Genomic DNA, 56,220 nt, shown 5'->3' on the forward strand with positions numbered 1-56,220 from the left:
TACGCCATCGCCGGCGAACTGGCCGCACGCGGTGCCGAGGTGACCTTGGTCTCGGGCCGTACGGCGTTGCCCACCCCGCCGGGAGTCGAGCGGGTGGATGTTCTCTCGGCCGCCGAGATGTACGAAGCCACGGTGAAGGCCTTCGATCGGGCGGACGGAGCGGTGATGTGTGCCGCCGTGGCCGATTACACCCCCGAAAGCGCCTCCGAAACCAAACTCAAGAAGGGCGACGGCGAACTCTTTATCCGTCTGCGCCGCACGCAAGACATTGCCGCCGAGCTGGGTGCCCGCAAGGGCGGCCGTCTGCTGGTGGGATTCGCCCTGGAGACCAACGACGAGAAGGCCCACGCCCAGTCGAAACTCCGGCGCAAGAACTTCGACTTTATCGTATTGAACTCGCTGCGCGACGCCGGCGCCGGATTCCGCGGCGACACGAACAAGGTGACGCTCATCGACCATGCGGGCAGCGAGGAGCTTCCGCTGATGTCAAAACGCGAGGTGGCCGAACGCATTGTCGACCGTATCGAGGGGCTGTTGACCCGCTGACGGCCGCGCCCCGCGACAGCCAATCACTGAACAATCAATTCCGAAAAAACTATGCTGCGTCGTCTGTCGGTTGAAAATTACGCACTTATCGACAAACTCGAAATGGAGCTGGACCCTCACCTGAACATCATCACGGGTGAGACGGGAGCCGGCAAATCGATCCTGCTCGGGGCGCTGGGGCTGCTGCTGGGGGCCAAGAACGACGGTTCGGCCATGAAGGATGCGGCCCGCAACTGCACCGTGGAGGGGACCTTCGACCTGAAGGGGTGCGGACTGGAGCCCTTCTTCGAGGAGAATGACCTCGACTACGCGGAGGAGACCTCCCTGACGCGCATCATCACCCCGGCGGGCAAGAGCCGGGCCTTTGTCAACGACGTCCCGGTGCAGCTGGCCCAGCTGCGCGAACTGGGCACGCGGCTGATCGACATCCATTCGCAACACCAGAACCTGATCCTCTCGTCGGAGGAGTTCCGCACGTCGGCCCTCGACACCGTGGCCGGAAACGGCGAGCTGCTGGCCCGTTACGGCGAGCAGTACGGCCGGATGTGCGAGCTGCGCCGCCGGCTGGCCGCCCTGCGCGAGGAGGCCGAACGGGGACGCCGCGACGAGGAGTGGCTGCGCTTCCAGACCGACGAACTGACGGCTGCCGCCCTGCGCAAGGGCGAGCAGGCCGAACTGGAGGAGGAGCTCGCCGTGCTGGAGAATGCCGACCGCATCGGCGAGACGCTGACCGAGCTGCGCAATGCGCTGGACAGCGACGAGACCGGTGTGCTGATGCAGTTGAAAAATGCCGAAAACAACCTCGCGCACCTGCGTGACCGCTACCCCACGGCCGGTGAATATGCCGACCGGCTGCACGCCGTACTCGAGGAGCTGAAGGATATCGACGCCTCGGCCGCCAACGAGAGCGAGCGGCTCGATGCCGATCCCGAGCGACTGGCCAAACTCTCGGCACGGCTCGATACGCTGATCGCCCTGCAGCAGAAATACCACGTGGCGGACGAGGCGGAGCTGATCGCCCTGCGCGAACGGAGTGCCGCACAGCTGGCCGCCATCGTCCACGGCGACGAGGCAATTGCCGAGGCCGAAAAGGCCCTCGCAGAGGCGGTCGGGAAGGCCGAAGCGCTGGCCGAACGGCTGCACAAGGCCCGCGAAAAGGCTGCAACGGGGTTTGCCCGGGAGATTCTCGCGACGCTGACCAAGCTGGGGATGGCCGAGACGGTTTTCCGCGTGGAGCTGACGCCCCGCGCAGAGCTGGACCGCACGGGCCGCGATGAGGTGCAGTTCCTCTTCACGGCCAACGCCCGCATGACGCCGCAACCCGTCGAGCGGATCGCCTCGGGCGGTGAGCTTTCACGCGTGATGCTGGCATTGAAGGCCCTGCTGGCCAAGCGGATGCAGCTGCCGACGATCATCTTCGACGAGATCGATACGGGCGTTTCGGGCCGCATTGCCGACGCCATGGGCGAGATCATCGAGTCGCTGGCCGGCTCGATGCAGGTAGTCGACATCACCCACCTGCCGCAGGTCGCCTCGAAAGGATCGACCCACTTCGTGGTCTACAAGCGCAACAGCCGGACGGAGATCACCCGCCTGAGCGACGACGACCGCATTGCCGAGATTGCCAAGATGCTCTCCGGGGCACAGATCACCCAGGCCGCCGTGGCACAGGCCCGGATTCTGCTGGGGAGATAACGGACGGCAATCGTCAGAACGATCCATTCCCGGCGGCTTCCACCCCCGGGAATTTTTCATAGCCGAACAACGATGAACCATATGAAAACGATCCTAGCCCTGGCGGCCGGGAATCAACAACGGGCGCGGGAGATCATCCGCGAAATGGGACTGCACGAAGCGTGGCAGGCTGTCGGAGCACGTACCGAGGAGGTCGGCTCGCTCCGCTCGGGGCTGCTCTGCAAACACCTCGACATCGACCTGCACGTCTACTCACCGACCCCGCTTCGCGTGGAAAGGAGTTTTGCTGCTGCGGCCCGTATTGCCGCCCATCCGCGGATCCGCCGCATGGAGTATGCCAACCTGCTCGATGCCGAAGACCGGTGCCTGGAGTGGCATGCGCAATACGAGGATCACGACGGCCGTCTCTGGCAGATCGACATGATCCACATGGCGGAAGGTTCACCCTGGGCAGGCTATTTCGAACGGGTGGCCGACCGCATTGCGGCTACGCTGACCGAGGAGACGCACGAAGCGATTCTGCGGCTGAAGTACGAAACGCCCGACGAGGAGCATATCCCGGGCATTGCCCTCTACCGGGCGGTGATCGAGGGCAGCGTCCGGAGCCGGGCGGAACTTAAGGCCTGGCTGCAGGCGAATCCCGTCGAGGGGATCGTCACCTGGATGCCCGAACCAAACCGAACAGAACCCTAAACCGACCGAAACCATACGACCATGAGCTACTCCCCTCCCCTTATCCGGCTCCTTGCAGGCGCACTGCTTCTCGGCAGCACCCTGCTATGCGGATGCAACCGCACGACGCTTTACAATCTCGATTTCGAGGACACCGACTACCGGGACCACCCCTCCCAATGGAGCCTGCCCGACTCGGTCTACTACGGCTACGCCGCCGCAAGCGACCGCAACTGCCGCAAACACGGCGGCTACAGCCTGCGGCTGGAGCAGGTCGATACGACCAAATACACATGGGCCCGCTTCTCCCAGGAGCTGCCCGACACGCTGGTAGCCGGCCATGAGATCGAACTCAGTGGCTGGGTCCGTACGGAGGAGGTCACCGAGGGATTTGCCGATCTGTTCCTTATCCTCACCGAAACGGAAGACGACGATCTCCTGGCGGCCGACACTGCGGGACGCGGCCTGCGCGGCACGACGGAGTGGCAGCGCATGGTGCTCCGGCAGCAGATACCCGACTCGGCCTCGGGCGTCCGTTTCGGCGGCCTGCTGAAAGGCGGAGGCCGGGCCTGGTTCGACCGGTTCGAAATCCGGATTGACGGCCGCAAACTCCGCGATCCACGCATCCCGGTCCCCAAAAGCCGGCTCACACGGTGCGAGAAGGCGGAGCTTCGGCGTTATATCCATCCGCTGAGCGGGTGCGACGCGACCGATGCGGACTCCGTCGACCTACGGTCATTCGACACATTGATCGGTCACAGTCAGGTGGTTGCCCTGGGCGAGAACTCCCACGGAGCCAGCGAAATTTTCCGCATGAAGGAGCGTCTGATCCGCCACCTGGCCACCCAGCAGGGGTTCGACCAGGTGGTCTTCGAAGCCGACATGGCCGCAGGCATCCCGCTGGACAACTACCTGCGCAACGGTCAGGGAACGGCCATAGCAGCGCTCTTCGGACTGGAAATGTGGATCTGGGATACGCACGAGGTGCTCTCGCTGATCGAGTGGATGCGGCAGCGGAACGTCGACGGCCATCCGATCCATTTCCGGGGCATCGACATGCAGTCGGCCAATCAGGCCGTGAAGCTGTTGCGCCAGGAAGCGGGAAAGGATGCCACCACCCGGCAGCTGCTGGATGAAATCGCCCCGAAGCTGGACAGCGTGCTGAGCTACGACCGCAGGAATCGGGCCCGGATCGACTCGCTCACGGCCTCCGAAATCGAACGCAACCTCAACCGGATCGAGAGCCGGATCGACCGTTCAGCCACAGATGCCCGAAGTTGTACCCTGCAGCGGCAGCTGGTCACCCTCATCAGACAGTACCTGGGTCTGGACGAGGGGATCTACTGGCGGGATCGCTGCATGGCGGAGAATCTGCTGTGGATCCGGCAGCAAAATCCCGATTCGCGGATGGTCATCTGGGGCCATAACGGCCACGTCTCCCGAGCGGAGAACCGAATGGGACGCCATCTGGAGGAGGCGCTCGGTGCCGATTACCTCAATGTCGGCTTCACCTTCCACGCCGGGCGCTGCTCGATCATCGTTCCCGGCTCGGAGGAGCTGCAGCACGACGTGCAGACGGCCCCGCCCGGAACGATCGAGTATCTGCTCCACCAACTCGACGAACCGTTCTTCGTGCTCGACCTGCGACGGTTGCGCGAGGAGCAGTCACCCGCCCTCGAATGGATCAACGGCATGAAGTTCCGCCACATCGGCGCGTTGAGATGGGAGGATGAATTCTGGGACGAAGGGCTCGCCGATCAGTTCGATCTCCTGATCTACATCGACCGCGTCACCCCCTCGCAACTGCTCTTCTGATCTGAACCCGCGCCTCAACCGGCCGGCACTCCGGATGCCGCCTCCGGGCACAAACGGACACAAAAAAGCCGGGACACGCATCACTGAGTGTCCCGGCTTTCATTTTATGCTGTCGGCTGACAGCGGCCGATCATTACATCATGCCGCCCATGCCACCGGCCGGCATCGCAGGTGCAGGCTGCTCGGCCTTCTTCTCGGCCAGCACGCACTCCGTCGTCAGGAACATCGAGGCAATCGAAGCGGCGTTCTCCAGAGCCACACGCGATACCTTCGTCGGGTCGATGATACCGGCTGCAAGCATATCCTCGTACTTGTCGTCGCGGGCGTTGTAACCGAAGGCACCCTGGCCCTCACGCACCTTGTTGACAACTACCGAGCCTTCGCCACCGGCGTTGGCCACGATCTGACGCAGCGGCTCCTCAATGGCACGCTTTACGATCTGGATACCGGTCGTCTGATCCTCGTTGTCGCCCTTCATGCCCTCAAGAGAGGCCGTAGCACGGATGTAGGCTACGCCGCCACCCGGAACGATACCCTCTTCGACGGCGGCACGCGTTGCGGCCAGCGCATCGTCGACGCGGTCCTTCTTCTCCTTCATCTCGACCTCGGTCGTGGCACCCACGTAAAGGACGGCCACACCACCGGCCAGCTTGGCCAGACGCTCCTGGAGCTTCTCCTTGTCGTAGTCCGACGTAGCCTTCTCGATCGAGGCGCGGATCTGGGCAACACGGGCTGCAATGGCCTCCTTCTTGCCGGCACCGTCGACGATCGTCGTGTTCTCCTTGTTCAGCGTCACCTTGTCGGCCGTACCCAGCATGTCGAGCGTCGTATCCTCGATCTTCATGCCCTTGTCGGCCGAGATCACGGTGGCACCCGTCAGTACGGCGATATCCTCAAGCATCTCCTTGCGGCGGTCACCGAAGCCCGGCGCCTTGCAGGCGGCGATCTTCAACGTACCGCGCAGTTTGTTGACCACCAGGGCCGACAGCGCCTCGCCGTCGACATCCTCGGCAATGATCAGCATCGAACGGCCGCTCTGGGCTACGGGCTCCAATATGCCCATCAGCTCCTTCATCGTCGAAATCTTCTTGTCGGTGATCAGGATATAGGGCTTCTCCAGCTGGGCCTCCATCTTCTCGGGATCGGTGATGAAGTAGGCCGAGATGTAACCGCGGTCGAACTGCATACCCTCGACTACCTCGACATGAGTCTCGGTACCCTTGGCCTCCTCGACAGTGATCACACCCTCCTTGTTGACCTTGGCCATTGCCTCGGCAATGAGCTTACCGATGTTGTGGTCGTTGTTGGCCGAGATGGTGGCTACCTGCTCGATCTTGGCGAAGTCCGAACCGACCTCCTGGCTCTGGGCGCGCAGCGACTCAACCACCTTGGCGACGGCCTTGTCGATACCGCGTTTGAGATCCATCGGGTTGGCACCGGCGGTGACGTTCTTCAGACCCACACCGATGATCGACTGGGCGAGCACCGTAGCGGTGGTCGTACCGTCACCGGCATCGTCGTTGGTCTTCGAGGCGACCTCCTTGACCATCTGGGCGCCCATGTTGGCGAACGAATCCTCCAGTTCGACCTCCTTGGCTACCGTGACTCCGTCCTTGGTCACCTGGGGTGCACCGAACTTCTTATCGATAATGACGTTGCGACCTTTCGGGCCCAGCGTCACCTTGACTGCATTCGACAGCGCATCGACACCCTCCTTGAGGAGTTCACGCGCTTCCACATTATATTTGATTTCCTTTGCCATGGTTGTTCCGTTTTAACGTTAGATAATTGCCAGAATGTCGTTCTGCTTCATGATCAGATAGGTCTCGCCGTCGATCTGGATCTCCTGTCCGGCATACTTGCCGTAGAGGACCTGGTCACCGACCTTGACCTCCATCTTCACCTCCGAGGTACCGGGGCCTACAGCCACCACTTTACCAGCCAGGGGTTTTTCCTTTGCCGTGTCGGGGATAATCAGTCCGCCGGCAGTCTTCTCCTCCGCGGGATTCGGGAGAATCAGCACGCGATCCGATAAGGGTTTTACGTTCATAGCACTTAATTTTTAATTGTTACTATCTAATTTTCTTTCGAATAATCGCTTCAACAAGCATCCACTCTTCCAACAATAGATGTGCCAATCGGTTTTTGGCAGATTCGGGGTGACAAACGAGCAGGCGGACTGCCATTTTGTCACCCGCAGAAAATTCCCGTACATTTTCCGACCGATTTTTTTGGAGGGAACAAAAAAACGTATTACCTTTGCACACCGATACGGGAGTCGTATCGACATGGTGGATGTAGCTCAGTTGGTTAGAGCGTCGGATTGTGGTTCCGAAGGCCGAGGGTTCGAGCCCCTTCTTCCACCCTAGGGCGCAGGAAAGAGAAGCGCTAAAACAAGCAAAAAGCCTTATGTATCAATGATATGTAAGGCTTTTTCATTTTTGTACGGTTCCTGAAAATGCATTCTCAGGCAACGAGTCCGAGACCAAATCGTGACCTGTTTTACCTCAGGCCGAAAACAGGTCACGATTTTCGCACAATGCATTGTTCCACATCGATTTGCGTCGCAATATCTCCCATGCTGCAAACGTTTGTTTAACCCCTTAAAAAACATGCAGCCATGCGTCGAACAACCTTCTCCGTAGTCTTCTTCTGCAAGAAGTCCAGAATCTCCAAAAAGGGCAAAGCACCCATCTATGCCCGAATCACCACCTCCGGCCTCTCAACCGAGATCTACACCCGCTGCCAAATTGAGCCCGAGCGCTGGAACCAACGTCTGGAACGCTCCCTGCATCGGGACAAGGTGGCCCTGCAGATCAACGGCATCGTAGACAGCCATCGGGCCAATATCCTGGCAGCCTACGATGCTCTGATTCGGGAGGGCAGGATACCGAACTGCTTCACCATCAAGGAGCGGCTCGAGAATCCGGGCGGCACCTCCCGACTTTTCCTTGCCGAATTCTCGAAATACTGCGAAAAACGACAAACAGAAGTAGGAACACGGATTACCCAAGTTACAGCTAACAAATACCACCGCCTGCTACGCTACATGACAGAATACACCCAGGTTCAATATCAAAAGGAGGATCTGCCGCTGGACAGAATCTCCTACGAGTATATCGACGGGTTGAATACCCACATGCAGACAAGGCACAAATGCAAGAACAACGGAGCGGTCAATCTGCTGTGCTGCCTGAAGAACTTCATCCTCTATGCCATCCGGAACGAGTGGATTGAGAAGAATCCATTCCGTTTCTACAAGATGAAGATCGACAAGACGAATGTCAAAGTCCCGTTGACAAAGGCGGAACTGGACCTGCTGCTGAAACGCCCGATGCCCAACGAACGGCTGGAGCGGATTCGGGATGTTTTCTGCTTCTGTGCGCTGACAGGACTGGCCTTCACGGATGTTGACCACCTGCGGCCCGAGCACATCACGGCCGACGAAAACGGTACCCTGTGGATCCACAAACCACGGGAGAAAACCGCTGTCGTAAGTCGGATTCCGCTGCTGCCGCATCCGATTCGGATTCTGCAAAAATACGAGCGGGATCCCGAGTTACGGCTCAAAGGAAAGTTGCTGCCCGTTCCGAGCAATCAGAAGATGAATGCCTATCTGAAGGAGATTGCCGATATTTGCCTGATCAACAAAAATCTGACAGTCCACGTTGCCCGACATACGTTCGCAACCCTGGCAATCGAATACGGGATGCCAATTGATATAATCGCCAAGATCCTCGGCCACTCGAATACCAACATGACCCGTCATTATGCCAAAATATCCGAGGCGAATATCAGCAGGGAGATGCAAAAAATCGGGAAAATCCTAACGAACTGATGCAGGCAAACGACCGGACGGCAAGGGACCATTCCAGTTCCTTGCGGCCGGTCATTTATGGACGAACTATTTACTTCTGGCTCAACTCGACTAGTGTATTTCGCAACATATCGAGGAAATGGGTCAGGCGGTTCTTGCGGTTCAGGATGGCCCAGCGGCAGTTGTCCGGATTCTTGAAACTTGTATTGCAGAGCGTCTCGAACTCGCGCGTAATCTGCATGAAGGTAGCCGGGGAATCATCCTGCTGGCAGAAAAAACCCACAGCCGACAAGGTGGCGATTACCTCCATCAGATCTGAGTTGGTAAATCGTTTCGAGATTTTAAGCGACGAATGAGGGCGCGAAGTATGCACATTCCGAATACCCGGATATTTGAGCTGCAGACAGATCATTTGTTTCTCAAAATTGATCAGCGAGAGCGAGGAGCGGATCAATTGATAACTGAGAGACTCCGAATCCTTATGTTGAGCCTGCAACCGGAAAAGAATTTCTCTTGTCCTCGCCAATGCTTGCAGAGCTTCCAGCCTGGAACAGGAATCCAGTTTGGAGACAGTCTGAATACGATTGATAAAACGTGTGTAGGCCAAACTAAGACGTTTGTTATCGGAGTTATTCGGGTTTAAGTTTTTTGTATGAAGCAGTTTGATGAATTCACTCCGGCTAAATCTTTTTGCTATATTATTCATAGCATATTCCTTTAGGATTACACACAAAAAATGGGCGCTGATTCCAGGCCCATTCTAACACAATTCTCTAATTCTCATGAAAGAAAATGCTGATGCTACAGCCCACGGCTCGTTTGAAAGAGTTGAGATAACGAAGGTGTTTAGAGACATCGCCTATCTGGAGAACATTAAGTCCTTATTTAATGCTCCTTTTGTTTGAATTAAAAGAATAAATAATAGATAAATGGTATGTGGTTCTGCGAGTTTGAAGATAATCATTAAATCAATAAATACTCCTATTTATTAATTTACAGAACATAGGGAAAGTTAATTCTTTTATTTCTCGCCTCCGAAATGATTGCGATATTCGAGCGGAATCATATCCAGACTGCGACAAAACATGTTCGAAAAGTAGTAGGCATCTCTATAATTGACCCGAAAAGCAATTTTATTGATACTCATAGCTGTACTCAGTAACAAACAACAAGCGTCCTGCAAACGGAACTGTTGCATGTAACGGGCCGGGGAGATATTCGTATAGCGAGGGAGCTGAATCCATTAAGCAACACTCAATATATCAATATACTAAAGCTTCCACCTGACTACAATACACCGAACAGGCCACAATGTATTTACGGCTATTTTCCTTCAGGTTCTATTGGTTATCAAGTACTTATATTTTTTTCAGAATCTGCAACTAAAACAGGGCGCATTATTTCCATCAACAACTCATTTTCAACCGTTTGCGTTCATAAAAATATACAGAAGAATTTTGTTTCATACCGAAACCATCTCTTTTTCCAGAAAAGTAGGCCCCAAATTCTAGGGCCGCTTTTCTTACTGTATCCAAAAGGATCCTGCACAAACAATGGAAAGTATCTCATCGCGAAAGAACAGATGATGGGAGCTTGATCCCGAAATCCTGAAAAACAGGATTGATGGATAAATTCGACAGCAGTTTCATGAATGGATTGTTGGTCGTTTACTTGCAAGACAACGGAGAGGGCTGCGGAGGCCTTTCTGTACCGACAGCAACATTCTCTAATCCCAGAAGATTCACGTAATATTGCAGCGGAGAATCTGCCCGTGATTTATCGTTTCGGAGGTGTCTTTTCTGGAGAGGACTTGTTCTTTACAAATACCGAAACTATACCCGTCGCCTGCCTCGCAAAGCGAGGTTCTCCCAAGTCAAACCCAAACTTTTCTATCGAATGGTCCATCAACAAGAATCCAACTACAAGCTCCAATTCCCGTCATAAATACTCGTCCCGGTCCAAAAACGAGGACAAAAGGGCGACCATGATACGGTGTTGCCTGAATCTGTACAACCGGAAGAGTGAATCGAGATCGAGAAGAACCTCACGGCCGACAATCTCCCTCTCAAACCAATCAACCCGCCGATCTGAAACCATCACGCTGTTTTCGACTTCAAGCTCGGGGCCTCCGGACAGGAACCCTCATCAGGGTATCATTCCGCAATCAAGGCATACGCACACCAAAGGACAGGTGCCTGTCCATGGACATCGCCCGTCAGCCGTTTTTTGCTACGATAATGGTCACTGGTCGTACCGAGCATGGTCCCTTCACAAACGTCCTCAACATAACCATCTGCCGTAATGCGATCACAGAGAGCCAGCCATCCCCTGCGGGCCGCCCGGGCATAGGCCGGATCGGTCAGCCACCCCCGCTTCACGCCGACGATCATCGCATAGGTGAACATCGCCGTACCCGACGACTCCTCCCACATCGTCGGATCGTCGACCACCTGCAGCCACATGCCGCTTTTGCTCTGACAGTTGAGCAGCGTCCGCATCATCTTCAGATAGCCGGTCATGATCCGTTCACGGTGCATATTATCTTCGGGCAGGACCCGCAGCAATTCAGCCATCCCGACAGCCATCCATCCGTTGCCGCGGCTCCATGCGAACGGCGCCCCCGGAGCATGATCGAAAAGACCCGACGGACGCTGGATCGAGTCCAGATAAAGCTCCATCTCCCGGGCTGCGCGATCAATGTATTTCTCATCACCCGTTACCCGGTAGGCCTGCGACTGAATCGCCGTGATCATGAACATGTCGTCGAGCCAGAAGCGGGTCTGCCACGAATAACCCCGGTCGGCCCACTCTTTCTGCGGTGCCAAGAAAAGCCCGGCATCGACAAAATCGCCATACATCGAACTCTTTTGGACATGCATCGAATCGAGCGACCACCCCGCGGGCAGGGTCCATTGGCTGTCGGCATACATCATACCCAGTTTCAGGCACCGCGGATCATGCGTCTGCATGTAGATCTCCAACGGAACCGCTCCGAAGACATTGTTGTCCACATGGTTGGGTTTAGGCTGCAGACTGGTGTCCTTCGAAAACAGCGGCTCGAACTTGTCGATCAGCCCCTGCTTCAACTCCCTGTCTCCAATTTCATGGGCAAACCAAAGACCTCCGAGCCAGGCACAGACATCCGGATAAGTGACCTGCGTTCGCGGCTCATGGATTCGGAGCGGACTTCCGTATTGCGAATAGGGATCGGCAATAAACCGACGGGTAAGTAATTTCCCGATCTCAACCGGATCAGCCTTCGCCGGGAAAGATCCGGCCGAAAGGTCTGTACACTCTCGATCATTGCATCCTACGGCAAAAACACCGGTCAGAAAAAGGATCCATACGAAGATCGACATCGACGTATTTCGAAAATTCATATTGGTAGTATTAATATTGTTTTCAATCCGGGTAATAGGGGGCAGACTCCTCGTCCATAGGGACATAGGGCTCCATCCAGAAGGCAGAACGACGTTTGAACCGCAATTCCGTGGCGGGATACCAGTTGGCCCACGACGCGGGATCCGTATCGACGACCGCCGAACGTTCGCTCGTGCCCCGTCCGTTAACGGCCACAACACAATATCTGTAGAAAGCCGACCGATCTGCCTCCAACGGACGATCCGACGGATACCGGTCACAAGGACGCACTCCCGACAGATTCCGGTCCGTAAAGGTCGTGGCCTCCCCCTCGTAGACGACCCGGAACCGGCCCGAACCGGGATTCTGCCGATAGAGCACATAACGACGCACGCCCGGCACTGTTCCCCACGAAAGGGTAGCACTTCGCTCCCCCAATCGCAACCTCACCCCTTCGGGGGCATGCGGTTTGCGCTCGTCGACATAGAGGGGGTATTCCGGAGCCGAGTCGGCTCGTTTGCCGCCGTTGAGCGATACGGCCCGGACGTGGTATTTGCCGGGACGAAGATGTTTCAATGCGAAAGTATTGCCGTCGCACCGGCCAACCTTCCGCCACTGTTTACCGCCGTCGTCCGACAGTTCGATGACTACCTCCCGAGCCGACGGGGCCTTCCCGATCACCAGTTCGGCCCCGCGCGGCGTATACTCCGCCGAGGCGACAAGCGACGGCATCGGGACGGCCTCTTCCCGCGTATATTCGATCACATGTTCGCCGACAGGCAGATCGATTTCCTGCCCGGAAAGCGTAGCCGGAACGCCGTCGATATGAAGCCTACCGCCCTTGAGTCCTCGGATCCGCAACGTCGCCGCGCCATAACTCTTGTAGCGACCGATGGCCGACGAAGGATTCCGGAACGTCATCGCCACGGCACAATCCCCCTGCGCCTCGAGTTCCATGGCCAGCGGACCGTATGCGATCTTCGAGCCGCGGAAGAGCGCCATCTGAATCTCTCCGGAGTTCATCCGCCGGATCAGCCCCGCCTCGCCCTCGAAGGCATAATTGGGCTCCTGGCAATGCAGCCCCCGGCCGTTGCGGAAGATGATATCCCGGCTGCGGGGCGTTGCGATCTCGCAGATCCCCTCATACTCGATACCCCGACGGTCACTGCGGTGCTCGTAAACCTCCTCGGAGGCCAGTAGCGAGGGTTTCTGGAGTCGTCCGCCCAGCGGCTTCACCCCCTCCTTGTGCGTAACCAGTGTCAGCAACGATCCGTAGTTGTCCCGGTAAAAGCCCCGCGAATTCTCCGTCTGAGCCGTATACCAGTGATCCCTGCGGGCCGGCGCCCCGAAAAAGAAGATCCGGGGCAGTTGGTCCTTTTTGTGGACGAACCACGAAAAGCGGTGGTAGGCCCGCCAGTTCGTGCCGGTCTGGTCGTAGATCAGGAAATAATCGGTACCAACGAGCAGGATGCTCCGCGACAGGTACTCCGGCCACGAATAGCCATCCTTCTCCGACGAGCGGACCTCGGCATATTGAGCAATGTCCAAATCATAGAGCGGAGCCGTAAGTTCATTGTATCCCACCGTCCGGAAGGTTCCGTCCTTCATGACCCCGAAGTTCGTCACGCCGTCCGTATCGTTCTGCGTATGGTCGCCAGCCGCTTCGTTCTCGTGTCCGCAGTAGATCTTCCCGCCGGCATAGAAGTAGAGTCCGCCGGAGTGGCCGCTGCCCTGGTTACCCCAGCGGTAGTTCGGCCCCTTGTCCACTTGGTCGAGATGAATCGAGAGCTCCTCCGGAGTCCCCACTCCGGCACGCAGGACAATGCCGTGCCCCGTATATTTCACACTCTTCAGATGCGGGTCGGTTCCGTTGTTCGAGGTCTCGGAGCAGGCGGCAAAGACATCGTCCCAACAACTGTCGTTGGGTTTGCCTTCGGGGGCCCGACCCATGTCACGCCCCCAATAGAGGTGTTCGGCCTGCATCGGATCGTAATTTTCCAGGAAGCGGGCCAACTGGTAGACATACGAGTACTGCTCGACGAAGCGTCCACCCGAATGGGCTCCGTGAGCCGTATAGACCCGCTGCAAGCGCTCGGTCGAATCCGCCGAGGTGCGAACCCACACCGGAGCCGTCAGCATGTCGGTCATCCAACGCCCCCGCCAGGCCATCTGTAGCCCAGGGAAACGGTTCTCGCCCCGTGTGGACCACAATGCCAGATTGGCGGCAACGGTCGGTTTGAAGTAGGCCCAGTTGTAGATGCCGAGGCTCTCGACCCAGCGTCCCCCGAACGACTCATAACGGGGTACATCGGGCCGGGTATAGAAGATTCCGTAAATTTCGAGACTCTTGGCGAAGAAATCGGCCCATGTACGTGCCATCTCATGCTCGGGGAAAAGTGCCGAGAGCACGCCGGTGACAGACCATCCATCGGCAGCCATGTTGGCCGTACCGGCCAGACAGGTCCGGATGGCATTCATCGCCTCGGTCATGTTGACATATCCGGCCAGCAGAAGCAGTGCCTCAACCTGGCGACGTTGCGTATTGTCCAGCAACTGATAATTGTCCAGATACCCTTGAGTCAGACGCCCGTAGAAGTTGCGATGTTCGATCGAATGCACGCCGGGATAACCGTTCAACCCCATCATATAGTAGGCCATACACGAACGCTTCACCTCTTTGAGGAACTCTTCGGGCGAACTCTTCGGAAGCGGTCTTTGGAAGGGGATCTTCCCCCGGGCGCCCTCTTTGGGATATTCCAACTGCCAGTTCTTGACCCGATCGAGATTCAACAGCGCATACTGACTGTGAAGCAGCGTTGCATACCGGTAAGCCGTATTTTTCCCGGTCATCGACCCTCCGATCGCATCCAACGCCCGGTCGAACATCTCGCAGGCCCGTTCCCCTTCATCCACCCCGTAGAGAGCGATAGCCGTAGAGCGGGTGCCGCTCACCAGTGGATAGAGAAATCCGAGCTGCTTGTCCCGGTACCGGAAGCCCACCGACAGATCGGGGCCTTGTTGCCAAATACCATATTGTCCATCATCCCATCGTTCATGGTCGTAGACAAATATGCCGAGTTCATCGCCCTTCTCCTCCCAAAAAGAGATCAACGGCACCTGTTCGCGCACGGAGTTCCCGCCGAAGGGGGTCAGTCGGAACAACATCCGTTCGGCTACGTTTTCAAGCGTACCGCGCCCCGTCCAGGCGGGATCTTCGCGGCAATAGTTCGTATAGACCGGCTCATCGATCCGATACCACGGGAAGCGACTGTCGAAGGTCCGATCCCATTGCAAGGGATAGCGGTAGACCGGGGCAAAATCCGCCCACGTCAACTCCATTCGGACGCTGTCCTGCACCGTCAGGCCCTCGATCCGCTCGTCGAGGATAACGAACGGATAACCGCTCACCACCTTGATATCGAGCCGATAAGCCGCATCGTTTCCGAATCTGTAGGTCATGGCATACTGTGCAAACAGAGGACCGCTCTCCACCTCGGAAACATCTACGGAACGGATCCGGGGCCCCTTTGAGACGATTTGCCCCACACTGCGGGCTCCCGTCGCGGCATCCTTGGCAAAAACCGGAGCCTCGGCACGGTCAGCATCGAGCGAAACCGAGACCGGGAGGGTAACCCGCAGTATTCCATTGGAGACCGTATGCCGACCACCGACGTTCTGCGAAATCACGGGCCGAGTTTCTACAACGGGGCCCGCGGCCTCACGCTTCAACGTAAAGGAGTAGTCTCCTCCGGAGGGAAGCGACGCGAAGAAATGAAGATCCGCCGTCACAATCCGTTCTCCGGACTTCACCACCCGAGCCAATTGGAAAGGAACGGGGCGAGAGGTGCGGTTGTCGATCAGCGTCAGTTCCGCAGCGCTCCGGATTCCACCCTCAAAATCGACCGGATAGCACAGCAATGTCCTCGGCCAATTGTAAGTCGGCAGGGCAAGATTGTCTTTTCGGGTAAAATCCAAATGCCCGTTCTTTTCGAGCACAAGGGCGTTTGCCCGGACCGGACTCAGCGCTCCAAATCCGAACGCCAAAACCAGAGCGGCAAGAAACAGTCTCTTCATTTTCCTTCTGTCACTTGAATTTCATGTGTTGTTTCCGGAGTAAGATGAACCCGTAATAGTATTACGGGTTCATCGGAGTGTAGGGTCCGCAGGCTATTTTACCTTGACAATCTTGAAGTCATCGAACCAAACTTTCGCCTCGGGAGCCGATATGATATTGTCGACACGAGCCTGCAAATAACCGATCTTGACTGCATCTTTGGGGGCCGTCACTGTTCCGGTAAGCTCCACCCAGTCATGGGTTCCTTTCGTCTTGTCGATCCACAGCGAGGTACGGTGATCGATGCTGTTCTTCTCGGGAGATCCCGGAATCCAGCCCGTCAGCCACTTGTTGTCTTCACTCTTGAAACCGAAGCCCAGATAGACGTTGGCCGTCTTGGGCATATCGGCCGTCTTGACCCATACGCTGATGGCATACGTGGCCCCCGGTTCGATCAGGATGTCACGGTGGCGCCACGCCTGCCACGGTTTGAACCCATTCTTGAGATCGATATTCCCGATTTTGAGTGACCCCGACCAATCGGAGCCGTGTGACTCGTTCGCATCATAAGCAAGAATCTGCTCCTTGACATAGTTGTTCTCCGGTTTGTCGGCTACCCCGACGATGACCCATTCGGTGAGCCCGTCGATCTGTCCGTTTTCCAGGATGTTGATCTGCCCGGCATCCGAAGTCTCCTGTGCCAGGGCATGCGTCGAGCAAAGAACGAGAGCCGTCAGTACGGCCGGAATCAAAAATATCTTTTTCATAGCTGCTGTCTTCAAATTTTTGTTATTCAAAATAAATTATTTGCTGATTTTGACCATCTGGATATCATCGAACCAGACATAGGCATCGGGAGCCGTGATGACATTGTCAAGACGAACCTGAAGATTGCCCATCTTGACGGCCCCTTCCGGAACCGTCTCTTCGGCCGTCAGCGTGATCCAGTCGTGCGTGCCCTTTTCCTTGTCCACCCAGGGTGAGGTCACATGATTATAAGCCGTCAAGTTATCATTTCCCTCAATCCAACCCTTCATCCACTGGTTGTTGGCGTCCTTGTAGCCCAACCCCAGATAGACATTGGCCGTTGCCGGCATATTCTCGGTCTTGATGCAGACGCTGATTCTATAAGTGGCACCAGCCTCCACCTCGATGTCTTGGTAAGCCCACGACTGCCAGGGTTTCCAGTTGTTGAGACAATCAACACCCCCAATTCGAAGCGAGCCCGTGCCATCGTCGACATGAGACACTTCCGGATCAATTACCAACACCTTCTCCTGATCGTAATTGTTGTCCGGGCTGCTTGACGTTCCATAGCGCCTCCAACCGCTCTCAAAGCCGTTCGGAATGACACTGGCCGGATCAAACGTGCAGGATTTCTCCTCATGGACAAGAGTCATCGAACGGACATAGGTCGGAACCCCCTCCACGCCTTTGGCAATCCGGAATTGCCCGATAGCAGAAACACTCTTCTTGGGAATCTCGAATTCGATGTACCCACCGTTCTGCAAGGCCGTCTCCAGGCTGACGCTCTTGTCCGTACCATCGATCTTGTCCCAGCTCTCGCCGTTGAACGTCTCCAACCAAAGGGCATGTGCCGCCATCTCCGGGCGGGTATCCACCGACAGTACAATACGTGTTACCTGTCGGCCATCGATATTGGGAATGGAGAGGGTGCCCGGCGTAGCCATATCACCCTTCATACAAAGGCCCGTTTCCGCATCAAAGCTGCACTGCGGGGCATTGAAACGATAGGTTGTTCCCCCGGTGCTGCCCACCAGCGTGAACGCTTCGCCGTCAAGCGTTGCGGCCGGCGTGCCGTCGCTCTTCAGAAAATCAAACGTCAGCGCCTGTTCCGACTCCGCTTGGTTCAGATCAACCGACGCCGAAAGTTTGTCGCTCCCGGAAAAGGTGACGGATCCCGCAGCGATCTTCACCAAACGGCTGTCGGTGATGACAAACACATCGGGAGAGACGAGACCGGTCGAGGCCGTCAGCAGATGGATAGTCGTTGCAGCAAGGCCTTCGGGGTAAATGGCCGTCAGACTGGTTGAAGAGCGATCTGCTGCAAAACCAGAAATGGCAAGCGGTTCCTGCATCCAGTCGACAAGCGCAAAACCCGAAAGGGCAGCCGAGCCGGAGAGCCCTGCCGAACGGATCTTCTCCCCGTCGGCTAGTCCCTGAATCGAGAGTTCGACAGGGGTGGCTACCGAGTTCAGTTCAACGGATATTTGCCCGTCATCGAGAGGGGCCCAAGCGGCCAGCACATCCGCATCCGCATCGCAGGCATCGGCGGCGGGTTGCTGAACTGTCGGGATCATCTGACCGAAGAAGTGTTGTTCCTCCATCAGTTCGAGCGCCGAATTGCAGGGGGCAATCACCAGCATGCGATCCACCTTCTTAGCCGAATTGACCTCCGCTTCGAATCCATAGAATCCGGATTGTTCAGGATCCGGTTCGGCTTGGATCAACGTCTCATTGACTTGTGTACCATCTTCATAAAACAACAGGATGCCGAGATTTTCCGATTTCAAATCCGATGCATTGCTCACTGAAAAGGTAAACGGCACGGTCTCCTCTGTCGGAGTCGACGGCGTATCGTCACCGGGCTCCTGCGGTATATTGTCGTTCGGGACCTCGGTCTCTTCGTCCTGACAAGCGGCGCCCAGCAGCAACATGCCCAGCGCACCCGCTGTAAAAAACAATTTTTTGAGATTCATATGTCAAACATTTAGGTAAGTAATATATGTCTTTTCACCAGAACAAAATTAAGATCGTATCCCGGTGACTCCGGGTCAAAAAATCTCAATCTCCGGTCAGATCGTCTCATTGCACGACGATCATATCGTTGACTACGGGGGCTCCGTCACGGCGCAAAACGATCTTGTCGGCCTTATCTGCCGGCGAAGGCAGGTAGAGCAGATACCCTTCGTCGACAGCCTCGCATTCGACATTGTCGAGGAATGCGCCGATACTCTCCGTTTTTTTGACGGGAACAATGAGAGCCAACAGTTCAGCGGTCTCTCCCGGTTGAAGAGGTTCGGTCGATTCCAGCACCAGAATCCGGGTCTTACCTCGCTCGTAGCTCGAGCACAAATCATCGGTCTCGACCCGCATTCGCGTCGAGGTGGCAGTCTGCGGGAAGAAGAAAGCAGTCGGGATCTCCGCAACGGCCGGCACCGAAACCGTAGTCGGCACATGGCCGGTCTGCATCACCCAACGCTCACCCTGCTGTTCGATCGAAGGCCACAGGTTGTAGGTCACGGCCGCATTCAGCGGCATTCCGCTGCGATTTTCGAAGCGATCGAAAACGATTGCCATACCATTGTTCAACAAAACGATTTGCCGACGCGCACTCACCCCCTCATACTCGAATTTAGTATAGGCTATATCGCACCAGGCCGCATAGGAACAGATTGCCGCGGCACGGTAATCGCCGATCGCATAGTCGGTCTTTTCATCGTAACCCATCACCGCCTTGTAAGCCGACGAGGGCCAGACATCGCCCTGCTCGACCTTCAGCACGGGAAAATCGGCAACCGAAACGGGTGCGACCATCGGGCGGTTGATCCGGAACGGTTCGCCCGGACGCCCCAGCACAGTCGCCATGTGCGCCGACATGAACTGATAGGTAGTGATGCCGATCCGGTGGTCGTAGGCCGCCTTTGACTGCGTATAGCTCATGTCGATGAGTATACTCGGCGAGTTCGGGTGGCGGCCCGTCGAGAGGATGATCTTGTCCTGCACGGTCTTGTAGTTGGCGTCGCCACGGCCCAGCATCACCCCGTTCTGCGAGGTGATCCGCTCCGTGACATGAACCGTCCCGAAATCCGATGTCGGAAGAGCCGTCTGCCCTTCGTAGTTGATTCCTTCGGGCCACAGGTCATAGATGCTCCCCTTCCAGCGCGAGACATTCCGCGAATTGAAACGCAGATCCTCGTATTTACGGGCGATATAAAGGTAATTCGGATCATTATAAAGGCGGTAACCCACCTTCAGATCCCACGACAAGAGCCGTCCTCCGTCGATAGCCAGCTCCTTGTTCGAGGAATAGAGATTCTCCATCGACTTGCCGAACTTGCCGCTTTGTCCCGAGTTCATCACGGTCTTCGCCATCCGGTCCATGATCCGCCGGATATGGGGCGATGCAGCCAGATCATACTCCCGGCCCAGAAGCAGACCCCAACGCAGAATCAGATAGAAACCCGTGGTCGAATCGTAGTGCGGCGAATTATCGCCGTCGTAAGAGGTGACGGTCACGTTCGTCCAGACATTTTCGAAGGTCTTCACCGTCAGCGGATAGGTTTGATCGCCGTAAAGCATCTTGACCCAAAAAGCAATATCCACGGCAAAAATCTCCTTGTTGTAACCGCTCGTCAGGTAGGTCCCGTCAAAATAGTAGGCCCGGTTTTCGACACAATCCTCGATCAACTGCTTAACCAACGCTTCTGATTCTGCATCGTAGCAGTCGAGCAATTTCAGCGCATAAGCGCTCTCCAGCGCATAACGCACCGGATGGACCGTATTGAGATCACGCGGATAGCCGTCGTAGCCCGCCGCACGATCCTTGGCGGCCTCCGCCTCATAGACCTCTATATTGTGCGGAATCTTTGCTCGAAGCAACTCGACCAGTGCCGGCTTGAGCGCCGGGGTGTACTCCGACATCCGCGACAGCAGTTGCGCCAACACTGTATAGGGTTCTGCGGCATCGGTCTCCGATGTGAACTCCTTGTGATAAGTCGAGAGCCACTGACTCAATGTTCCGTTGGCGATAGCCTGGTCGAGATTAGCGAAAAAGGTCGTCTTCCGGGCGACAAGCCGGCTCTCCCGGGCTGCAATATCAGACGAAGGCTCGTCCGACGGCACCTCGTCCATCGAAAAAACGGCATTGGTATAGATGTATTTGTCTGGATAGTTTTCTCCCGAGGCCGGTGCTCCCGGCTCATCCTCCGGAGCCTTGGTACAGGAGATCCCGACGAGGGCACACAACCCCAAAGCGACAAAATGCCGATAGAATAGGTTCTGCATGACGGTAGTAGTTTGGATTCCGAAACAAAGCTACACAATCGGACGCCTTGGAATCCTTGAATTCATATCAAATCCGGGTAATTCCGTCTCAATCGACCGGTCAAGACGTATTTTCAGGCATTTTTATGGAGGTAATCCGAAGGAGAGATACCATAGGTACCCTTGAAAACCTTACTGAAATAGGACGGATCGGTATATCCGAGTTTGTAGGCCACCTCGGAAACGGTAAGCCGGCCTTCACGCAACATATCGGCCGCAATATTCATCTTGATACTCACGATCAGCCTGTTCGGCGAAAGATTCGAAATAGCCTTTACCTTACGAAAGAACTGTGCCCGGCTGATGCCCATCTCCGGATAGAGATCATTGACCGAAAGGTCCGTAATCTCCACCCGTGACTTGATGAGTTCGACCAATTTTCGAAAGAAGGGGTCCTCGCTTTTAGTCTCTGCCGTGACTGAATCCGTCTGTTTGAGACTTGCCGAAAGGAGCTCCCGCAATCTCGCCCGATTGGCGATCAGACTCTCGATCTTTACTCGAAGTATTTTGCTACTGAAAGGCTTGAGCATATAGTCGTCTGCCAAGGCCTGGTATCCCTCTTCGATTTGTTCCTTCTCCGATTTGGCGGTCAGCAGAATCACCGGAATGTGGGCCGTTGTCAGCTCCTCCTTGATTCGGCGGCAAAGTTCGACCCCATTCATGTTGGGCATCATCACATCGCTCAGGATCAGATCCGGAATATGGGCCCGCGCCAGTTCGAAGGCCTCCACGCCGTCGGCCGCCTCCAGAATCCGGTAGTTTTTCTCGAATTTGCGGCGGATATAGTTCCGCAACTCCTCGTCGTCCTCTACAATAAGCAGAACAGGAGACTCTTTCTTCTCCACCTCCTCTATCAACTTTGGATCCTCTGCCGGAACCGGTTGGATCTCCTCCTTCCGTGAAATCGGCTGAATTGTCTCACGCAAATCAATATCCGGAACAGGGTACAACAACTCGTCGGGTTGGTAGTGTACATAGCCCAGCGGGAACTCCAGCACGAACCGGCTTCCTTCACCCTTCCGGCTCTCAACCCAGACCCGACCCTTGTGAAGAGTCGTCACATACTTGACAAGTGTCAGTCCAATTCCACTGCCAAAACTGCGAAGCCTGCGAGGCGTCGGGACCTGATAGAACGGTTCGAAAATCTTCTCCTGGTCAATTTCATCAATTCCTTCGCCGTAGTCCTGGACATAAATACGCAACAGCCCCTCTTCAGAGCAACAGGTTCCAATCTCGATCCGGGCATTGTCCGGAGAATGTTTGATTGCGTTGGAAAGCAGATTCGAAACCACCCGATCCAGTAGATCCGCATCAGCCCAAAAGGTATCCGGGGAATACTCCACCTTCAGGTCGAATCCAATACCGCGCTTGTCTGCGGCCGTACGAAAATTCTCGATCTCTTCGGCAAGGAACCGCCGGCAATCGATCTTTGCCAACCGGAGTTTCATATTGCCATTCTCGATCTTCCGGAAGTCAAGCAGCTGATTGACAAGCAAGAGTATTCGATTCGCATTCTTGTCAATCTGCCGAATTGGATAGATGAACCGCTCGGGCAGCGATTCATCACGGAGCAGATCCTCCGTCGGAGCCGTAATTAATGTCAGAGGCGTCCGTAATTCATGTGAGAATTGCGTAAAAAGATCGATGCGAAGTTTGTAAGCCTTCTCGATATTCTCCTTTTCAAGTTGATCGATAAGTCTTTTATACTTCGATGCCCGACGGTCATTGAAATACTTGAAGACAAAGAACAACAAAGTCGCACACAGAATCCCGTAGAAAATCCGAGCCCCCGTACAGAGCCAGAAAGGCGGCACAATGACAAAAATCTGTTCAGTAACGACGTCACTCCAGTTGCCATACTCGTCCGATGCCTTGATCCTCAACAAATGGCGCCCGTAGGGAAGATTCGACAGGATCAGATCGTTTCGGTCCGTATAGTTCCAGTCGTCATCAACTCCTTCTACCCGATAGGCATAACGATAAGCCGGCTGAAACAGATAGTTCAACGTCGAGATCTTGATTCGGATCGAGGTGTTGGCATGCCGGAAGCGCACCCTAAGAAGCTGCTCCGGACTGTCATAAGTTGCCCGGTCCCGATCATCCACCCCCTTCAATGATTCGATCGTAGACACAAAGACCCGGGGTGAATGTTCCCTGTAAGAGGTCAACTCCCGGGGTGAAAAAACGGCAAGACCACCATTTCCGCCAACATACATATTCCCATCGGAGGCCATCAGGATCGCCTGATTCGAATTTTCTCGAAGCGGATATCCGTTGGCCTGCGTATAGGAGACGACTGAAAGCCGTTCTGCATCAATGAACGACAGTCCTTTGAGCGTCGAAACCCAAACGCGGCCATCACCATCCTCGGCAATTCCATACACGGTATTATGCGGCAGTCCATTCTCCTCGTTGAACAGACAGGTCTTTCGCTTCCGACTGTCATACATGTAGAGGCCGGAATCATAAGTCCCAATCCAGATACGCCCCTGTCCATCCACGGCTATCTTGCTGATGTTGGCGTCATCGGGAATCGACGGATCTACTCGTTCAGTCTCGAAATATACGGGGGTTGAGCCTCGCTGACAGGGATATCTCCAAAGTCCGTTGTTCCGGGTTCCCACCAGCATGTCGCCATTCTTCTCCCGACAGATATCCTGCGTGAGCATGTAACGTGTATATCCATTGTAGTTCGTCGACAGGTCGCGGGATACTGCTCCTGAACGGCGGTCGACCCGGCACAACTCATCGGCCGCAAACCACAGATTACCCTCCGCATCCTCCTCGATGGTCCGGATCTGAGAGGTCGACGAAATTCCCTCATAAACCTGAACAAGAGTCTGTCGGTCGGGATCGAACGAAAAGATCCCGACATTGAGAATGTAAATCAGGATGGTTCCGTCGGACAACCCCGCGAGGTGAAACAATTCGCTTTCAGCCCCCTCTTTGTGAATGAGTCGGGTCAGATCGAGGTCTGAAATCCGCCCGTCGGAAAGATCGACTATCGAAATCCCCCGACGATAGCCGACGATCAACTTCCGATTCACCTCCACAAGATCCGAAATGACACGAACCGGATTGTCGGTCCCGTCATCCCGCAGGCGAATCAATCCGATTGAATAGAGGCGTGGATTGTAGAACGAGATCCCGTCCTCAAAAGTTCCGATCCACAACGAACCGTCACGATCCCGAAATATCGACATGATACGGCCCTGTGCATCGGGTTCACGCAGATCGCCCCGAGGATTGTGTTCAGAATAACAGGTCACAATGCTGTCCCGCGTATTGAAGACCATCACCCCGGCGTCGGCGGCCAACAACAGCGAGTCGCGATTGAGTTTGATCACGGCGTGCACCTGGTTATTCCCGGACCATCGCTTCTCCGGAATTTTCACCTGCACTTTCCGGGTCTTTCCAGTATGAAGATCATAACGGAGCACATGTCCCGCTTCGACAAAAAGCCAGGTAGTTGCATCTCCGTCGTACAGGCAGCAGTTGACGGGATCGCGCCGCACATCGCCCCCGTATTCGGAGATCGGCCGCACCTCACCCGATTCGGTATCGTACAACAACAAGCCTTCGCCAATCACATCGAGAATAATATCGCTCCCTCCGCAATGCGACATTGAATTGATATAGAGATTGCGGAACCGTTCGACCGGTTCACAGCGCTCTTTCCCGAAGCGGAAAAGTCCCCGCTTGGTTGCCACCCAAATCTCGTCATCCCCGGAAATCCAGATTCCCACAACCACGCCCACAGGCAGTTCGCCCGTGTATTGGCTTCGCAAGTCGACAAAAGTCCCCGTGTAGGGATTGAAGAGCGTGATGCCATTGAAGGTTCCGATCCACATACGGCCCCGACGGTCAGCCTGGATGCTGACGATATCATTCTTCTGACGCTCCCCTTCCTGCCGGTAGTGATAGGTTCTGAATTCGTATCCGTCGAATCGGTTGAGCCCGTTTTTGGTCCCGAACCACATGTAACCGATCGAGTCCTGATAGATGGCCTTGACCGAACTGTTCGAAAGTCCGTCGCTGACCGAATAGTTCGTGCTGCCACAAACCGGAACTGCGATCAGAAAAGACAAAAGCAGGGCAAAAAGGGATCTCATCATCTCGAACGGAGGCATTTCACGGTCCTAATCTATGACAATTATTTTAAATTCCACCACCTTTTCTGCCGTTTCGTTCCGATTCTGGTTATTGAGAACGAACGTCACCGTATAAAGGCCCTTGTCCAAGAATGTATGGCTGAAATTCCAGACCATGCTCATCGACTTGATTTTCACGTAACTAGAAACCTCGTCGCGGCTTACCTGGCGAACATGATGACGCCGTGAAACCAACCACGACTCACTGGGCTGTTTTTTCATCGCATCGGTGGGCGTCGTGGCGATGACGCCGTTTCCGAGGTCGATATTCTTGTTGGGCTCCCAGACTTCTGTGTCATACGTACATTTGATATCCTGCCCCACGGCATTGGTCCGGACCCAGGGATAACCGGATCCTTCGCCGTATTTCAGGCCCATCTCCGCTACGTTCCATCGGTAGAGCTGCGAATTGGGAACCACCTCCGAGGTTCCTTCGGGAACGGTGGTCGAAGGGGTATACGAGGCCCAGCAGGCCGGAGTCTCATCGTTGGTAACCTTGAAACTGGAATCGAACGGCGACAACGCCTCAAAGATCGGGTGTGAGAGGCTCTTCTTGACCACGACCTCAGTGCCGTCGAGTGTAAAACTGTAATCGCGAGTCTCCACGTTCGAAACATCAAACTGACGCAATTTCAAGCGGTTATATTGAGCCTCATTGCTCTTGGCCTGGATTCCGTAGACAACATACTCACCGGAGAGCCACTCCGTATAGTCATCCGTCAGCCCGCTTTCATTCTGAATGCCGAGTGTCGGATAATAATACTGCGTCACATCGGACGAGGTTCTGTTTCCGTCCCGCAGATCGAGTTCTCCCACATCGAGCCACGTTGCCTGCGAAACCGCCCGATCGGAATACTCTTCCAAATCGTGGGAGACCAAAAAGCGAAAGCGTGCACTCTTTTCAGCCTGTGGAGACGAAAGTCCCGTCCGGATGAGGATCGTAGGCTTCAGATCACATTGCGGATCGGCATACACACGATCCCGATAGCGGTACTCGTGTCCGATCTCACCGGAATAGAAAAGAATATTATCGACCAGATCGCCCCGAAAGGAGAAAGAGACAGGATCGTTCAGATGGGTGACATAAGCCTGATTTATCTCATCAAAGCGCAGGTCATTGTCAACCGAGATATCCAGATTGACTGCCGATATGGGATCGACATTATATTCGTCACTGCACGAGCAGCAGACGATGCCGGCCACTCCGGCACACAGAATATGGATCAGTGTTTTCATGGTTGTTTTTGCATGATTTTGGATTACCATCCGGGATTCTGATAGAACGTATCGGCCGCTAACCCCATTTCATCCGAAGGAATGGGCAGGATACTGTATTTGGCGTAATCGCTGCCCAACTTGTCGATGGCATAGTTGATATAGGAGTGGTTGGGATTGCTCTCAATCACCCGTCCGACAGCATTGTAGGATCCGACATAGGCATCCCAGCGGATCAGGTCCATTCGTCGGATTCCCTCGAAACACAACTCCCGGGAGCGTTCGTCCATCAACGTTTCCAGATCATAGGTTGCAAAGTCGACCTCGGGATTCGGCGTATTCACATCCACACCGTAGGCGCGGCGACGAACCTGGTTCAGGTATTCGAGGCCTTTGGCCGGATTACCCTCGCTGCCCATCAGATGGGCCTCGGCAGCCATGAGCAACACATCGGCAAAACGCAGTACGGGCAAATGACATGCCGTCACCCACTGTTCGCGGATCGGCGGCAGATCGGTTTCGTATTCGCGGCGCCACTTTCCGATTCCCCGTTCAGTGACCATGGCAAAGCCCGTTCCCAGGTTGGCGGCCGACGGGTTGAGCCGCGTAACCGAAGTGACAACTCCGTCCACAACTTCGATCCGCACGCCGTCGTTCTGATTGCAGGCGTTGATCCGCTGCATGCCGGTCGTCGCATCGAGCGAATTGCCGGCCTTGTAACCGATGATACCACCCACGGACTTATTGAAGCTTGCCATGGTCTGCGGACGCGAGATGCGCGGAATCTCGACCGTAAAGGTCGTCTGCCCGGCGGCATTGGTGTATCCACTGCCCCCCTCCTCGAGTTGGATTGTCTTCAGGTTGCCCGACCCATAGGTCCAGGTCTCCCGATCGATGACCGGCAGAAAGACCGCCTCCCGGTCCCAGGTGATCTCCTCCGGCATGTAGACCTTGAAATAGGCGTAGCGGGTCGTGGCCGAATAGCCGTCGGCCAGCTCGTCGCTGCTGACATTCTTGTAGCAGAAGGTCGGAATGTTCCAGTCGCGGCGCAAGTCACCGGCCGGATAGGGTTTCGAATCCGACCCAACATACTTGTCGTAGAGGTTGTTCAGCGCCCGATAGGTCAGGTCGGCGTAGCCGATCGGCGAATTGGCCGTCCGGTCCGGACAGGGAATACCCATCTGGCTGCCCAGACGCTGCGCCGTCTTGTAACGCCCACCCTGATACTCGCCCGAATTGACCGACTTGGCGAAGAACATGATCGACCAGATTCCCTCGGGGTTTTCGCTGTTCCAGGTGGCATCGCTGCGCATGTTGTTCACGAACAGACGCGCATAGGCCGGAAGCGTCTCGTTGTTCACCGTAAGCGTAGCTGTATTCAATCGGTTGGGACCGTTCTGGATGAACTCGTCGGCCCACTTGATGACGTCGTTGTACTTGTCCGTATCCTGGATGTCGGGATGCGAGGCCATGTACAGTGCGATGCGATACGAGAGCGCCTCGGCCGCCGACTTGGTGATGACGCCGCAGTTACCGGTCAGATCCAGGGACTTGAGCAACGGAATGGCATCGCGGCACAGATCGAGCGCATACTGGCAGACATCCTTGAGGGGAGCACGCTCCAACCCGGTATCGAGCCCCATCTCATAAGAGGCCACGCTTTTGATGGGAACCGGGCCGTAATTCACAGCCAGCGTGAAGTGGCTGAACGCCTTGAGCACCATGGCCTGTCCGCAAACATCATCCTTCTCGGTCTGCGTCATATCCGAAGCCGTTTCGGCCATCATGATGGCCGTATTGCAGAACTCGTTGATCTTATAAAGATTCTTCCAGAACTCCCGCACGGAGGTAGACGAAGGGACAATGTTATGGGCATTCGGTATGTTGTTCTGGTTGCTGACATTGTAACGGAAGGATTCATCGGTATCCATGCCGCCGATCTGCCCCCAATAGTATTCACCCATCACTTCGGCATAAAGCAGCATGCTGTATGCAGCCGTGAGGTTTCCCTCAACCGTACCTTTCATACCCTGGTCGGCATAGACTGGTTTGCCGGGTTCCATGTTCAGATCCCACAGCGCATCGCACGCCGTCGAAGCCCCGGCTGCCAGGATCAGTATCGTTTTCAGAATAGCTTTCATTGCCGTAACATAATTGGTTTAGAAGGTGATGTTGGCCCCCAGACTGATAACGATGGCCTTCGGATACTGGGCGTTGTCAAGGCCTGCCGAGAGGCTCGTATAGGGAGACGAATTGGTGATCGTATTGTATCCCAATCCCTTGTAGTCGGCGGCATTGCCTCCGCCATAGAAGGAGTTGACCTCGGGATCCTGACCCGTATATTTGGTCCAGACAAAAAGATTCTGAGCCGAGAGATTCAGTGCAACACCCTGAATCCGCAGTTTGTTGAGCCATTTTTTTGGCAGTCGATAGCTCAACACCACGTTTTTCAAGCGCACAAACGATGCATCCTCGATCAATCGGGTTGAAAGACGTGCATAACTGATATTGCCTACATCACCCTTGGCCGTTGGGCGAAGCAGTCGCGGGATATCCGTATCGGGATTCTCCGGTGTCCAATAATTCGCATAACCGGCATATTGGTTCGAGTAACGGTTGTAACTTCCCGTCGATTCATAAACAGCCTTGTTGTAATTGATAAGTTTGTTGCCAAAACTGTATTGCAGAAAGACGTTCAGCGACCAGTTCCCGTAGGTGAAGGTGTTTGAGAAGCCTCCGGTCAGCACCGGAAGCGGCGAGCCCAGAATCGTCCGGTCATTGTCGTCAATCACACCGTCGTCGTTTAAATCGCGGTATTTCGGATCGCCAGGCTGTACACGATAACCTCCCGACACGGTTTTGAAGCCCACAACATCGGGTTTAAGCAGATAATTGCCGTGCGCATCCTGTTCAAAATCACTAAGTTGATAGAGACCGTCGAAAACGAATCCGTAGAACTGCGACGAGGAGGCCCCGGCCTGCGCCAGCCAGATTTGATTAGGACTGAATCCATTGTATATATAAGTCATCAGATCGGCGCCACGCTCGAAACTCTTGATGCGGCTCTTCACGTAACTCAGCGTAAAGTCCGTCTTCCAGGAAAAACGTCCCTTTTTGACGTTGAGTGTATTGAGTGTGATCTCCAAGCCCTTGATACTCATAGAACCGGCATTCTCAACCCGGGTATTGGCTCCGTTCATGTAGCCCATATAATAAGGCAATGACTTGGGAATCAGCATGTCGGTCACATTTCGTACATAAGCGTCGACACTCAGGTAGATCCGATCCTTGAAGAAGGTCAGGTCCAGACCGGCATTGAATTCGCGGGTCTTCTCCCACGTGAGCTCCTTGTTAGCGTAAAAGAACGGGACGACGCCGTATCCTGTCTGCTGCGAAAGCGCATCAGTCGGATACTCGTACATGTTGTCTCCAGCGTTGAACTCGATGGCATAGGCGTAGTCCATGACGTTACGGTTGTTACCGACGGACCCATACGTCAGTCGGAGTTTTCCATAAGACATCACCGGGGTGATCCACTGCATGAAGGGCTCTTCGGTGAACCGCCACGCAAAAGCACCCGAAGGGAAGATACCCCACTGGTGTCCCTTGGCAAATTTCGAGGAGCCGTCGTCACGGATCGACGCCGTGAGCAGGTATTTGTCCCGGAACGTGTAATTGACACGCCCGAGCAGTGATACCAGCTGATTGGCCGACTTCTGGGACGTAATCTTGCCGTAGGGCGTTCCCAGATCGAGACGATCCATCTTCAGGTGTTCGAAGGCCTGCGGGATGTTCGAGACGCTGAAGGCATAGGGATTCCACTCACTGTACTGGTAGGTGAAACCGGCCATGACCTCCAGTTTGTGATCGCGGCTGAAGGTCCGGTTATAGCGCAGGATATTCTCGTTGAGCAGGCTTTTCACGTCGTTGACACTCCGGTTGGCGTTGATCCCCTTGGAGTTGACCATCACCCCGTTGTAGCGTTTGAAGATCATGCCCTGACGGGTCTGGCTGTTGTAGAACTGATCGCGACGCGTCGTGGTCATCGTCAGTCCGACCGACGGCGTGAAGGTCAGATGATCGGTGATCTTCCACTCAACCTTGCCACTGATCATCGTCTGCCGCTGAATGCGCTTGTCATACTCGTTCTCGGCCTGCTGGAGCGGCGTGATGAGTGCTCCGTAGTCGATGCCCGACTCATCGAGCGTCCCCTCGGCCAGCATTTGCTCCATCTCCTCGATGAAACTGTTCACATCGAGAAATCCCGTCGTAGGGAAGAACTGCCGCGCTTGGTTGAAGGCCGTATTGCTGCGCGTGACGGTCGACGAGTGGTTGGCCATGAGTGTGACCTTGAACCGCCGCCCGAACTGCTGCTCCAACGAGGCCTTCGCCGTGTAGCGCTCCATCCCGGTATTGATCACCAAACCGTTCTGATCCGTATACCCGAACACGGCGTTGTACTTCGTGCCGGCATTCCCGCCCGAAATATTGATGTTGTGGCTGTGGGAGAAGGCATTGTGGGTGATGGCCCGCTGCCAGTCGTTACCCTTTTCATCTCTGTAATAGTCCAGCGTCCGGGGGCGCACGCCGTTCTCGTCGGGCGAACCCAGATAGCGATCGCGCATGTAGGTGCGGTTCTCCTCAAGAGACTCCAGATCGAGTTGCAGCTTCACGTAGTCGTAGGGCGACATCATGTCGATGAAGTCGGGACGCAGCGAGACATTCACGTTGAAGTTGTACGATACGCGCGGCTGTCCGGCCCGAGCCTGCTTCGTGTTGATAATCACCACGCCATTGGCACCACGGGAGCCGTAGATGGCGATCGACGAGGCATCCTTGAGCACGTCGATACTCTCGATGCTCTGCGGATCAAGCGTATTGAGACTGAAGTTCTCGATCGGGAAGCCATCAATGATAAAGAGCGGAGCAGAATCCTGCGAAAAGCCGCCGCTGCGGATCGAGATCGAGGCCTCGGAACCGGGAGCCCCGTCCGTGGCCATAATGTTCAGACCGGCGATCCGGCCGCCAAGCACTTCCGAAAGATTCGCCGCATCAGTCTTCTGGATCGCCTCGACATCTGCCCGCCCCACGGCGCCCGTCAGATCGCGTTTGGCAACGGTTCCATAGCCGACCACCACCACTTCGTCGACGGCCTTCACCTCTTCGTCCAGCACCACGTCGAGACTCGTCCGGGCATTGACTGCCTCGTGCCGGGACTCGTAGCCCAGGCAGGAGAAGACCAGAATGCTCTTGCCCGTGACGGGCAGGGTGTATTTACCCTCCTTGTCGGTGGCCACGCCATTCGAAGGCTTGTTCTTGTCGTAGACGGTCACTCCCACGATCGGATTCCCCGAGGGGTCACGGACCACGCCACTCACCTTCCAGGAGTTTTGAGCTACTGCGGATTGAAGGGCAAAAGAGGTCAGAAAAACCCCTATTGCGATTTTGAGTAGTTTTAAAGTCATAGGTTAGAGATTTGAGTTAATAATCCGAAGTTGTGAAACAAATTTAAGGGTTGGCACGTGGATGAACCGGTAAAAAAATCGCAGATCCGACCATTTTCGTATCAATGTTCACAGGCTTCGGACAAGGAGAGCTCCCCAATGTTCGGGGAGCTCTCCCTCCGGTTTCAAAACGGGCACAAGGTAAACGAAATCCGGCAGGGCTCCGCCTTGAGCAGGTACTTGTCCAGCGGCGGCGGTCCGCAACTGCGGTTTCCGATCGGGTAGATCCGGCTGTCGATCCGCCACTCGATGTCGGGGATCCGCTCCAGCTGGCTTGCGTCCACGGCCCGCGTGAGATTCTCCTGGGTATAGTGCATGGCCGAAGTCTGGATCAGCCCCTCTTTCGAATAGACTCCGATACCGTTTCTCTCTTCCGTGAGCTGCGCCCAGCGACAGCCGTACTTGTTGCCATTATCCTGCGGATAGACGTAGTTGACAAACTGCTCCTCAACCGGTCCGGAATAAATACCCAGTTTCACTCCGTCGTGACGATCCACATAAGCCTCCTCGGGGCCGTAGCCATACCAGCTCATCGTCTCATAGCGTCCGTCGATGGTCAGCAGGTAACCCACGCGGGCGAACGAGACCCAGTCGTCTCCCACCGGAGTCAGATCGGCGGAAAGGTCCACCGTCCCGTTGCGATGAATCGTATAGGTCTCGACATAATCCACCCAATTGTCATTGCCCGGGGCCTGGGCGCGTTTGCGGGCCGTCACAACCACCGCCCCGTCCCGTTCGGCCGTCGTCAGATCCAGCAACCGATATTCGAGCGAATCCAGGCCGACTTTGGCCCACTGCTTGACGATCGGGCGCCGCATGCGGGGCAGATAGTCGCCGTCGTTGTTCAACGGCGCCCGCCAAAGATTCAACTGCGGGGCCGATTTCAGCAGCTCCCGGCCGCTGACACGCCACGAGGTCATCGTGCCCCGTGCGGCATCGAAACCGATCGTGAAGCCGCGGCCGGCAACGGTGACTTGTGCTCCATCCCGATCGAGCGTGAGCGGACCCTTCGTGCGGAGTCCTCCGGCAAAGGGCGGTACGACCCGATCCTCCCGCAACATAAACTCCTCGAACGCCACCTCGAAGCCGGCCGGCGCCCAGATCCGATCAAAACGGGTTCTGGCCGAGAGCCGGAGCAGCAGTTCGCCGTCGTACCCGGCCGGATCGAACGGCAACTTCAGTGTCACGGAGTCCTGCGGCGCACATTCAACGACGGGCCAGTTTCCCCGCGCCACTGTCCGTCCGTCCGAAAGCAACTCCCACGCAAGCGCATAGTCGGAGAGATCCGTATAGTTATGATCGTTTCTGAGCGTCAGACGTCTCGCCACCGGATCGCAGCCAAAGAGGATCGGCTGACAAACCTGCTTGCACTCCAGAATCGACGGTTTGGGCCGCTGGTCAGCCCACAAAAGACCGTTCGTAGCCGTCAAGGCTGTAAAGTAGGGATTTCCATCCTTATCGTAGCGGATCATGCTCTGGTCCTTCCATTCCCAGATATACCCTCCGATCAGGCGGGGGTATTTGCGGATGGCCTCCCAGTACTCCCGGAAGTTGCCTACCGAATTGCCTTTGGCGTGGGCATATTCGCACATGATGACGGGCCGGCTCTCAAAGGTCTGCGTCGCCAGCTCGATCACTCCCTCCACCGAAGGATACATCGTACTGATCAGATCGACGGCCATCGGTTCGCGCGGATTGACCTTTGGACGGTTCGTCAACATGAAGTCCCGGCCATAGCCGTACTGCTTCGAGCCGCCGTTGGCCAGATAGGCCTCAAAATGAATAAAACGCGTCGGATCGTACTCCTTGACCCATGCCGCCCGTGCCGCATGGTTGGGTCCGAAGCCCGATTCGTTGCCCAGCGACCAGAAAATGATCGACGGATGGTTCTTGTCGCGGATGACCATGCCGGCGACACGCTCCATCTGGGAGTGGAGCCAGACGGGATTGTTCGACAGTTCGGCATCGGCCCCGCACGTCTCGACGTTGGCCTCGTCCATGACGTAGAGTCCGTACCGGTCGCACAGATCGTAGAAGCGCGGATCGTTGGGATAGTGCGACGTGCGGACCGAATTGAAATTGTGTCGCTTCATCAACTTGATGTCGCGGATCATCTCCTCCTCGGAAACGGTTTTTCCGTTCCAGGCGCTGTGTTCGTGGCGATTGACCCCCTTGACGAATTCACGCTTGCCGTTGACATAGAGTTCACCGCCGATGAACTCAATCTTGCGGAAGCCGACGTTGCAGCTACGCGACTCGACCGTCGAGCCGTCGGGAGCAAGAATCGTCAACGTCAACTTGTAGAGATTCGGCGTCTCGGCGCTCCAGAGCCGCGGAGCCGAAACCGGGATCTCCAGATACTTGCCCAGATGGTAGTTGTGCTGATACTTCTCGGCGGCATATTTGAACAATCCGTCGCTCATCTCGGCCAGAGACTCCTCGCCCTCGCCGTAGAGCCGTGCCCGGATCCGATAGCCGTCGAGTGTCATCCGTTCGGTGGAGGCTACCACGGGACGAATACGCAACACGGCATCCCGGCAGGCCGAATCCAATTGGGTCTCGACGGCAAAGTCGCGGAGAAACAACGTCGGGCTCATCTCGAGATAAACTCCTCGGTAGATACCATGAAAACGCCAGTGATCCTGATCCTCCAGATAGGAGCCGTCGCTCCACCGCAGCACCTGAACCGACAGGTCGTTTTCGCCCGCACGCTTCACATATGACGTGACATCGAAGACCGACGGCAGGGCTCCGTCCTCGTTGTAACCGATCTGCACTCCGTTCAGATAGACGAAGTGGGCGCCGCGGATCCCCTTGAAGTGAAGCAGGATCCGATTGCCCTCCCACCCGTCGGGAAGCGTAAAGCGGGTCTTGTAGAGTCCCATGTTGTTCTTTTCACGGGGAACGAACGGCGGGTTAACGGGCCGGAACTCATAACCTCCGCCGCAATAGACCTGCTCGCCGTACCCGAGCGCCTCCCAGGTCGAGGGAACCCGGATACGGTCCCAATCCGCTCCGGCAGGCCGCCGAAAGAAGGTGCTGTCGTACCGGCTCCAGGATTCCAGAAACTTGAAGTCCCATTCTCCGTCGAGACTTTTGTACCGCGGAGAGGACTCAATATCGATTCCGAGCGCGCTTTGTTCATCAGGGAAAGAGATGGAGGTCGCCGCGTAGGGCTCCCGCTCCAGTGAGGTGATCAATGGATTCTCATAAACGGATTGAACGACGGTCAAAGGTGGCGTGTAATAGTTCTCCTGACCATCGAACGGCACCTGCGCCTGCGCAGACATGGCCATGGTCGTCAGTAGAATCGCACCCGAAAAGGGTCTCTTCATAATCGGTCGATTTTAGGTTTTCGTTGCAAAAGTAGCCATCAAAAACAAGAGACAAAGGTAGAAAAATCTCAAAATAACGAGATTTGTACCCCCCCCCGGAAAGGGGTGACATATACGGGAGAATCCACTCCTCTCCGGATTATTTTACCCGCAGATGAGACAAAAATAGGGGATAAAACGAGGGATTCAGCCTACCTTTGTATAAAAAAACCCAAGAAAACTTACCCCTCCGAGCCATGAACCGCCTACTACCTTTCTGGGGGCTGCTGTTTCTAAGTGCCTGCACCTCCACGCCACGGGCCAAACAATTGATCCTGGAGAATCCGCTTTCATTCACTCGGGAGGACGAGTCCCTTACAATCGCGTTCTCCCGATTGGGAGACTGCCGGAATGCCATGCCATTGCTGAAAAACGAACAGGGAGAGATCATTCCCTGTCAATTTGATGATCTCGACGCTGACGGCCACCCCGACGAGGTGGCATTCCTCTGTTCATTCGCCCCGCAGCAACGGATGACGATCGACCTCGAATGGATCGACCCGTCCGAATACCCCCATTTCGCATCCCGTACGAACATCCGCTACGGGAAGGTCGGGGAAGACGGACATATCCACGAACAGACAAACGACATACACGGGAGATACGGCTTGCCGCGCGATGCCGCGACCTATCCCTATCAGATGGACGGTCCAGCCTGGGAGAACGATAAAATGGGGTTCCGCCACTATTTCGACGGCCGCAATTGTCGCGATCTGTTCGGAAAGCGAACTGAGAAAATGGTTTTGGACAGCGTCGGAATCAAGCCCGACGGGAAACCCGGAGACACCTATCATGTTTGGGCCGACTGGGGGCGCGACATCCTGAGTGCGGCCCAGTCGTTCGGACTGGGCGGCGTAGCCCTGCGCTCCGGTAAAGGATTGACCCTGTTGGGAGTCCCTGCCGAGTGTACGACCGACAATGTCGACTCCACCCGTTTCACGCTTCTCTTCGAGGGACCGGTCCGTTCGCGCTTTACCCTCGATTTCTACGGTTGGCACGCTGCAGGAGCAACAATCGGGCACCTGCATCAGGAAGTGACCATTTGGGGCGGATATTACGGGTATGAACAGATGATGACCGTTTCGGAACTTCCCGCCGGGAGTTCGCTGGTAACAGGAATCGTCGCCAGTCGAAACAGCCAGCCTTATGTCGAACACTCACACGAAGACCGACTGGTCTCGATGGCGACCCACGATCTGCAAAGTTACAACAAGGAGTACTATATCGGTATGGGACTGATTCTGCCCGCAGAAAATGCGGCCGGATCGTTCCACAGTCCCGAAGAAGAGGGTGATCTGCGCAAAACATGGTGCATGGCACTGCGGCCCGATGCGAACGGACGCTATCAATACCGGGTCTGCGCCGCGTGGGAGCATCGTGATCCCCGGTTCCGGGATCGATTCTACTTCCTGGATATGATCGACCGCTATGCGCAAGCTATCAACCATCCGATTCTCATACATATCCAATAAACCCAATGATGAAAACCATGAACACGAGACTCATTTCGACACTCTCCGCATTTGCACTTTGTGCAGGTGCCATGCATGCGAATGCCCAAGTGCAGATTGCCCCCATCTTCAAGGACAACATGGTGCTGCAACAGCAGACCGATGCTCCGATCTGGGGCCGAGCCCTGCCGGGACACACCATCTCCGTAACAGTCAGCTGGCAGGAGAATGCCATCGAAACGAAGGTCAGCAAGGACAGCACCTGGCGCCTGGTCATCCCCACACCCGTGGCCTCATACGATCCGCAACAGATCACAGTCAGCGCCGACGGCCGAAGCCGGACCTTCAGCAACGTTCTAATCGGTGAAGTTTGGCTTTGCAGCGGACAGTCCAACATGGAGATGCCCATGAAAGGCTACTCCTCGCAGCCGATTCTCGGCGGACAGGATGCCATCGTCCACTCGAAGAACGACTTCCTGCGCTGCTTCACCGTCGGCAAGGCAATGACTCTTCAGGAGCAGGAGAGCTGCACGGGGCGCTGGGAGTCAGCCTCGCCCAATACGACTGCAGAGTTCACGGCCACGGGATACTATTTCGCGCGCCTGTTGCAAGAGGTGCTCGATGTTCCGGTCGGCATCATCCACAGCAGCGCGGGCGGATCAGCCATCGAAGCCTGGATCCCGCGTGAGGCCTTCACCCGTGAGTTCCCGAAAATCGCCATTCCAAACGACATCTCCCGAGAAAAGAAAAAAGTTCTTGTCCCGACCGTCCTCTACAATGCCATGATCCATCCCATCGCCGGATATGCCATCCGAGGCGCCATATGGTATCAAGGAGAAGCTAACGTAGGGAGATACCAGGAGTATCCCCGGATGTTTGCCGCCATGCACGATACCTGGACCAAGCGTTGGGGAGGCAAACGGTTCCCGATCTATCTGTGTCAGATCGCACCGTTCCGATTCAGCGATCAGGCTGGAAATGCCTTCCTGCGGGAGGCACAAATGAAAATTGCCCAAACCCAGCCCGACACGGGTATCGCTATTCTGATGGATACGGGCGAACAGAACTGCATCCACCCTGCCAACAAACAGGTGGCAGGCGAACGTCTCGCCTATATCGCACTGGCCCGCAACTACGGATTCCCGAATCTGCCCTACCGTGCCCCGGAATTCCGCCGTGCGGAGTACGCCGACGGCAAAGCCACCCTCATCTTCGATCATACGGGAAGCGGATTCACCTCGTTCGGGCAACCGCTGACCGGGTTCGAACTTGCCGGCGCTGATCGGGTTTTCCATCCGGCAACGGCTGCCATTGTCAACGGGAAGATTGTCGTGGAGTCGTCCCAGGTTCCGGATCCCGTAGCCGTGCGCTACGCCTTCAAGGGGTATATCCGGGGATCGCTCTACGGTTCGAACGGACTGCCGGTATCGTCGTTCCGCTCGGACAACTGGGATGATGTCCGCTAACCGTCCGACGCCATGACACGGCTTTTCGAACGAGGACTTGCTGCGGCGCTTCTGCTGCTGTTGCTGCTCTCCGGAGGCAAAGGCGCGGCCGCCAACCGCTACACGGAACTCTTCCGCGAGCGGGCCGACCGGGCCATTGCCGCCTTCGAGCGGGGGAAAACCGGCCATGACCGCCGCGAATCGCCTTGGAACGGCGACGTGAGCATGATCAATCTGGGATACTTGTGCTACGTGGTCGGCCTTGCAGACGAAGAGAAGCGATATGTAGATGTCGCCCTGAAAATGTACGACTGCTACCTCGATCAGGTGGATGGGAAGCGACTGACGGCCGACTTCCACGCCTATCGTCCCTTTGCCCTTATGACCCGACGTCTCGACACATCGGGCCTGTTGACCGGAGACCGCCGCACACGCGCCCGCAAATTGGCCGAAGGGTTCATGCACTGGTTCTCACCCCGTCACTCTGTCGCAAGGGTCTCCCTCGAGGAGATGTGGGACCACAATATCCACATGGCCACCTACGTAGCGGTCAGAGCACTGTCGTTGACCTTCCCCGACCTGCCGGGACGGACCGAGGCCGACTCACTCTGCAACGAGGTAGTCAACCGCATCATCCGGAAATGCGACCTCAACGAGAATGCCAGCAACTACTCGACACTCGGCGCCGCCTATTTTTACGACTTGCTCCGGCTCGACAACCGGATGGAGCTACTCTCCACGCCCGGATTCCGCGACTACTTTCTGCGGTGGCGCGACATGATGAGCCCGGCAATCATGCTGCCCGAATTCGGCGACAGCTATTTCTACCACAACCAACTGCCGCTCGATCTGGTTCTGATGATGGAAGTGGCGGCCGGAAGCTTCGATGACGCGTCGTTCTCCGACGAGGCGCAAAGGATCATGTCGTCATACGGCCATCCGGCCATCATCAGCGACGATCAGATGTTCCGCTCGCTGCTGCTGGCCGAACTGGAGCTTTCCTCCTCCTCACACGCCTCGGACAGACGTCTTTCGTTTGTTTCGAAGCGGCGTCTGGATTCCGGAGCCCTGACTTTCGACAAGCTGGTCCTGAAAACGGGAAACCGCCCCGGAGATGCCATGATCGCCATGGATCTCTACTGCCGGGGGAGCCATGCGCACGAATTCCGCGAATCGGCCATCCTCTACTACGAAGCAGGAGGGATCCCGCTCTTCCATAGTCTGGGACGCCGGGGCACCTCGGGAGCCAACTTCGCCAACCTCTTCTGGATGACACCGGCGGGAAACTTTCCGGGGCATCCGGCCAAACACGTCTGGAATACCATGACAATTCCCATAGATCGGCTCCAACCCAAAGGTGAAAAATACATTTTCGGCAGTCGCAAGCTCGATTTCAGAACCTTTCCACAAAAGGATCTGAACCATATCGTCTTCGACAATCTCCGGCTGGTCGGACCCAAGGATACGCTGCTGATCGACGGATTCGAGACAGCAGAACTCTGGGATCGCAATCTGCAGCAACACAATCCGGCCGTAAGGATCGAAAGCGTCGAAGATCGCACCGAAGGTGACAGGGCACAACAAATCCAGTGGAATCTGTTTACGAACGAGGTGGTGAGCCGGCTTCTCCCCGAGTCGTTCATGGAGATGGAGATCGATCCGAAGCGGTATGACCGGATCTGTCTGGACTACAAGTACGAGGGGCCGCTGCCCTGTTTTCACTTTCGGGGCTGGTGCGCCCGGCAATTGGACATGGGTTGCGCGGTATTGGCGTGCAAAGTCCGGGAAGCGATCGTCAAACAACTAAGGCAGGATGCCTATGCACGGATCGAATACGACAACTACATGGAGCCGGGGGCCAAACTGACCCGGGAGATCGTTCTGACCCGGGAGGGCATACTCGTCATCCGGGACACGTTCCACCCCACGGAACGCTGCATCGGGATGGATGTCGGCCAGCTCTGGCAGCTTTACACGCTCAAGGAGCGTGGCCGGGACTATTTTGTCGCCTTTGATGACGGGCGGTTTCCGCAACCGGACGGTCGGGCACGCGAGAAACGTTGCATGCTGGTGAAGTATCTCTCGCCGACCGACATGGAGTGCGGGCACAAACAGTTCGTCCCGGGCTACATGCACGCCTATCGGCTTGAAGCGGAGCAGCGCGTCAATTATCGATCATTCCATACGACCTACTCGACGACCCGCGTGAAGGATCTGAAACCGCTGTCTCTGCTGCAAGTGATCTATCCGCTGGCCGAATCGGAATACCGAAATGCGGCCCAGATCGCCTCGGAAACGCGACTTGAACCGTCCCAAAGCGAATCATCCATCCGTATTCCGACTCCCGACGGTCCATATGTCCAGATCTCCTTTACCCAAACACTTCCGACTGTAATACGACCAATGAAATGAAAAGCAACGGTCGCCCCCAACCTCATATCCGCAATACTCCTCGCTGAGACAGGACAAGTATATGTAACTCGGGATCGGGAATTTGGGGTTGTGTTTTCGCGGACGGGTCATTCAATAGAAGTTTTGGGGTTCGCCTTGGGAGAACCTCACCCGCCTCGCAGAGCGAGGACCTTTGTCGGACAAACCGCCGGTTGTCGGACAAAGGTACACCTCGCTCCCGTCAGGCGACGGGTACAGTTTCGGCATTCGCAGAGGACAATTCCTCTCCTGAAAAAGCAGTTCCGAAACGAAAAATCACGGACGGATTCTCCGCTGCAATATTACGAGGATCTTCAGGGATTAAAAAGCGCGGTTGTCGGCCATGCAAGGCCTCCGGAGCCCCCCCGAAAAACCGCATGGCCTTGCGGGCAGATGGATTCAAACCGACACATGACGGCATGGATATCGATGGAAAAAAGATTTCTCCAAATAAATATTTCCGGATTTACAGATTTCCGGAATTCTGGAAATATCCATCCGAAAAGAGATTCATGCACATTCATGGATATAGCGCTGAAAATCCGACACGACAAATCATCGATCCCTCAAATCATCAAACGATGAAAACTTCCGATCAACAAACATCCGGTTCCTGGAACATCTCCATCTGCAATCAGAAGGGAGGTGTCGGCAAGTCGGCCCTTACGACGCTTCTTGCCAGCTATCTGCACTACATCTGCAAATGCAAAGTGCTGGTGGTCGACTGCGACTATCCCCTAATCGTACCCAAGAATCGGATATCAAATTTATTGGATCTTATTTTGAGATGAGAAACATATAACGTATCTTTGCTTTGTAGCAAGGGAAAGTATTGGGACGTAAAATTACTCCAACAAACCAATGACCCGACAACAAAGAATCAGCTACAACACATTGATATATAGAGGCAAATAATTTTAGGTTCGAGCCCCTTCTTCCACCCGCAAGGGCCTCTTGAAAAAAAGAGGCCCTTTTTGTTGTCTATTGGCAGGAGGAGAGGGGGGGGGAGGGCTTCGGGACTGCCTCGGGGTTGCTCCGGAAAGCCCGGCCCCGGCAGGTCGCCTCACTCCGCCGCAATACGCAGCTCGGCCGGCTTCAGCCCCCGGGCCGTTACCCGGACCAGAATCTCTCCCGGACGGTCGTCGTTGCCGACAATCGCCGTCAACTGACCGCTAAACAGATGCATGCGGGGCTGACATGGTGGCGGCTCCACTCCTGGTTGTTGAGCGCGAAGTGCTTGATCGTCGCCATGACGCCCCCGTTCTGCAGGCCGAAGATATACCCCACGGCCGTCTTCGAGGTCAGATAGGGATCCTCGCCGAAATATTCGAAACTCCGGCCGCAGAGCGGACTGCGGCAGATATTGACACCGGGGCCGAGCAAGATCCCCACCTTCCGGGGGGGGGAAAAAAAAAATTCTCCGCCGTATAGCCCTTCACTGCGGCGGATTGTCCCCGGGCGGCCGAGAGCGAGAGAAGCAGCATCGGAATCGAAAGAAGCAAAGAAAAGAAAGAGGGAAGGAGTCTGATCCTTCCCTCTTTTCCCTGTATCGGGCCGGGAGTTGCGCAGCAGGGTTTCCGATTCCTTCGAATCGCCCCCTCCGCCGCACCTCCCTTGCGGATTACTTGCGGTAAACCTTCTTGTAGCCGTAGATAGCCTCGTCGCCGAGCTCCTCCTCGATACGGAGCAGCTGGTTGTACTTGGCCATACGGTCCGAACGCGACATCGAACCGGTCTTGATCTGGCCCGAGTTCGTAGCCACGGCGATGTCGGCGATCGTCGAATCCTCGGTCTCGCCCGAACGGTGCGACGTTACCGTCGTGTAGCCGGCGCGGTGAGCCATCTCGATGGCGTCGAGCGTCTCGGTCAGCGTACCGATCTGGTTAACCTTGATCAGGATCGAGTTGGCGCAGCCCATCTCGATACCCTTCTTCAGGAAGTTGACGTTCGTTACGAAGAGGTCGTCACCGACGAGCTGGCACTTGCCGCCCAGTTCGGCGGTCAGCAGCTGCCAGCCTTCCCAGTCGTTCTCCGACATACCGTCCTCGATCGAGTCGATGGGGTACTTGGCAACCAGACCCTTCAGGTACTCGACCTGCTCCTTCGAGGTACGCTTTGCACCCTTCTCGCCTTCGAATACCGTATAGTCGTAAACGCCGTCCTTGTAGAACTCCGACGAAGCGCAGTCCATACCGATCATGACGTCCTTTCCGGGAACGTAGCCGGCCTTCTCGATGGCCTTGATGATCGACTCCAGAGCGTCCTCCGTACCGTTGAGTGCGGGAGCGAAGCCGCCCTCGTCACCTACGGCCGTCGAAAGTCCGCGCTCGTGGAGCACCTTCTTGAGGTTGTGGAAGACCTCGGCACCCATGCGGACACCCTCCTTGAGCGAGGGAGCGCCTACGGGACGGATCATGAACTCCTGGAAAGCGATCGGGGCGTCGGAGTGCGAACCGCCGTTGATGATGTTCATCATCGGAACGGGCAGCGTCTTGGCGTTGGCACCACCGATATAGCGGTAGAGGGGCATTCCGAAGTAGTTGGCAGCGGCGCGGGCTACGGCCAGCGATACGCCGAGGATGGCGTTGGCGCCGAGCTTCGACTTGGTCGGCGTGCCGTCCAGAGCGATCATGGCCTTGTCGATGCCGACCTGATCGGAGACGTTCATGCCGATGATGGCCGGAGCGATCACCTCGTTGACATTCTTCACAGCGTTGAGAACGCCCTTGCCCAGGTAACGGTTCTTGTCGCCGTCGCGGAGCTCCAGGGCCTCATTCTCGCCCGTCGAAGCGCCGCTCGGAACGGCAGCACGACCGAAAGCACCGGATACGGTGCGAACTTCGACCTCAACGGTCGGATTGCCTCGCGAGTCGAGGATCTCTCTTGCATGAATCTCTACAATCTGCATAGTTGTAATAGTTTGAATGTTATGTACTTGAAAATACTTTTCCTTCAATGGCACCGCAAAGGTACAAAATAATCGCGAATAACGGTTTCAATATTGTTATTTTTTTCACGGCGCCGACACCGCAAGGGGCAGCCGTCCCGGAAGCACAACGTGCAAAGGTCTCTCCCAGGCCGCCACAGGGAGGAAAAACCCGCACCGTAACGTGCAAAAATGCCGCCGCGGCAGATCGGCGGCTCGGAGATTTCCGAAAAAAACGTATCTTTGGACTTCGGAATTCGTCCGCATCGGGCGTCGCCCCGCCGGGAGTTGCGCCGGGCGGACAATCCGGCAAGAGTTACCCATCCATGAAACGACTGATTCCGCTTCTCTGTCTGCTGTTGACGGGCCCGTGCGTGTGGGCACAAGGCTTCGAAAAGAATCTGCTGGGCGTCCGGACGGGCCTCGAAGTGGCCTGCATCCGGGCCCGGGGCGAATATGTCCGCGGAACGACCGATCCGCGCCTCGGATTTCGTTTCGCCGTATCGGACCAGGTGCTGCTGTGGCGCGGCCTACCTCTTTATATAGAGAGCGGCGTCGACTTTTCCAGTCGCGGAGGGCGTTATGAGGGCTGTTCGTTCCGGCCGATGTATCTGCAGGTTCCGCTGCTGCTCACCTGGCGCTTCGGGATCGGCAAACAGAGCTGCATCCGCCCCTTTGGCGGCCTCTGCTACGGCGTGGGGATCGGCGGCAAGGCCCGCACGGCGGACGCCTGGAGCGATCTGTTCGGAGCGGCGGGATTCCTCCGCCGCAGCAATCTGGGCATCCGGCTCGGTGTCGAGGTCTCGATCCGCCGGATCTGCATCCAGGCCGGATTCGACGCCGGATTGTGCAATCTCTTTGCCGGAAACGGCAGTCAGACTCCGCTACTGCCCGCCGGGATCTCGGATTTGCGAAGCCGCAGCGTCTCGGTCGGCATCGGGTACGACTTCTGACCCGGGCGGACGACATGCCCGGCTCCGAAAGGCCGTTCGCACACCCCTCCACCGAACGATCCGTCCTACAATAGCGGACGGGCCACTCCCGCCAGGAGAGGCCCGTCCGATCACTATCCGGCCCCGTCGCCAGTCCCTACCGCATGAGCACCGACGAATCGCCGTAGCTCAGGAAACGGAAGCCGTGCGAAAGGGCATAGTCGTAAATGCGCCGCCAATCGTCGCCCACAAAGGCCGAAACCAACAGCAGCAGCGTCGATTTGGGCTGGTGAAAGTTCGTGACGATGTTGTGCACGATGCGGAATTCGTAGCCCAGCGGCGTAATCATGATCTGCGTGGCGGCCTTCAGCCGGTCAGTCCCCTCACGATCCATCCAGGCCAGCAGGTCGCCGAGCGCCTCACGGCCCGTATAGTCCGACGGGATGTCGTAGAGTTCCCACTGGCCGATCACGCGGTCGGCATCGGGCGTCCCCGCGGTGCGGATGCGCCAGCCAAGCGCCGTGAGCGACTCCAGCGTCCGCACCGAGGTGGTGCCGACGGCCGTGATGTGGCCCCAGCGTTCGAGCAGCCGGGCCACCGTTGCGCGACGCACCTCGAAGTGTTCGGTGTGCATCGGATGGCGGGCGGCATCCTCGTCCTTCACGGGCAGGAACGTCCCCGCCCCGACGTGCAGCGTCACCTCCTCGAACTCGAAGCCGCGCTCCTTCATCGCGTCGATCAGTTCGGGCGTAAAGTGCAGTCCGGCCGTGGGGGCCGCCACCGACCCCTCGAACTTCGAATAGACGGTCTGGTAACGCGTATTGTCGATCTCCTCACTCTCGCGGTTCAGGTAGGGCGGGATCGGGATGCGCCCCAGATGCTCCAGCAGCTGGCCGAAGGTCATCGGCGCCGTCCACTCGAAGCGCACCGTGCACTCGCGGCCGCGGTCCTCCGTAAGCCACGCCCGGAGATATTCGGCCCGGCCCTCGTGTTCGAAGTTGATCTCCACGTAGCCCTCCTTCCACTTCTTGCGGTTGCCCACGATGCACGACCACTCGCAGCGGCCCACGACGGCAAAGGCCCGCTCGTAGTCGGCCGGGCGGTGCGGTTCGAGGCAGAAGACCTCGATGCGCGCGCCCGAAGGCTTGTGCATGATGATCCGCGCACGGATCACCTTCGTGTTGTTGAAGACCAGCAGTTCGCCGGCGGGCAGCACCTCGCCGATGTCGGCAAAATGACGCTCGGAGATCTCGCCGCCACGATAAACGAGCAGTTTCGAGGCACTGCGTTCGGCCAGCGGGAATTTGGCAATCCGCTCGTCCGGAAGGTCGTAATCAAAACGGTTTATGTCGATGTGTCTTTCCATTTTTGCCCGTAATTTTGCGGCAAAGTTACGATTTTTTGTAACTTTGCGGCGCTTAATGTTCAAAAACGATGAAAACCGACTTCCTGGTTATCGGTTCCGGCGCCGCGGGTCTCTCCTTCGCGCTGAAAGCCGCTGCCCACGGGCACGTTACGATCGTGACCAAGGGCGAAATGAATGAGTGCAACACCAACTACGCACAAGGCGGTATCTGTTCAGTCACCTACGCCCCCGACACCTTCGAGAAACACATCCACGACACGATGGTCTGCGGCGCGGGCAAGTGCGACCCCAAGGCCGTCGAGCTGGTCGTACGCCGCGCTCCGGAGCTGATCGCCGACCTGATCGCCTGGGGGACGCGCTTCGACAAGACCCCCGACGGACGTTTTGAACTCAACCGCGAAGGCGGCCACTCCGAACACCGGATCCTCCACCACGAAGACCTCACGGGCGCCGAGATCGAACGCGCCCTCGTGGAGTCGGTCCGCAAGCATCCCGACATCACGGTCCTCGAGCACCACTTCGCCATCGACCTGCTCACGCAGCACCATCTGGGCGAATTCGTCACGCGCCACACGCGCGGGCTGGCCTGCTTCGGGGCCTACGTCCTCAACATCGACACGAACGAGATCGAGACCATCCTCTCGAAGTTCACGATCGTCGCCACGGGCGGCTGCGGCAACGTCTACTCGTCGACCTCGAACCCGATTGTCGCCACGGGTGACGGCATCGCCATGTGCCACCGCGCCAAGGCCATCACCGAGAACATGGAGTTCATCCAGTTCCATCCCACGACGCTCTACAACCCGGGCGAAAAGCCCAACTTCCTGATCACCGAGGCTATGCGCGGCTTCGGCGCCATCCTGCGCCTGCCCGACGGCACGGAGTTCATGGACAAGTACCACCCGATGAAGTCGCTCGCACCGCGCGACGTGACGGCCCGGGCCATCTACCGCGAAATGACCCGTCTGGGCATGGACTACGTCTACCTCGACGTCACGCACAAGGATCCCGACTCGGTGCGCAGCCACTTCCCAAACATCTACGAGAAGTGCCTCTCGATCGGCATCGACATCACCAAGGACTGGATCCCCATCACGCCGGCGGCCCACTACTGCTGCGGCGGCGTGAAGGTCGACACCAACGGCGAGACCTCGATCCGCAACCTCTACGCCCTGGGCGAAACCTCCTGCACGGGGCTGCACGGCGCCAACCGGCTGGCCTCCAATTCGCTCATCGAGGCGGTGGTCTACGCCGACCAGGCCGCCCGCCATACGGCCCCGCTGGTCGACAAGGTCGATTTCCAGGAGGGGATCCCCGACTGGGACTTCGAGGGAACGCAGCACACCGAGGAGATGCTGATGCTGATCCAGTCGAAACGCGAGGTGCAGCAGATCATGACCAATTACGTGGGCATCGTGCGCTCGAACCTCTCGCTCAAACGCGCCATGCGCCGCCTGTCGATCCTCTTCGAGGAGACCGAGGAGCTCTACAGCAAAACCAAACCCAACCGCGAGCTGTGCGAACTGCGCAACATGATCGCCGTGGCCTACCTGATCATCAAGCAGGGGCGCGAGATCAAGGAGTCGGTGGGATGTCACTACAATATGGATTACCCGAAAGCCTGATACATGACCCTACAGGAAGAGATCACCCGACGGCGGACCTTTGCCGTCATCGCCCACCCCGATGCGGGAAAAACCACCCTTACCGAAAAACTGCTCCTCTTCGGCGGCGCCATCCACGTGGCGGGAGCCGTCAAAAGCAACAAAATCAAGAAGGGAGCCACCTCCGACTTCATGGAGATCGAGCGCCAGCGCGGCATCTCGGTGGCCACGTCGGTGATGGGTTTCGAGTATGAGGGCCGCAAGATCAACATCCTCGACACGCCGGGCCACGAAGACTTCGCCGAGGATACCTACCGCACGCTGACGGCCGTCGATTCGGTGATCATCGTCATCGACGGCGCCAAGGGCGTCGAGTCCCAGACCCGCAAGCTGATGGAGGTGTGCCGCATGCGGCAGACGCCCGTGATGGTCTTCATCAACAAGCTGGACCGCCCCTCGAAGGAGCCCTTCGACCTGCTGGACGAGGTGGAGAAGGAGCTGCACATCCGCGTGCGGCCGCTGACCTTCCCGATCTCGAACGGCCCCACGTTCAAGGGGGTCTACAACCTCTATGAGCGCCACCTCTCGCTCTTCACCTCGGACGAGAAGTTCACGGCCGACGCCTCGACGGTCGAGATCTCGAACCTCTCGTCGGCGGTGCTCGACGACCACATCGGAACGAAATACGCCGACCAGCTGCGCCAGGATGTCGAACTGGTCGAGGGCGTTTACGACGAATTCGACCGCGAAGCCTACCTGCGCGGCGAACTGGCCCCGGTCTTCTTCGGATCGGCGGTGAACAACTTCGGCGTGAGGGAGCTGCTCGAGTGCTTCATCCGCATCGCCCCCTCGCCGCGCCCCTCGCAGACCGAAACCCGCACGGTAGAGCCCTCCGAACCCAAGATGACGGGCTTCGTCTTCAAGATCCACGCCAACATGGATCCCAACCACCGCGACCGCATCGCCTTCCTGAAGATCTGCTCGGGTATCTTCGAGCGCAACAAGAACTACCTCCACGTGCGCAGCGGCAAGCAGATGAAATTCTCCTCGCCGACAGCCTTCATGGCCGAAAAGAAATCGGTCATCGACACGGCCTATCCGGGCGACATCGTGGGTCTGCACGATACGGGCAACTTCAAGATCGGCGATACGTTCACCGAGGGCGAGAAGCTCAAGTTCACGGGCATTCCGTCGTTCGCCCCGGAGCAGTTCCGCTACATCGAGAACGCCGACCCGATGAAATTCAAGCAGCTGGCCAAGGGTATCGACCAGCTGATGGACGAAGGCGTGGCGCAGCTCTTTACGTCGTCGCTCAACGGCCGCAAGATCATCGGTACGGTCGGAGCGCTGCAGTTCGAGGTGATCCAGTACCGTCTGGAGCACGAGTACAACGCCGCGTGCCGCTGGGAGCCGATCTCGATCTACAAGGCCTGCTGGATCGAGAGCGACAACGCCGCCCAGCTGGCCGACTTCAAACGCCGCAAACACACCAACATGGCTGTCGACAAACACGGCCGCGACGTCTTCCTGGCCGACACGAGTTATGCGCTGGCGCTGGCCCAGGAGAACTTCAAGGATATCCGCTTCCACTTTACCTCGGAGTTTTAACGAGTGACCCAGCAGGGGGGGGGCAAGCGTGAAGAACCGGCGAGCAGGAAAGAACCGGCGAGCAGGAAAGGACCGGCGCTGGTTGTGATCCCGACCGACCACAAAGAGAGCCCGGTGCAAGCCGTGAAACCCAACCGGCCGCAGGAAGGACCTGGAGCAACCCGAAAAACCCGACCGGCAAAGGTACACATAAACAGAAGGGCGGAGCGACATCAGTCGTTCCGCCCTTTTCGCGTCCGCATGTTCAACAGCCGAACAGCATCCAGAAGCGACGGGGCAGCGAAATATTCTCCACATCGCGGGCCGCGGCAAAAAGAGGCGCTATCTCTTCCGGCGAAAAACCCGCGATGCCGCAACCGATCTCGGTGACGAGAAACTTCAGCTGCGGATGTTGCCGGGCGAAGGCAATGAATTCGTCAACATAGGGGCGAATGGTCTCCACGCCGCCCTGCATGGTCGGGATGGCATAACTCTGCCCCTGCAGGCCGACACCTTGCCCCCAAACGGCTCCGAACCACTGGAGGGCCAACCGGGCGGCACCACCGGCGTGCATCCCGGCAAGGTTGCTTCCGAAGACGAAGATCTCGTCGGGATGGAGTGTTGTCACGCAATCGGGAGTAATTCTCATGACAAACTAACTTTTGTTAAATCATCAAAAGCCAATTCAACAATTTTACCAATCTTCAGCATTGTTATTGGCTTTCACCTTTTCAATTATTCCAGATAGAATGTTATTTATATAGCTTTCGATGGCGTATTTTGCCTCTGCATTTCGAACAGATCCATCGGAATAATTGAAAATAAATTGTTTTTTGTAAACTCTTTATAATCCTTAGGATTGGCAAATACAACCATACGAGGAATCATAAAACGATGAACACCAATATTTTTTATTACAGGTGCATCTATCCGAAATTTGCATCTTTAACCTCAAACCTCAATGTAAAATCCAAGTCCATGATAAAATTTACCAAAGGACCTGCTTTAAGTCTATAGAGATCCAGTTTATAAGATGACACCATAATTTGATTCTCATTGACAATTCAACTATTGTCATTATCAACTGGTAATGTATTTTGAATACAACATCTCAGATCAGACAAAATTTCCTTACCTGTTTTATTTTCATCAACAGCGACAACCACAAAGTCCTTACTTCCCGCAAATTTAAAACCATGCGGGGTTAATTCAAAATAATTTCCGGCTATAACATTAGCAATTGCCCTCAAAAAAGACAACAAATACAAAAAAACTTTTTCATAGCATCACAATTTCTCATAAAAAAGGCTCGGCAATCATGTGATTGTCAAGCCTTTTATTCAGTCGGGGTGACTGGATTCGAACCAGCGACACACGCCCCCAGACGTCACAAATCACCATTAAAAATCTATTAACCAGACAATTGCATCAACAAACTATCTACGGTTTACACGGCAGTTTACACGGGTGCAAAACCACGGTTGGTTAAACAATAAGTGAATTGTGTTGATATGACATAAAAGAAAGGACAAACTTTCGCAAAGGGGCTCAAATATGCCCCCTTGCAAAGTCTGTCCTTGGAAAAGATTGATTGCTTTTGTCTCTATAAACAAAAATCCTCGACTGCATGGCCGAGGATGTATCGTTAATATAGATATGGATTATTTGAGGTCTTTGGCTTTTACCCGTACAACCTTACCATCACGCACAATCACCAATTCCCCGTCCTCTTTTTTTGTCTTTTCAATCAGACGTTTGCGGGCAAGCAAAATCCCTGCATTAATCTTTTCCTGCATTTGTTTGATTTCAATCTCGCTCATGGTCTGTAATGATTTTATAAGATAACGTATCTTCAATTTGAATTGTTGCATCCTTCTCTCCTGATGCAATGATTTTAATTTCTGCGTCTGCCGAACTATTGTCGTATATCGTCCAAAAATCGCAAACGGGTGTATAAAGCATTGTCAAGTTGCATAGTCCGTTTGCATAACGACGGCGAATTACATCCGATGGGATATTGTGGCCACCCTCGCTTACCCGTGTTGCAACGCGCTCGATCGCTTGTTCGGGTGTCGGCAACCAGAAATAAAGCAAGGTTACGAAATAGCCTTTTGCGTGAGCCCGTTCGATAAACTTTACATAGGAACGGGTTGCCAATGTCGTTTCAAAAGCAAAATCCGCACCCTCTGAAAGCAAATCCTCCATGCGTTGCAACATCAACCGTCCAGCCTCGATGGCCACACCTTCGGGATTGAACGGTGATAGCCCCTTTGCAATCTCGTCTGCATTGACAAACTCTTTACAACCGAGCATTTCGGGTAACACGGTGTAGGATGCAGTCGTTTTCCCTGCACCGTTGCAACCTGCTATGATATATAGTTTCGGCATATCGTATGAACAAAGATAGGTAATTTATATGAATTGTTCCAAATATTTCTCGTTGAAGCAGGAACCTGTCTATTGCCAGATAATAAAGGACAAACTTGTGCAGAGCGGTATAATATAGACCGTCTGCACAAGTCTGTCCTAATGCACAGTACTAATATCTTTTATTGTCTAAACTCGACTTCGTCTACAACCAATTCCTGATTGCCGAATGTATAAAATCCAAATCCATTATACTGCAAAGGCATATAGCGAATTGTCAATATAGATACTCCATCGACTTTGAATGTTAAAGTCTGGCCGTCGCTGATCAAGGCCCACTCCATGTCCGAACGACGCTTACCTGTCCATTTGATACCTTGCATAATATCGCCGACAATCATATTGTCTTCATATCGAGTAAATTTGACGAAATCGTCATTGAAGGAGAATGCATAAAAATTACCTCCGTCTCGATAATTGAATACCAAACCGACTAATCGATCTTCTGCTAACTGTTTGACATTAACTTTTACCTGTATCTCGAAAGGTTTCATCACATCAATTGGAGCGTAGCAATGAGTTTCAAAGAAGGTATTTTCTCCTGCTTTTACAGATGTGCCAGATGCGGCGCTCATCACAGCAGATAAACCTTTTTTTTCACCTTTTGATTTAATGGTCATCACACCTTTGTCAATAATGGCGGTTCCGATACCATTCTTATATGCACATTCCGTCCACTCCAATGAGTTAGAATCAAATGTTTCTTTATATCCTTGTGCATTTACTGATACCGATGCAGAAAAAAGAACTGCACACAAAATAAGTTTTTTCATGATTCTTAAATCTGGGATTTATAATTATAAACTGTGCATTTTCCCTAATCGCGTCTGCAATTCCTGTAACATCGGCTCCAACTCTTTCACGATGCGGTCTACATTGGTAAATTCACCGTGTCTGGCGGCCATTGCACTCGCCACCTCGGATGAAACCTTTATCTGGAATGCAACTTGTGCAGGCGTAGATATATCTCTTACCGTAACACGTGTTCGCATTTGCTTGTCAGACAATTGGAAGGTCTTATAATGCCACGGAGTTTGTAAATAACCACCACTGTAATCCGTGGTTGCAATTTCCTCAAAATAATTTAAGAGAATTTGATGCAATAGTCCCCATGCTTTTGTAACATTGATTGTCCCTTGTTCATCAATCGTATATAGGGAATTGTCGAGTGTGACAGTCATAAATTTGTTGACTAAACCTGAAGCCGCAGTCGCCCGATAAAAACCATCATCTTGTAATGTATAAGAAACTGAACTCCGAACGTCGTCAGCATATATTTTCGTTTCAAGAGGCTTATATCCCTCACACTCGATTCGAATTGCGATAACATCTGTTTTCTTTTTGGGCCTGTTGAATTCTGCAAAGCCATAACCTACGAACTGATTATTGACAAAAATGGAGGCTTCTTTGGGCTGCGCCATTACTTTGAATGTTTTGCTTTTGGCACCGTTGGCAAGATTTAACCCACCTAATAAGAAGATGAGCAGTAAAAATAGATTTTTCATTGGAAATGTATTTTAATAAGTTGATAGTGTCTTAGAATCAGATGAATAGGTTTTATATTCATCCAAATAAATACTAATCTCAGATTTTATCCCTTTTGTGAAAAATCTGCGATTTACAAATGATATTCCGTCGTCAGTGCAAGAAACAACAATATATTTTTGTTTTCGAGGGATGGAATAATTGATAATACCATTACCTTGATATTGACCGTCTATGTAAATTGCCGCTTGATGCGGTTCACAATAAACTGTAATCCGTTGAGGTGCACATGAAAGCAAAAAGGAGGATGTAAACGCACAACTCCATAAGATCAGTTTCTTCATAGTAAGAAAATCTTACTATCCGCACCTCGATAGTGATTATAAAAAGCAGAAAGCGTGGTGCTGAAAACTTATTCTATTAGAGTAGGTCGTAGGAAACCTTGAAGATAAAATAAGCAACAACACCACGCCTATATCCATGAATGGATATGACGCGGCAAGATGTCAGCTAATTCCCTCTTCAGATTGAATTTCCTACGTTCACTCTAAAGGAATAAGCTACACTTTCCGTGTATTCAATATGTTACTGCAAAAGTAACATATTCGACGGAAATTACAAAACATCTTGCCCATTCGGGTGTTGTTGCTGATACAAATTTCGCTAAAACAAAGTTTTCCGACAATAGCAATTCGAGTGGAAAGTAACCTTTGTTCTTCTGAATTTGGGCAGATTTGCACGAATTTCAACTTTACGCCTGCATAAACCCTGAAATTCTGCTTTTCAGAACCCTGAAAACCTCGGATTCCGACTTTACGTCAGCATAAATTCCATATTCGCAAGTTGCAGATTTTGCAGCAAATTGTAAAGTGTAGATTATAAATAATATAGCAATCTCGCTATATATTAGTACGCTTTGTTTGGAGCATAAGAAAATACCCCTGCCGTCGTAAGACAGCAAGGGTATTCGTCTCTGTAAAGCGTTACTCCACAAACCAACTGTACTCGGTATCACCCTCCAAGGCCCGACCGATTCCTGCAATCAGCTCCGTTGCATTCAGCGACCTGTCAAGGAAGGTGTCAATATAGCGCCCAATACCGTTTCAATAAAACTCTGGTGGGAGATCGTCACCTCGTTGTCCTTGCTGAATACGGGAACGACACAATCGTTTTTCAGATGGGCCATATCGACAGGCCTGGTGTTGGCCTCGATAAAGTGACGGGTACGCGTTACACTCCCCAACGACACAATCGGCGTTACGGGACGCTCCTCCACGATGGGGAGATTCAACCCTGCGGCAAACTCGGGTTCAGGCTGAAAGGCTGGAAGCATGGCTGTGGAGGTTTTGCGTGGAAGGATTCGATTGCGCGGTCTGCGTTAGGTTGCACCATTTGAGGATGGCTTGCCCCACGGCAGGGGTTATCATGAACTCGGGACGACCCGTGAAGAGCCCCGTTCGGTCTTTGGAGGTAGTGGCCTTGTGGTTCATGGCGATGTCCAGCACGGCGGTGAACTCATAGTCCACGTTATCGCGCTGTACGGCCTTCAAGCCCACCTTCTCAGGGACCATCTTGCCGTTCTTGTCCGAGAGGACATAATCCTGCTTGGAGCGCATGGTGCAGATGATGTGGCACGAGGAGTTGAGAATGCGTTGGATGAAGGCATTCTGACGGGGCGTGACCTTGGCCCAGTTGGCAAAGGAGTTGCCTTGCAGGTTGGCGTGGAAATCGAGCAGGTAATCCCAGCAATGGGAGATGCTGTCGATAATGATGACCTCGGCACCCGCCTGTTCACAGATGCCGATGGCCTCGATGTAGGTCTCGGGAGAGTAGTCGGGCAGGGTGAGAACCTGATAATTGCCCAGATGGGCATAGAGATCGGCCGAACCGTTCTCGGAATCGATGACGGCAACACGGGACCAGTCGGAGGCCATGCCGTAAGCAATGAGGAGCGAGGAGTAGGTTTTTCCCGACCCCGAGGCTCCAGCCAGTGCCAGCCTCATTTTGGCTGCACGGCGCATGGATGGACGTAATTGCATAAAGCTACAAATTGGATGATGAATAAATACACTCATCATCTGTCTGTTGCTTTTGTTGTTAGTCTGGAAAAATTCCCGACAATCAGCCACAAAAAATCCCTCCCCGAAATTCGCTTTCCATGCCGAACAAGGGGAGGGGTGTTTTACGGAGTGTTTGTATGTGAGCAGTATTATTGCTTAGAGAATATCAATCGGGAAGTTTGTCCCTTTGTCAAAAATATTTTTGACAAAGGAGACTCTTGTATAATTCCAGGAGCAGCATTCTCGATATCTATATTAGATGATAATTCTATTTGCACAATAAGCCAGATATTGTCTGTACCTATGTGTTGTTGGTAATTTCTAAATTTGTGGTACTTTTTCTCTTTGATATATTCATATAGTTCTTGAATATCAATATCATAAATATAAAAAGAACCTTGATTGATGCAAGCAAAAGTCTTTTTCTCTTGATGGGTATCTATGCTTGCTATATATTTTGTGTTTGTTCTACCTTCTTTGTAGTATCTAATAAAGTCTGTCATAAATTCGTCATAGGTACATCCTTTAGAAGCGATATTCTTAAGTTGAATCTGAAAACATAGCGGCATATCTAATGATGCAGCAAGATCCTTTGAGAGGAGGTTACATAGATTATCCCAGTGTCTTTTATCTTTTATTATAGCTGAATTCGGATAGTAACTAAGAATTTCTATCCCTATACGTTCTCCTCCAATGTTTAATAGAAAATCAGGCTCCTCTGAATTATATTCTTCATATACATAATCTTTGATGTCAAGACTATTTAATACGGATTTTAACGAGGTCAGCTCATTAAATTTTTGTGTTCTATAATTTGAAGGCTTATTTGTGGGGAACTGTGTAAAATCAGAGTCTACTTCATTTGCAAATTTCGCAAACTGCTCATATGCATTTGTTATTATGTCTTCAATATTCATATAACAACTATTTTTTACAAAGTTATTATAATTATTGTGCTATCATCCGATCTCTTACGATAACTATACATGCCGTTGTTTTGCCATTGATTTTCGGTGATGTCATTTTCACCTCGTATCATTTGGCGAGATCGGTCGCTTTTGCAGTTTGTTGAATGCCCAAACTGTCGTATATCTTTTGCAGTTCCGTTTTGACCTTGCTCTTTGCGATGGATGCCTGCTTGGCAAAGGTCTCATTTATCATCTTGACAATCTTGCGTTCAACAGGAACAGACCACCGCTTTGTCAACTCCCTGCGGATGTTGCCTACATGATATTTC

The 56,220-nt window shown here is 54.8% G+C and carries 37 protein-coding genes, 1 tRNA gene and 4 pseudogenes (1 of these 42 cut by a window edge); 13 read left to right on the forward strand and 29 right to left on the reverse strand.

Features of this window, described 5'->3' with window-relative positions:
* From coaBC to B5G09_RS09685, 4 genes are all read left to right on the forward strand, one after another.
* Nucleotides 1-546: the 3' portion of a bifunctional phosphopantothenoylcysteine decarboxylase/phosphopantothenate--cysteine ligase CoaBC gene (gene coaBC, locus B5G09_RS09670; protein WP_087404997.1), read on the forward strand. The gene continues 687 nt to the left of window position 1, outside the view; only the last 546 of its 1,233 coding nucleotides appear in the window; the start codon falls outside the window, past its left edge; its stop codon occupies nucleotides 544-546.
* A gap of 51 nt (nucleotides 547-597) precedes the next feature.
* Nucleotides 598-2,241, forward strand: coding sequence for a DNA repair protein RecN (recN, locus tag B5G09_RS09675; RefSeq protein ID WP_087404998.1), 1,644 nt, complete (start codon nucleotides 598-600; stop codon nucleotides 2,239-2,241).
* 81 nt (nucleotides 2,242-2,322) lie between these two features.
* On the forward strand, nucleotides 2,323-2,934 hold the full coding sequence (locus B5G09_RS09680; RefSeq protein ID WP_087310899.1) for a hypothetical protein: 612 nt from the start codon (nucleotides 2,323-2,325) through the stop codon (nucleotides 2,932-2,934).
* A gap of 21 nt (nucleotides 2,935-2,955) precedes the next feature.
* Complete coding sequence (locus tag B5G09_RS09685) at nucleotides 2,956-4,728, forward strand: erythromycin esterase family protein (protein WP_087404999.1); 1,773 nt, start codon at nucleotides 2,956-2,958, stop codon at nucleotides 4,726-4,728.
* 133 nt (nucleotides 4,729-4,861) lie between these two features.
* Here the strand turns inward: B5G09_RS09685 and groL are convergent, their stop codons facing one another.
* Nucleotides 4,862-6,490, reverse strand: coding sequence for a chaperonin GroEL (groL, locus tag B5G09_RS09690; protein ID WP_087405000.1), 1,629 nt, complete (start codon nucleotides 6,488-6,490; stop codon nucleotides 4,862-4,864).
* A gap of 18 nt (nucleotides 6,491-6,508) precedes the next feature.
* On the reverse strand, nucleotides 6,509-6,778 hold the full coding sequence (locus tag B5G09_RS09695) for a co-chaperone GroES (protein WP_087310704.1): 270 nt from the start codon (nucleotides 6,776-6,778) through the stop codon (nucleotides 6,509-6,511).
* Nucleotides 6,779-7,018: 240 nt separating this feature from the next.
* Here B5G09_RS09695 and B5G09_RS09700 point away from each other — a divergent pair.
* Together B5G09_RS09700 and B5G09_RS09705 are read left to right on the forward strand one after the other, a co-directional pair.
* Nucleotides 7,019-7,094: transfer RNA gene (locus B5G09_RS09700), tRNA-His, on the forward strand.
* A 254-nt stretch (nucleotides 7,095-7,348) separates the two neighbouring features.
* The gene (locus tag B5G09_RS09705) at nucleotides 7,349-8,566 is read left to right on the forward strand and encodes a site-specific integrase (RefSeq protein ID WP_087405001.1); all 1,218 of its coding nucleotides are present in this window, start codon (nucleotides 7,349-7,351) and stop codon (nucleotides 8,564-8,566) included.
* A gap of 70 nt (nucleotides 8,567-8,636) precedes the next feature.
* Here the strand turns inward: B5G09_RS09705 and B5G09_RS14205 are convergent, their stop codons facing one another.
* From B5G09_RS14205 to B5G09_RS09770, 12 genes are all read right to left on the reverse strand, one after another.
* Nucleotides 8,637-9,251, reverse strand: coding sequence for a hypothetical protein (locus B5G09_RS14205; protein ID WP_206384439.1), 615 nt, complete (start codon nucleotides 9,249-9,251; stop codon nucleotides 8,637-8,639).
* Between the two features lie 315 nt (nucleotides 9,252-9,566).
* Nucleotides 9,567-9,785 carry a helix-turn-helix domain-containing protein gene (locus B5G09_RS14365; protein WP_343285483.1) on the reverse strand — a complete coding sequence of 73 codons (219 nt, stop codon included), beginning with the start codon at nucleotides 9,783-9,785 and terminating at the stop codon, nucleotides 9,567-9,569.
* A 913-nt stretch (nucleotides 9,786-10,698) separates the two neighbouring features.
* Nucleotides 10,699-11,991, reverse strand: a complete 1,293-nt coding sequence (locus tag B5G09_RS09720; RefSeq protein ID WP_343285482.1) for a glycoside hydrolase family 88 protein — start codon at nucleotides 11,989-11,991, stop codon at nucleotides 10,699-10,701.
* Nucleotides 11,948-15,823, reverse strand: a complete 3,876-nt coding sequence (locus B5G09_RS09725) for a fibronectin type III domain-containing protein (RefSeq protein WP_143256527.1) — start codon at nucleotides 15,821-15,823, stop codon at nucleotides 11,948-11,950. Before B5G09_RS09725 ends, B5G09_RS09720 begins: the two co-directional genes overlap by 44 nt.
* A gap of 249 nt (nucleotides 15,824-16,072) precedes the next feature.
* Entirely contained in the window at nucleotides 16,073-16,726 is a 654-nt protein-coding gene (locus tag B5G09_RS09735) for a carbohydrate binding domain-containing protein (RefSeq protein WP_143256528.1), read from the reverse strand.
* A gap of 36 nt (nucleotides 16,727-16,762) precedes the next feature.
* Complete coding sequence (locus B5G09_RS09740; RefSeq protein WP_087405006.1) at nucleotides 16,763-18,679, reverse strand: carbohydrate binding domain-containing protein; 1,917 nt, start codon at nucleotides 18,677-18,679, stop codon at nucleotides 16,763-16,765.
* Between the two features lie 106 nt (nucleotides 18,680-18,785).
* Nucleotides 18,786-20,987, reverse strand: a complete 2,202-nt coding sequence (locus B5G09_RS09745) for a hypothetical protein (RefSeq protein WP_143256529.1) — start codon at nucleotides 20,985-20,987, stop codon at nucleotides 18,786-18,788.
* Nucleotides 20,988-21,100: 113 nt separating this feature from the next.
* Nucleotides 21,101-25,141, reverse strand: a complete 4,041-nt coding sequence (locus B5G09_RS09750) for a hybrid sensor histidine kinase/response regulator transcription factor (protein WP_162608260.1) — start codon at nucleotides 25,139-25,141, stop codon at nucleotides 21,101-21,103.
* A 24-nt stretch (nucleotides 25,142-25,165) separates the two neighbouring features.
* The gene (locus B5G09_RS09755) at nucleotides 25,166-26,413 is read right to left on the reverse strand and encodes a DUF5017 domain-containing protein (RefSeq protein WP_087260464.1); all 1,248 of its coding nucleotides are present in this window, start codon (nucleotides 26,411-26,413) and stop codon (nucleotides 25,166-25,168) included.
* 23 nt (nucleotides 26,414-26,436) lie between these two features.
* The gene (locus tag B5G09_RS09760; protein ID WP_087405009.1) at nucleotides 26,437-28,533 is read right to left on the reverse strand and encodes a RagB/SusD family nutrient uptake outer membrane protein; all 2,097 of its coding nucleotides are present in this window, start codon (nucleotides 28,531-28,533) and stop codon (nucleotides 26,437-26,439) included.
* A gap of 18 nt (nucleotides 28,534-28,551) precedes the next feature.
* Nucleotides 28,552-31,770 (reverse strand): TonB-dependent receptor, encoded by a 3,219-nt coding sequence (locus tag B5G09_RS09765; protein WP_162608261.1) that lies wholly within the window; start codon nucleotides 31,768-31,770, stop codon nucleotides 28,552-28,554.
* A 251-nt stretch (nucleotides 31,771-32,021) separates the two neighbouring features.
* The gene (locus B5G09_RS09770) at nucleotides 32,022-35,231 is read right to left on the reverse strand and encodes a glycoside hydrolase family 2 TIM barrel-domain containing protein (RefSeq protein WP_087405011.1); all 3,210 of its coding nucleotides are present in this window, start codon (nucleotides 35,229-35,231) and stop codon (nucleotides 32,022-32,024) included.
* 236 nt (nucleotides 35,232-35,467) lie between these two features.
* On the opposite strand from B5G09_RS09770, the gene B5G09_RS09775 reads away from it, so the two are divergent.
* The 4 genes and pseudogenes from B5G09_RS09775 to B5G09_RS09790 all read left to right on the forward strand — a co-directional run.
* On the forward strand, nucleotides 35,468-36,742 hold the full coding sequence (locus B5G09_RS09775; protein ID WP_087405012.1) for a DUF4861 domain-containing protein: 1,275 nt from the start codon (nucleotides 35,468-35,470) through the stop codon (nucleotides 36,740-36,742).
* 17 nt (nucleotides 36,743-36,759) lie between these two features.
* Entirely contained in the window at nucleotides 36,760-38,187 is a 1,428-nt protein-coding gene (locus B5G09_RS09780) for a sialate O-acetylesterase (protein ID WP_162608262.1), read from the forward strand.
* A gap of 12 nt (nucleotides 38,188-38,199) precedes the next feature.
* A complete protein-coding gene (locus B5G09_RS09785) occupies nucleotides 38,200-40,578 on the forward strand; it encodes a hypothetical protein (protein ID WP_087405014.1) in 2,379 nt (792 codons plus the stop codon).
* 599 nt (nucleotides 40,579-41,177) lie between these two features.
* Nucleotides 41,178-41,333: pseudogene (locus B5G09_RS09790) on the forward strand (ParA family protein); the annotation flags it as partial.
* A 326-nt stretch (nucleotides 41,334-41,659) separates the two neighbouring features.
* On the opposite strand, the gene B5G09_RS14490 reads toward B5G09_RS09790, so the two are convergent.
* From B5G09_RS14490 to eno, 3 genes and pseudogenes are all read right to left on the reverse strand, one after another.
* Nucleotides 41,660-41,782, reverse strand: a complete 123-nt coding sequence (locus tag B5G09_RS14490) for a hypothetical protein (protein ID WP_262481265.1) — start codon at nucleotides 41,780-41,782, stop codon at nucleotides 41,660-41,662.
* 5 nt (nucleotides 41,783-41,787) lie between these two features.
* A pseudogene (locus B5G09_RS14370) lies at nucleotides 41,788-41,994 on the reverse strand (glycoside hydrolase family 3 N-terminal domain-containing protein); the annotation flags it as partial.
* A 223-nt stretch (nucleotides 41,995-42,217) separates the two neighbouring features.
* The gene (gene eno / locus B5G09_RS09800) at nucleotides 42,218-43,504 is read right to left on the reverse strand and encodes a phosphopyruvate hydratase (protein ID WP_087405016.1); all 1,287 of its coding nucleotides are present in this window, start codon (nucleotides 43,502-43,504) and stop codon (nucleotides 42,218-42,220) included.
* Between the two features lie 344 nt (nucleotides 43,505-43,848).
* Between eno and B5G09_RS09805 the strand changes: the two genes are divergently transcribed.
* Entirely contained in the window at nucleotides 43,849-44,475 is a 627-nt protein-coding gene (locus B5G09_RS09805; protein WP_143256531.1) for a PorT family protein, read from the forward strand.
* Nucleotides 44,476-44,611: 136 nt separating this feature from the next.
* Here B5G09_RS09805 and B5G09_RS09810 read toward each other — a convergent pair whose 3' ends face one another.
* A complete protein-coding gene (locus B5G09_RS09810; RefSeq protein WP_087312266.1) occupies nucleotides 44,612-45,820 on the reverse strand; it encodes an S-adenosylmethionine:tRNA ribosyltransferase-isomerase in 1,209 nt (402 codons plus the stop codon).
* 68 nt (nucleotides 45,821-45,888) lie between these two features.
* Here B5G09_RS09810 and nadB point away from each other — a divergent pair, with 68 nt between their 5' ends.
* A complete protein-coding gene (nadB, locus tag B5G09_RS09815) occupies nucleotides 45,889-47,445 on the forward strand; it encodes an L-aspartate oxidase (RefSeq protein WP_087405018.1) in 1,557 nt (518 codons plus the stop codon).
* A 3-nt stretch (nucleotides 47,446-47,448) separates the two neighbouring features.
* The gene (locus B5G09_RS09820) at nucleotides 47,449-49,032 is read left to right on the forward strand and encodes a peptide chain release factor 3 (RefSeq protein ID WP_087405019.1); all 1,584 of its coding nucleotides are present in this window, start codon (nucleotides 47,449-47,451) and stop codon (nucleotides 49,030-49,032) included.
* Nucleotides 49,033-49,276: 244 nt separating this feature from the next.
* Here B5G09_RS09820 and B5G09_RS09825 read toward each other — a convergent pair whose 3' ends face one another.
* The 11 genes and pseudogenes from B5G09_RS09825 to B5G09_RS09865 all read right to left on the reverse strand — a co-directional run.
* Nucleotides 49,277-49,660 carry a hypothetical protein gene (locus tag B5G09_RS09825; protein WP_087405020.1) on the reverse strand — a complete coding sequence of 128 codons (384 nt, stop codon included), beginning with the start codon at nucleotides 49,658-49,660 and terminating at the stop codon, nucleotides 49,277-49,279.
* A gap of 415 nt (nucleotides 49,661-50,075) precedes the next feature.
* Nucleotides 50,076-50,273 carry a hypothetical protein gene (locus B5G09_RS13930; RefSeq protein ID WP_143256532.1) on the reverse strand — a complete coding sequence of 66 codons (198 nt, stop codon included), beginning with the start codon at nucleotides 50,271-50,273 and terminating at the stop codon, nucleotides 50,076-50,078.
* A 399-nt stretch (nucleotides 50,274-50,672) separates the two neighbouring features.
* Nucleotides 50,673-50,831, reverse strand: a complete 159-nt coding sequence (locus B5G09_RS14160) for a hypothetical protein (protein WP_164496860.1) — start codon at nucleotides 50,829-50,831, stop codon at nucleotides 50,673-50,675.
* Nucleotides 50,818-51,399, reverse strand: coding sequence for a zeta toxin family protein (locus B5G09_RS09830; RefSeq protein WP_087312276.1), 582 nt, complete (start codon nucleotides 51,397-51,399; stop codon nucleotides 50,818-50,820). Before B5G09_RS09830 ends, B5G09_RS14160 begins: the two co-directional genes overlap by 14 nt.
* 161 nt (nucleotides 51,400-51,560) lie before the next feature.
* Nucleotides 51,561-52,211 (reverse strand): hypothetical protein, encoded by a 651-nt coding sequence (locus B5G09_RS09835; RefSeq protein WP_087312278.1) that lies wholly within the window; start codon nucleotides 52,209-52,211, stop codon nucleotides 51,561-51,563.
* Between the two features lie 24 nt (nucleotides 52,212-52,235).
* Nucleotides 52,236-52,943: a hypothetical protein gene (locus B5G09_RS09840; protein ID WP_241147626.1), complete on the reverse strand. Its 708-nt coding sequence runs from the start codon at nucleotides 52,941-52,943 to the stop codon at nucleotides 52,236-52,238.
* A 12-nt stretch (nucleotides 52,944-52,955) separates the two neighbouring features.
* Nucleotides 52,956-53,267 (reverse strand): hypothetical protein, encoded by a 312-nt coding sequence (locus tag B5G09_RS13935; protein WP_143256533.1) that lies wholly within the window; start codon nucleotides 53,265-53,267, stop codon nucleotides 52,956-52,958.
* A 752-nt stretch (nucleotides 53,268-54,019) separates the two neighbouring features.
* Nucleotides 54,020-54,256: pseudogene (locus tag B5G09_RS09850) on the reverse strand (DUF3871 family protein); the annotation flags it as partial.
* On the reverse strand, nucleotides 54,234-54,962 hold the full coding sequence (locus B5G09_RS09855) for an ATP-binding protein (protein WP_087405021.1): 729 nt from the start codon (nucleotides 54,960-54,962) through the stop codon (nucleotides 54,234-54,236). The gene B5G09_RS09855 and the pseudogene B5G09_RS09850, both read right to left, overlap by 23 nt.
* A 170-nt stretch (nucleotides 54,963-55,132) precedes the next feature.
* Nucleotides 55,133-55,900, reverse strand: coding sequence for a hypothetical protein (locus tag B5G09_RS09860; RefSeq protein WP_087405022.1), 768 nt, complete (start codon nucleotides 55,898-55,900; stop codon nucleotides 55,133-55,135).
* A gap of 118 nt (nucleotides 55,901-56,018) precedes the next feature.
* Nucleotides 56,019-56,220, reverse strand: a pseudogene (locus B5G09_RS09865) (hypothetical protein); the annotation flags it as partial.

Source organism: Alistipes sp. An54 (genome assembly GCF_002159375.1).
Taxonomy (GTDB): domain Bacteria; phylum Bacteroidota; class Bacteroidia; order Bacteroidales; family Rikenellaceae; genus Alistipes; species Alistipes megaguti.

What these genes read in the sequence shown, in the direction of transcription:
- recN (WP_087404998.1), top strand. Translation starts at nt 598, where the DNA reads ATGCTGCGTCGTCTGTCGGTTGAAAATTACGCACTTATCGACAAACTC.
- B5G09_RS09680 (WP_087310899.1), top strand. Translation starts at nt 2,323, where the DNA reads ATGAAAACGATCCTAGCCCTGGCGGCCGGGAATCAACAACGGGCGCGG.
- B5G09_RS09685 (WP_087404999.1), top strand. Translation starts at nt 2,956, where the DNA reads ATGAGCTACTCCCCTCCCCTTATCCGGCTCCTTGCAGGCGCACTGCTT.
- groL (WP_087405000.1), bottom strand. Translation starts at nt 6,490, where the DNA reads ATGGCAAAGGAAATCAAATATAATGTGGAAGCGCGTGAACTCCTCAAG.
- B5G09_RS09695 (WP_087310704.1), bottom strand. Translation starts at nt 6,778, where the DNA reads ATGAACGTAAAACCCTTATCGGATCGCGTGCTGATTCTCCCGAATCCC.
- B5G09_RS09705 (WP_087405001.1), top strand. Translation starts at nt 7,349, where the DNA reads ATGCGTCGAACAACCTTCTCCGTAGTCTTCTTCTGCAAGAAGTCCAGA.
- B5G09_RS14205 (WP_206384439.1), bottom strand. Translation starts at nt 9,251, where the DNA reads ATGAATAATATAGCAAAAAGATTTAGCCGGAGTGAATTCATCAAACTG.
- B5G09_RS09720 (WP_343285482.1), bottom strand. Translation starts at nt 11,991, where the DNA reads ATGTCCCTATGGACGAGGAGTCTGCCCCCTATTACCCGGATTGAAAAC.
- B5G09_RS09735 (WP_143256528.1), bottom strand. Translation starts at nt 16,726, where the DNA reads ATGAAAAAGATATTTTTGATTCCGGCCGTACTGACGGCTCTCGTTCTT.
- B5G09_RS09740 (WP_087405006.1), bottom strand. Translation starts at nt 18,679, where the DNA reads ATGAATCTCAAAAAATTGTTTTTTACAGCGGGTGCGCTGGGCATGTTG.
- B5G09_RS09745 (WP_143256529.1), bottom strand. Translation starts at nt 20,987, where the DNA reads ATGCAGAACCTATTCTATCGGCATTTTGTCGCTTTGGGGTTGTGTGCC.
- B5G09_RS09750 (WP_162608260.1), bottom strand. Translation starts at nt 25,141, where the DNA reads ATGATGAGATCCCTTTTTGCCCTGCTTTTGTCTTTTCTGATCGCAGTT.
- B5G09_RS09755 (WP_087260464.1), bottom strand. Translation starts at nt 26,413, where the DNA reads ATGAAAACACTGATCCATATTCTGTGTGCCGGAGTGGCCGGCATCGTC.
- B5G09_RS09760 (WP_087405009.1), bottom strand. Translation starts at nt 28,533, where the DNA reads ATGAAAGCTATTCTGAAAACGATACTGATCCTGGCAGCCGGGGCTTCG.
- B5G09_RS09770 (WP_087405011.1), bottom strand. Translation starts at nt 35,231, where the DNA reads ATGAAGAGACCCTTTTCGGGTGCGATTCTACTGACGACCATGGCCATG.
- B5G09_RS09775 (WP_087405012.1), top strand. Translation starts at nt 35,468, where the DNA reads ATGAACCGCCTACTACCTTTCTGGGGGCTGCTGTTTCTAAGTGCCTGC.
- B5G09_RS09780 (WP_162608262.1), top strand. Translation starts at nt 36,760, where the DNA reads ATGAACACGAGACTCATTTCGACACTCTCCGCATTTGCACTTTGTGCA.
- B5G09_RS09785 (WP_087405014.1), top strand. Translation starts at nt 38,200, where the DNA reads ATGACACGGCTTTTCGAACGAGGACTTGCTGCGGCGCTTCTGCTGCTG.
- B5G09_RS14490 (WP_262481265.1), bottom strand. Translation starts at nt 41,782, where the DNA reads ATGCATCTGTTTAGCGGTCAGTTGACGGCGATTGTCGGCAACGACGAC.
- eno (WP_087405016.1), bottom strand. Translation starts at nt 43,504, where the DNA reads ATGCAGATTGTAGAGATTCATGCAAGAGAGATCCTCGACTCGCGAGGC.
- B5G09_RS09805 (WP_143256531.1), top strand. Translation starts at nt 43,849, where the DNA reads ATGAAACGACTGATTCCGCTTCTCTGTCTGCTGTTGACGGGCCCGTGC.
- B5G09_RS09810 (WP_087312266.1), bottom strand. Translation starts at nt 45,820, where the DNA reads ATGGAAAGACACATCGACATAAACCGTTTTGATTACGACCTTCCGGAC.
- nadB (WP_087405018.1), top strand. Translation starts at nt 45,889, where the DNA reads ATGAAAACCGACTTCCTGGTTATCGGTTCCGGCGCCGCGGGTCTCTCC.
- B5G09_RS09820 (WP_087405019.1), top strand. Translation starts at nt 47,449, where the DNA reads ATGACCCTACAGGAAGAGATCACCCGACGGCGGACCTTTGCCGTCATC.
- B5G09_RS09825 (WP_087405020.1), bottom strand. Translation starts at nt 49,660, where the DNA reads ATGAGAATTACTCCCGATTGCGTGACAACACTCCATCCCGACGAGATC.
- B5G09_RS14160 (WP_164496860.1), bottom strand. Translation starts at nt 50,831, where the DNA reads ATGAGCGAGATTGAAATCAAACAAATGCAGGAAAAGATTAATGCAGGG.
- B5G09_RS09830 (WP_087312276.1), bottom strand. Translation starts at nt 51,399, where the DNA reads ATGCCGAAACTATATATCATAGCAGGTTGCAACGGTGCAGGGAAAACG.
- B5G09_RS09835 (WP_087312278.1), bottom strand. Translation starts at nt 52,211, where the DNA reads ATGAAAAAACTTATTTTGTGTGCAGTTCTTTTTTCTGCATCGGTATCA.
- B5G09_RS09840 (WP_241147626.1), bottom strand. Translation starts at nt 52,943, where the DNA reads ATGAAAAATCTATTTTTACTGCTCATCTTCTTATTAGGTGGGTTAAAT.
- B5G09_RS13935 (WP_143256533.1), bottom strand. Translation starts at nt 53,267, where the DNA reads ATGAAGAAACTGATCTTATGGAGTTGTGCGTTTACATCCTCCTTTTTG.
- B5G09_RS09855 (WP_087405021.1), bottom strand. Translation starts at nt 54,962, where the DNA reads ATGCAATTACGTCCATCCATGCGCCGTGCAGCCAAAATGAGGCTGGCA.
- B5G09_RS09860 (WP_087405022.1), bottom strand. Translation starts at nt 55,900, where the DNA reads ATGAATATTGAAGACATAATAACAAATGCATATGAGCAGTTTGCGAAA.